Genomic DNA, 57,671 nt, shown 5'->3' on the forward strand with positions numbered 1-57,671 from the left:
CGAAGAATACCGTATCAAAGGCATGTGGTACTTCGACAAGCGCCAAGGAGAATTGAAGTACCGTCTTTTGGGTATAGCGCCCGTGGCTCCGGATGTCAACTTTATAGACGATGAGTCCATGGATCCCGCAGATGCCAAGGTGGAGCTGTTCTGGGTATGGTACCCGGATGCCAGAAAGATCTTGCACGAGGCCAAGGTGTTCAACCAAAGAAACTCGGCCCAGCCCATTTCCTTTGATATGTTGTTGAACGCAAGAAGGTTCAATGGGGTCATCTATAGGGAAGACAACGTACACGGCGACCGCAAGGTCAACGACTATATTCCCAACAATGCGTTGTTCCAATTGTTGGAGGCCAAAAGGATCCAAGAGACCATCCGCGACCGCGAACAAGACATGTGGGCTTATTAGGCCTAAAAAATATTCCAATTCAATAATACAGGGCGCCCCGACCATTTGGTCGGGGCGCCCTTTTTCGTTTCCATCCCGGTACCAAAAGAGGTTTACATTGGTTACCTTTGCCCCCATGTTGGATTATTTGATCGTAGGGCTTGGGCTGGCCGGCATTTCCTTTGCCGAGCGGCTCGATGGCGCCGATAAGACGTTTAAGGTGGTTAGCGACCGCTCACAAACCTCTTCAAGGGTTGCGGGCGGCTTGTACAATCCGGTAATTTTAAAACGCTTTACCTTGGCCTGGAAGGCCGATGTGCAGTTGCAAGGGGCCAAGCCCTTCTATGCGGCCTTGGAGGCAAAGCTGGGGAGCTTGGACCACCCCTTTCCGGTCTATCGTCGCCTTAGTTCCATCGAAGAGCAGAACATGTGGTTCGAGGCATCCGATAAAATGGGACTGGGCAAGTTTCTATCGCCTACAATTCATCCGAATACCCATTCGAATATAGATGCCCCATTGGGCTTCGGGGAAGTGCTCCATACCGGACGCATCGATACCAATAAACTGGTCGATGGCTATACCGATCGGCTTGCTGAAAACGATAGGCTCCTCGCCGAAACCTTTGATTATGCCAAATTGCATATTAACGAGAGGTTTGTGGAGTACAAGGGTATCAGGGCAGGTAAAATTGTTTTTGCCGAAGGCTTCGGTATGAAGGGGAATCCCTTTTTTAACTACCTACCGCTCAATGGAAGCAAGGGCGAATACCTAGTGGTCAAGGCCGTGGACCTGAAAATCGATTTCGCCCTCAAATCATCGGTCTTCGTTATCCCTTTGGGAAACGACCTCTATCAGGTCGGAGCCAACTACGAATGGAGGGATAAGACGAACGAGCCTACGCAAAGGACAAAGGAAGCCTTAGAGCAAAAGCTGGGCGCCTTGATATCGTGCGATTATGAGGTGGTGGGACAGCTGGCGGGGGTCAGGCCTACGGTAAGCGATAGAAGGCCCTTGGTAGGCAGGCATCCCGAACATAAAAACCTTTATGTACTCAACGGCTTCGGTTCGCGAGGGGTGCTGATCGCCCCTTATGCTTCAAGGCAGCTCCTTGATTTTATTGAGGAGGGTATCGCCCTCGATGCCGAAATGGACATTCGCCGTTTTGACAACTAGGGCTTAGGAGTGTACCTTGCCGGCCTTTTTGTCGTACTTGATAAAGAAATTGATCCAAATGTTCCTCGAAAGCCTGATAATGACCGGCATGAAGACGACCAAGGTTCCGATGATGGCGAAAAAGGTGTTCAACAACGAGGCTCCGAAAAAAACAAAGGCGATAATAAAGGCGGCTACGGCAAAGGCGACACCTACGGCATAGCTTACATACATCGCCCCATAAAAAAAAGAGGGCTCCATTTTGTATTTTAGGCCACAATGCGAGCAACGTTCGTGCATCTCAAAAAGGTGGCCCATTTTATAGGGGTTGGATTCAAGGTACATACTTTCGTTATGGCACCTGGGACAAGTTCCTGTTAAAATGCTGTATAGTTTGTTTCCTTTTTTTAACATTTGCAAGAATTTTGACAAAAGTAAGTAATACGCCTATCTTTATCGGTAATATTTGTTACAATTCAAACGTTTTTATCTCCGTGGTTTTCGAATGGCGAACTAGAAAGCGGAATATAATATCTCGAAACCAATTTCAATGTTGAACATCCATAATCTTTCGGTATCCTTTGGTGGTGAATACCTTTTTGAAGAAATTTCCTTTCGGCTCAACGGGGGCGACCGCGTAGGGCTAATAGGTAAGAACGGGGCGGGAAAATCGACCCTGCTCAAGTTGCTGGCCCAAGATTTTGAACCGGATATGGGAACCATTGCCAAGGAAAAAAATATCAAGATCGGGTTTCTTAGGCAGGATATCGATTTCGAGGAAGGACGTACCGTCTTGGAGGAAGCCTACCAGGCATTTTCCGAAATAAAGGCCATGGAGCTGCAGCTCGATCAGGTCAACCACCAACTGGCCGAACGAACCGATTACGAAAGTGAGAGCTATAACCAATTGATCGTAGACCTGAGCGACCTCACCCACAGGTATGAGATCTTAGGGGGCTACAATTATCAGGGCGATACGGAGAAAATTCTATTGGGCCTGGGTTTTAAGCGCGAAGATTTTGACAAGAAGACCGAAACCTTTTCCGGGGGGTGGCGAATGCGGATCGAGCTGGCGAAGTTGCTATTGCAGAGCAACGACGTGCTCCTGCTCGATGAGCCGACCAACCATCTCGATATCGAATCGATCATTTGGCTGGAACAGTTCTTGAACAATTATACCGGTGCCGTGGTAATCGTATCGCACGATAAAATGTTCTTGGACAATGTAACCAACCGGACCATCGAAATATCGTTGGGGCGCATTTACGACTACAACAAACCCTATACGCAGTTCTTAAAGCTGAGGGGAGAGATCAAAGAGCAACAATTGAACGCCCAAAAGAACCAGGAAAGGGAGATCCAGCAGGCCGAAAGACTGATCGAGAAGTTCAGGGCCAAAAGTAGCAAGGCTTCCATGGCGCAATCCTTGATCAAAAAACTCGATAAGATGGAGCGGATCGAGGTGGACCAAGACGACAATGCCGTCATGAACCTTCGTTTTCCCGTTTCCGTCACCCCGGGCAAGGTCGTGGCCGAAATCGAAAACCTTTCCAAAAGTTATGGGGATAAAGAGGTTCTAAAGGATATCAACCTGTTGCTGGAGCGCGATAGCAAGACCGCCTTTGTCGGACAAAACGGCCAAGGCAAGTCCACATTGGCGAAAATCATGGTGGGCGAGCTCGATTACGAGGGCAAGATGAAACTGGGGCACAATGTGCAAATCGGATATTTTGCCCAGAACCAGGCCGAGTATCTCGACGGGAACAAGACCATACTCGATACCATGATCGATGCGGCCAACGAAAAGAACAGAAGTAAGGTAAGGGATATCTTGGGTTCCTTTTTGTTCCGGGGCGATGAGGTCGATAAATATGTCAAAGTGCTATCGGGGGGCGAAAGAAACCGATTGGCCTTGGCCAAAATGCTGCTTCAGCCCTTCAACGTTTTGGTAATGGACGAACCGACCAACCACCTCGATATCCAGTCGAAGAATGTATTGAAACAGGCCTTGACCAATTTCGAGGGTACCTTGGTGGTCGTTTCCCACGATAGGGACTTTCTGCAGGGCCTGACCAATAAGGTATACGAGTTCAAGGACAAAAAGATCAAAGAGTATTTAGGGGATATCGATTTTTATCTCGAACAGCGCAAGGCCGAAGACTTTAGGGTAATCGAAAAGAAATCGGAAAAGGAAAAAAAGACTTCGGACAAACCCAAAAACAATAGTTTTAAAGACCAGAAAAAGCTCAAATCGCTCAAAAACAAATTGAGCTCGGTTGAAAATAAGATCGCCCAACTCGAAAAACAGATTGCCGATATCGACCATGAATTGCTGATGGATTACGACGCCACTATCGCCAAACCCAACTTTTTCGATACCTACCAAAACAAGAAAAAGGAGCTCGAGGACTTAATGGAGCGATGGGGAGAAATAACCCTTCAGCTTGAGAATATGGGCGAATGAAGGTGTTAAACTTCCTCTAAAAAAAGTAAAACACAACAAAATCCGGGGCTTTCACAACAATATAGGGCAGTTGGCCGATATTTTTTTGGTTTTCGTCTATCGAAATCCGTATTTTGTAGGGTATTTCTTAGTTGACCGATGTTGTCGCTAGCGTAAAACCTAACCCGATATGAAAAATATTTTAATCTATCTCGTCCTTTTGTCGTTCTCGGCCAGTTCTCTTAAGGCAGAGGTTCCCGTAACGGAAAAAGAGGCTTTAATCGAATTTTATAAGTCTACCAATGGCAATCAATGGACCCATAAATGGGATACGGACACCGATGTTTCGGAATGGTACGGAGTCAAGGTGGTCAACGACCATGTATCCGAAATAAACCTGTTCAGAAATAATTTAAGTGGTACTATACCCGGAAGTATTGCCCAGCTGAAAAATTTGACCTTGTTGAACTTGGCCTTTAACTCGATTACGGGAGAACTTCCCGAAGAAATGGTAAACCTCACTAGGTTGCGAACCCTCAAATTGGAAATGAACCGACTTAAGGGCGAGTTGCCGGTGGCCCTTGGCAAGATGAAAAACCTGGAGGAGTTAACGGCCTTCAATAATTTTTTGACGGGAAGTATTCCGGAGAGTATTGGTGACATCAAGAACCTAAAAGTATTGAACCTTTCAAGCAATAGCCTAAAGGGCGATATTCCCAAATCTTTGGGCAGCCTGTCTTCCCTGGAAAGCTTGGGGCTTTTCGAAAACACCCTTGAGGGAAGCATACCGCCCGAAATGGGAAAGTTGACGAAACTTAAGGAATTGGTTCTTGCGAACAATCAACTTGGGGGCGAGGTGCCGGCCGAGTTCGAACAATTGGCAAGCCTGGAGGTATTTCAAATCCAGAACAATAAATTCGAATCGGTAAAGAACTTGGAGCGTATGGGCTCTTCCCGCGATTTCTTGGTGTTCGATTACGATAAGGAGGATTTGGAACGCGATTTCAAAGACCCCAATTTCAGTAAAACGCGAATGGCCGATACCAAGTTTGAGGATGATGATATTGACTAGTACCGAAATTTATTGATTAGTTTGGTTAAAGGGATGCATTGGGCATCTCTTTTTTCTTTAATGCCCTACAATTACATTTAAGATACATTTAACTATACCGGCTGAAACTATTGGATAGTTTTGTAGTCAAACCACCAACTAACTAGCTTTAATTTATGAATACACGTAAAGTAGTCCTTTCCGTAATCGGGGTACTATTGATCATTCTTTCTATTTTTGCCGCCAAGGCCATTATCGACAGTAAGACCACTCCCAAGCCCAAACCGGAAAAAATTGTAAAAACGGTTTTTGTGGAAACCGTTCAAAATGGTCCGGTGCCCATAAAGGTACCTGCGAACGGAAACCTTATTGCCAAGCAACGTGTAGAACTGTATTCGGAGGTACAAGGGGTTTTTAGAAGGGGGGCGAAACTTTTCAAGGCAGGCCAGGCCTACAATGCCGGAGAGACCATTATCCGAATCGATGCGGCCGAATATTCGGCAAGTGTCCAATCGGCCAAAAGCAATTTGTACAATCTGATTACCTCGATCATGCCGGATCTAAGGCTCGATTACCCGGAAATATACCCCAAATGGGAAGCGTATCTGGGAAGCTTCGATATCGAGAAGACGACACCCCCCTTACCGGAAATGACGACCGAAAAAGAGAAGTTCTTTATTTCGGGCCGCGGTATACTCACCAATTATTACAACGTCAAAAATTTGGAACAGCGTTTGGTCAAGTACCGGATCACTGCGCCTTTCAACGGGGTACTTACGGAGGCCCTGGTTACGGAGGGTACCTTGATCCGTTCGGGACAAAAACTGGGGGAGTTTATCGATACCGGCGTATACGAACTGGAAGTGTCGATCGCAAAGACCTACAGCGACCTGCTTAAGATCGGCGAGAAGGTAGAGCTGGTAAATTTAGACCGAACCCGAAGCTATGAGGGCAAGGTTTCGCGAGTCAACGCCAGTGTCGATCAGGCCTCACAGACCATCAAGGCATTTATCGAGGTGAAGGATGAAGGGTTGCGGGAAGGCATGTACCTCGAGGCCAATTTGAACGCCAAGGAAGAACAGGATGCCATAGAGATCGATCGGGGGCTACTGCTCGAAAACGATAAGATCTTTGTGGTCAGGGACTCCGTTTTGGATCAAATCGACGTAAAACCGGTCTATTTCTCCGACAAGACAGTGGTTTTGAAAGACGTGCCCGACGGAACGACCATAGTCTCCAAGCCCGTAGTGGGCGCCTATGCAGGCATGCTTGTAAAGATTTTGGAAGAAAAGAGCAATCCGTAACCGTCGCCCATGAAAAATATCATCTCTTATTTTATAAAGTATCATGTGGCGGTAGATGTCTTTATCATGGCCTTTGCCATTTTTGGTATTGCCGGCATGCTGACGCTCAATTCATCGTACTTTCCCCTCTCCGATTCCAAGAATATCACCATAAACATCACTTATCCCGGGGCTTCGCCCCAGGAGGTAGAGGAAGGGATAGTGCTTAAGATCGAAGACAACCTGAAGGGCCTGGAGGGGGTTGACCGCGTTACCTCTACTTCGCGGGAAAACAGTGGCCTTATCAATGTCGAGATCGAAAAGGGCAGGGATATCGATTTTATGTTGCTCGAGGTAAAGAATGCGGTCGATAGGGTCCCTTCGTTTCCAACGGGTATGGAGCCCTTGGTGGTCTCCAAGCTCGAGGCCATTAGACAGACCATCAGTTTTGCCATAAGTGGCGAGAATGTTCCCTTGGATGTGTTAAAGCACATCGGCAGGCAGGTCGAAAACGAACTCCGGGCCATTGATGGGATCTCGCAGATCGAAATGACCGGCTTTCCTGAGGAGGAAATAGAAATTGCGGTCAACGAGAATAGTCTTCTGGCCTATAATGTTTCCTTTAACGATGTGGCCCAGGCCGTTGGCAATGCCAACATTCTCGTTACGGGCGGAAACATTAAGACCGATACCGAAGAGTATTTGATAAGGGCCAATAACCGGTCGTACTACGGCAAGGAACTCTCCAATCTGATTATAAGGGCCGATGCCTCGGGCCAAACGGTACGCTTAAAGGATGTGGCCATTGTTCGGGATCGCTTCGCCGAATCTCCCAACGCCTCTTATTTCAACGGGCAACTTTCGGTAAACACATCGATTACCAGCACCAATACCGAAGATTTGATTTCCTCTGCCGACAAGGTCAAGGCGTATATCGAAGACTTTAACCACAAGCATAACAATATCAAGCTCAACGTGGTAAGCGACCAATCGAAGACCCTGAACCAGCGCACCGAACTACTTACCGAGAACGCCATCGTGGGAATGATCCTGGTGCTCGTATTTCTTTCGCTTTTTCTCAATACCCGATTGGCATTCTGGGTGGCCTTTGGCTTACCGATCTCGTTTTTGGGCATGTTCATCTTTGCCCAATATTTCGATGTTACCATAAACGTCCTTTCCCTTTTCGGGATGATTATCGTTATCGGTATCCTGGTAGACGATGGTATTGTGATCGCCGAGAACATTTACCAACATTACGAAAAGGGGAAATCGCCCATACAGGCGGCGATAGACGGTACCCTCGAGGTGATACCGCCCATCGTATCGGCCATTATCACCACCATCTTGGCTTTTTCCATCTTCCTTTTTCTAGACGGACGGATCGGGGAATTCTTTAGCGAGGTGTCGGTGATCGTTATTCTCACCTTGGTCGTCTCCCTGGTAGAGGCCCTGATCATATTGCCGGCCCACTTGGCGCATTCCAAGGCCCTGGCGCCCATGGAAAAACGGCCCAAGACAAAAATTGGCCAGGCTTTTGCCCAATTGCGGCGAATTAATGAACTGGGCGACCGTTTAATGGTGTGGATGAGGGATAGGATGTACAGTCCCGCCCTGCGGTTCGGTCTCAAGCACAAGATATTGACCTTTTCCTTTTTTGCCATTGCCCTGGTCTTGACCATTGGTTCCCTGGGCGGGGGGATCGTACGGACTTCTTTCTTTCCCAGGGTGGCCAGCGATAAGCTTACCATAGAGTTGCTGATGCCCAACGGTACCCACGAAAAGGTAACGGATAGCATTATAAGCCTTATTGAGGAGAAGTCGAAAATTGTCAATCAAGAGCTTACCGAGAAGTACCTGAAAGGCACGGGCAAGCAGCTTTTTGAAAACACGATACGAAATTTGGGGCCGGGCTCCTCTACGGCCAATTTGGTCATCAATTTATTGCCGGGCGAAGAACGTCCCGACGAGATCAGGGCCGATATGGTTACCAATCGCTTGCAAGAATTGGTCGGGCCCGTAGTGGGGGTCGAAAGCCTGATCTATGGCTCCGGGGGTAATTTTGGCGGGAGCCCCGTTTCGGTGTCGCTATTGGGCAACAACATAGAGGAGCTCAAGGCCGCGAAGAACGAATTGAAGGCGGCCATGCTGAACAATGCCCTGCTTAAGGACGTTGCCGACAACGACCCGGCCGGTATCAAGGAAATCCGATTGGAACTTAAGGAGAACGCCTATTTGTTGGGACTCGACCTGAGAACCGTTATGGACCAAGTTCGGGCCGGTTTTTTTGGGGCCCAGGCACAGCGCTTTCAACGTGGCCAGGATGAAATACGGGTGTGGGTGCGTTATGACCGGGAAAACCGGTCGTCGATTACCGACCTGGATGAAATGCGTATCACCACCCCAAGTGGCAGCAAGGTTCCCCTGAAGGAAATCGCCAATTATACCATACAACGTGGCGATGTGGCCATCAACCACCTCGAAGGGCAGCGGGAAATTCAGGTTACGGCCGACCTAAAGGATGAAAAAACCACGACGGCCACCGATATTATGACGGACATCCGGACGAATATCATGCCCGAAATACACTCCAAATACCCGACGGTTACCGCATCTTATGAAGGGCAGAACAGGGAGGCCAAGAAAATGACCGATTCCTTGAGGGTGGTCGGCCTGTCCGTGTTATTGTTGATTTATATCACCATAGCCTTTACCTTCAGGAGCTTTAGCCAGCCCTTGTTGCTCATCCTAATGGTGCCCTTTAGCCTTACGGCCGTGGCATGGGGGCATTGGATCCACGGTTTTCCGGTCAATATGCTCTCTATGTTGGGTATCATAGCCTTGATAGGTATTATGGTAAACGACGGCTTGGTACTCATCAGCAAGTTCAATGGAAACTTAAGGAAGGGGATGAAATTCGACGATGCCATCTACGATGCGGGACGGTCGCGCTTTAGGGCGATCTTCCTCACCTCGGTCACTACCATTGCGGGGCTCGCCCCCTTGCTCTTGGAAAAGAGCCGGCAGGCCCAGTTCTTGAAACCAATGGCCATTTCAATTGCCTATGGTATCGGGTTTGCCACGATTCTAACCTTGTTGATGCTGCCGCTGTTCCTGGCCTTCAGCAACAAGATGAAAGTAGGTAAGAAGTGGCTGGTCAAAGGGGGAGTGGTAAGTAAGGAAGAAGTGGAACGGGCCATAATCGAACAAGAGGAAGAACGTAAAATGCAAAAAGGTTCCGTACATGGTCAAAACGGAAACCTCGAACATAGCGATTCGCCGAAAATGGAATTGGAGGCAAAGAATAGTCAAGAATGAAGATAATCAAAACGAGCGCCACGCTTTTATGTTTGGCGATAGGTACCCTTACCTTCGCGCAAGGTCGAGTATTGTCAAAGGATGAAGCCATAGAACTGGCCTTGCGGAATAATTTTGACATCAAGGTGGCGCGCAACGAGGTAAAGATCGCCGATAACAACCAAGGTGTCCTCAACTCGGGCTACCTGCCTAGCATTACGGCAACGGCCGGCGCAGATTACAATCGGGACGATTCGACCATCGAGTTTCCCGGTCAGTTGAACGAGGACGGGAGTCCCAGGCCCGACCAAGACCTGTACAAGGCCGAGGCCCAACGTTACAGTTCGGCTTTGAACGTCAATTACACCCTCTTCGATGGTTTGGGCCGCTTTTACAATTACAAGCGGCTTAAGGAACAATACCAGCTCAGCGAGCTGCAGGCCAGGGAGACCATCGAAAATACCTTGCTGCAATTGTTCAGTGTGTATTTTGAAGTGGCCAGGCTCACCGAAAACAAAAACGTACTGCAAGAGGCCCTCGAAATATCGATGCAGCGTATCACCAGGGCAGAGTACGCCTTTGAATACGGGCAGAATACCAAATTGGATATATTGAACGCCCAGGTAGATGTGACCAATGACAGTATCAACCTCTTGAATACGCAGCAGCAATTGCGCAATGCCAAACGCGACCTGAACGTTGTCCTCAACCGGAACCTCGATGCCTCCTTCGAGGTCGATACCTTGATTACCTTTATTCCCAAGCTCCGGTTGGAAGAGTTGATCGCCCAGGCCGAATTGAACAACGTGGCCGTGCTACAGTCCGAACGAAGCCTCGCCATCAACGAATACGACATCAAAGTGAACAAATCGGGCTACCTGCCAACCGTAGGACTTACGGGCACCTACGGATGGAACCTCAACCAAAGTGCCCCTTCGGCATTTTTTCCGGGTACGAACAACGAAACGTGGAATTTCGGACTGGGGGCAAGCCTTACCTGGAACATCTTTGACGGGGGCGGAACCACCGTCCGCGTAAAAAATTCAAGAATCGCCTACGAAAATCAGGAACTTTTGAAAGAACAGGTCAAACTACAGGTAGATCGCGATATTCGGAATGCCTTGGATATCTACGAAAACCGCTTGAACATTTATCGCATCCAAGAACAAAACGTAATTACCAATCAAAACAATTTTGAACGCTCAAGGGAACAGTTTCAGTTGGGGCGTATAACATCGATAGAGTTCCGTCAGGCGCAAATCAACCTTTTGAATGCCCAGACCAATAAGAACTTGGCCAAATATGACGCCAAACTGGCCGAACTGCAATTGTTGCAATTGACCGGGCAACTTTTGAACATAGAGCTTTAAGGGGCTCCCCTCTTGCTGGTAACGATTTTTCTTTGTAACATAGTCGTAACTTAAAACTGCGTACTATGTCTACCCCTATCGGAATCGGAATCGTTGGAACCGGATCGATTGTCAACAACTATATCAAATGCATTTCCGAACTGGAAGATGCCCGTCTTGAAGCGCTTTATACCAAATCTGAAAACCGGGTAAAAACGGCCGAAGAACAGTTTGGCGTGCCCGTATACAGCGATTTGGACGAATTTATGGCCCAAGACAGGATAAACCTGGTCTGTATCTGTAATGAAAGCGGTAGGCACGGAGAGGCGATCAACGCGGCGGCAAGGGCGGGTAAGCATGTGTTGAGCGAAAAGCCCCTGGAGGTGACCACCCAAAAGATCGATGAGGTCATAGCGGCCTGCGAACGGGGCGGTATAAAGTTGGGCTGCGTCTTGCAAAACCGATGTAGTGCCGATTACCTTCTTCTCAAAAACGCCGTAAACCAAGGTCGGCTGGGAAAATTGCTGATGGGCAATGCCCATATCAATTGGTACAGGTCAAAGGAGTACTATGCCGGGAGCCAATGGCGGGGTACCTTGAAGTACGATGGCGGGGCGGCATTTATGAACCAGGGCATCCACACCATCGACTTGTTGATCCACCTAATGGGCGACGTAACCTCGGTTTTCGGAAAGGTGCAGACCCGTGTACATGATATCGAGGGGGAAGACGTGGGAAGTGCCCTGTTGAACTTCAGCAATGGGGCGATAGGCAATATTACCGCCGGAACGGCCCTTTATCCGGGCTATCCGGAGCGTTTGGAGGTATACGGTGAAAAGGGAAGTGTGCTTATGGAAGCTGGTAAGATCGTCAAATGGAACGTACCTGGTACGGATGCCCCCGACTTGGAACAGGACAAGGGGAACGGTTCCGGTGCCGCCGACCCGACGGCCATAGGCCACCAAAACCACAAAACCGTTTTGGCCGATATGATCGATGCCATACGTCAAGACCGTTCGCCAATGGTCGGCGGAAAAGAGGCAAGAAAGGCCGTAGCGGTAATCAACGCCGTTTACGACTCATCGAAAAAGGAAATGGTGGTGCGTTTGTAACAAGGGCCGCCATAGTATTTCAGTAGCTTGTTAACCCCCCTTAAGCCCGGAGGATGTACGAACATTTTTTTCAATGCCCCTACTGTTGGGAGCATATTTCTATGTTGCTCGATGCCTCGGTGACAAGCCAAACCTATATCGAAGATTGCGAAGTTTGCTGCAACCCTATCGAGGTCTCGCCCGGGTTTCAGGACAACCAACTCGTGGCCTTTGAAGCAAAGGCTATAGGACAATAGCTTATTCGACCACTTCTATCTTGCCCCCGAATACCTTGTCGCGATCGATGTCCTTTGGGTTGCCATAAATGTAGATTGCCCCCCCGGCCCTTACCTTGGCCTTTACTTTTTCTGTGGCATTTACATCGGCCAAACCACCTGCACTGACCGTTACCTCGGTCGTTTCGGTGTTCAGTTGCTTATTGTATACCTTGCCTCCGGTGTTGATCAACACCTCCTGCGTTTTGGCACTGCCCGTCAAGGTGATCTCGCCCCCGGTAACCGATTTGGCGTAAAGGTCGTCCAAGTCGACCTTAAGGTCGATAATACCACCTTCCTGGGCCTTTATTTCGATCCGTCCCGTATGGGTCAGGGTTTCGTCGGATTTGATTTTGGCGTTCTCATTGGCGTCGATCAGATCGAGCTCTTCGGTATAGTAGAGGGTGGCCAAAGCTTCATCGCCGTCCATGAAATTGTCAAACTCCATTTTTATCTTTAACAGGCCGTTCTTGTTCGATATGTTTACCTCGTCCTTGTCGTCACCGGTAATGACCAATTTGTTTTCATTGCCCTTGACCAGGGTAACGACAATGCGGTCATAGGCCTTTACCTGTGTAAACTTTTCAAGTTTTTTGGTGTTCGATTTTTGCGCGATAAGGGTAAAAGTGCCCAAAAGGGTGGCCAACAGCAATACGGACTTCTTCATTTTTTGATGGTTGATGTTAACCTTCAAAGATAATTCATTTATCGAAGAGTTGGGTGTCAGAAATCCTTTGCGCGGAGCAGTGAATAATCCGAGAAACCGGCAAAAACAGGACATTTACCTTTAAAGCCGTTTTTTTGCCTTATCAATCCCAAAAAACCTTTAATTTTAGCAAAAACGAAACCGAACATACCAATCATATGAAAAAAACTATTTTTTGCTTGGCCCTTGCCACGGGCTTATTACAATCGTGCACTACAAAGAAAGCGGTCGTTCAATCCGCCCCGAATGAAGCCGTGTCCACGGCCGTGGAACAACAGGTCGTTCCGCCGGCTGCAGCTGCAGATCAAGTGGAAGGTTATACCGAAACGGTTCCGGCCGCCAATGTAAGTTTTGATATGGTCTATGTCCCCGGAGGAAGTTTTATGATGGGCAGTCCCGAATCGGAGGCCCATCGAAAAGCGGACGAGGGTCCGCAAAAGAAGGTGGAACTTGGCCCTTTTTATATGGGTAAGTATGAGGTCACCTGGGATCTGTTCGAGCTCTTCTTTAAGCAGAACAAGGATTTGTTCGTAAAACTGGACGATGATCGGGTCATCAAGATCGACGCTATTACCCGGCCAAGTCCCCCTTATGAAGACCCGTCGTACGGTATGGGCAAGGATGGCTTTCCGGCAGTGAGTATGTCGGCCTATTCGGCCTTGGTCTTTTGTAAGTGGTTGAGTACCGTAACCGGTAAGTTCTATCGCCTGCCCACCGAGGCCGAATGGGAGTATGCCGCACGTGCGGGAACCACGACGGCCTATAGTTTTGGCGATGATGTCTCCCAAATCGACGAGTATGCGGTATACTACGGGAATTCGGGCGAAAAGTATGCCAGGGTGGGCAGCAAAAAGCCCAATCCTTGGGGCTTGTACGATATGCACGGAAATGTGGCCGAATGGACATTGGATGAATATAAGGAAGACGCCTATGCCCATATGGAGGCGAAAAACCCATGGCACGTTCCCACGGTTATCCATCCGAGGTCGTACCGCGGGGGCTCATGGGACGACGATGCCGACAAACTGCGCTCGGCGGCCCGGTCGGCATCGAGTTTGAACCAGCAGAAAAGAGACCCCCAGATCCCCAAGAGTTTTTGGTGGTTTACCGACTCCAATTATGTGGGCATGCGCCTGGTGAGTCCGAAAAACCAGCCCTCGCCCGAAGAACAGCAAAAATTCTGGCAGACCGTTTTGGACGAGTAGGCCGTGTTTTGGAAAAGAAGATTCGAATTTGAAAGTTAAAAGATGAAATACATTATCACATTAGTTTTAGTTGCTTATGGCTTTGTGCTATCGGCCCAAGACCTCTACACCCTATCGGACGAAAGTACGTTGACCATAGACGGTACTTCCACCGTTCACGATTGGACGGTCGCCGCCCAAAAAATGGTCGGCGAATTGCAGTTGTCCGATGCCACGATAAAGGAAATAAATTTTGAGGTGGATGTGGCAGAAATAAAGAGTGAACGCGGTGCGACGATGGACAATAAAATGCACAAGGCCCTTAAAAAGGATGAATACCCGAAAATAACTTTTGTCCTTACCGGGTTAAAGGACGAATCGACCGTGGTCGGCAATTTGACGATTGCCGGGAAGCGGAATGTGGCCGAGATTCCCGTAGCGCTCAACAGCTCCGGAAATGTGGTCGAACTGTCGGGCGAATACAAGCTCGTACTGCAGGACTTCGGTATCGAGCCCCCTACGGCCATGTTCGGCCAAATCGTCGTGGGCGACGAGGTTACCGTTAAGTTCAATTTGAAGTTCGCAAAGTAAGGCGGTAAGGGTGCTTCCCCGATTCGACTGACGAACAGGCCGAATTCACCTAGGTTGATTAAAAGAATAACGTCATTATATGGGTTTAAAGAAAGATATCCGCGCCTTGGCCAAAAAGCATTTTGGCGAATGTGTCGATGTGCGTAGGCATCTGCATGAAAACCCCGAACTTTCCTTTCAAGAATATCGAACCTGTGGATATCTGCGGGAACAACTGCAAAAAATGGGCCTGACCGATATAAAGACGGTCGCCGAAACCGGATTGCTGGCTACCGTAAAGGGCGAACCGGGTGGCAAGCCGGTCCTTCTCAGGGCAGATATCGATGCCCTGCCCATTTCGGAAAGGAACGAGGTCGCCTATGCCTCGAAGAATCCGGGGGTGATGCACGCTTGCGGACACGATGCCCACGCGGCCATGCTTTTGCTCTGTGCGAAAATACTTGTGCAGTTGAAGGACAGGCTTAAGGGGGATGTCCATCTTTTGTTCCAACCTGGCGAAGAAGTGATGCCGGGGGGCGCCACGCGGGTACTAGGGGAGGAGGCCTATCAAAACCTGGGAAGCCCCATACACATCGGGCAGCATGTACGACCCGACATACCGGTCGGCAAAGTGGGTTTCCGTTCCGGCAAATTCATGGCCAGTATGGACGAGCTTTTCCTTACCGTAAAGGGCAAGGGCGGCCATGCGGCCATGCCCGAAAATGCGATAGACCCGGTCTTGATCGCCTCGCATATTATCGTGGCGGCCCAACAGTTGGTCAGCCGGATGGGCTCGCCTAAGATACCATCGGTGCTATCCTTCGGCAAGGTGCTCGCCGATGGGGCCATTAACGTTTTGCCCGATGAGGTGTATATAGAGGGTACTTTTCGAACCTTCGATGAAAATTGGAGAAAGGAAGCCTTGGCAAAGCTTGAAACCTTGGTGAAGGGTATGGCCAAATCGATGGGAGGCAGTTGCGAGCTCAAGATCAACCATGGCTATCCACATTTGGTTAACGACCCTCAATTGACCGCCGATCTGGCAAAAGGGGCCGAGGAGTATATCGGTTCGGCCAAGGTAATCGAGGTAGACCAATGGATGGCCGCCGAAGATTTTGCCTACTATTCGCACAATGGTCCTGCTTGCTTTTTTATGTTGGGCGTTGGTAATTCCGAAAAAGGAATTGTTTCCGGTCTTCATACCCCGACCTTCGATTTGGACGAATCGGCCATCGAAATAGGGGGTGGATTAATGGCCTGGTTGGCCCTAGGTCGATTTTGATCAGGGTATCCTTTTGGACAGAATGATGATTGCGGGCCATTCAAACGGGGATATGGGTAAGATATATCCAATTGTGGCCAAAATACTTGTGCGGTGTAATCACGGAAAATGCTTAAATTTAAAGAGGTATAGGCCGGTAGATATCGGATAACCCAAACGGATGAAATACAAAATTGCCATTTTACTAGTACTCGCGGTAATGATAGGTGCCCTTTATGCCTATAAAAAAGGCGTATTCGCAACTGAAAAAGACCAATACGCAGCCTTACCGTTACCGGAGACGGTAGATTACAATTTTCATATTAAGCCCATTCTTTCCGATAATTGCTATACCTGCCACGGTCCCGATGCGAACAAACGAAAGGCCGGACTCCGCTTGGACGTGGAACATATGGCCTTGTCGGAACTTCCCGAGAGTCCGGGCGAATACGCCATCGTGCCCAAGGATTTGGACAAGAGCAAGGTCTATGCGGTGATAGTTTCCGAAGACCCCGGTCAAATGATGCCTCCGCCCGATTCAAAGCTGGCATTGAATGCCTACGAAAAAAAGTTGATCAAAAAATGGATCCGTCAAGGTGCGAAATTTGAAAGGCACTGGGCCTTTATCCCCCCTGAAAAAACCGAGGTTCCCAAGAGCGAGGTGTCCGACTGGGGACATAATGAAATCGATGGTTTTATCCTCGATAAGCTCGAAGGGCAAGGTCTAGGCCCTTCGGAAAGGGCCACCGACGAGACCCTGATCCGGCGGATCAGTTTGGACCTGACCGGGTTGCCCCCTGAGCCGGAGAAGGTCCCGACCTTGTTACGGGATATCTCCGAAGACAAAATCGACAAGGTCATCGATGAGTTTTTGGCCTCGCCCACCTATGGCGAACGAATGACCCAATCTTGGTTGGATGTCGCCCGCTATGCCGATTCACACGGGTACCAAGACGACAGTTACCGCACGATGTGGCCTTGGCGCGACTGGGTGATCCACGCTTTTAACAAAAATCTGCCCTATGATGAATTTTTGACCTGGCAACTGGCCGGAGACCTATTGCCGAATGCCACCAAGGAACAGGTTTTGGCGACCGGCTTTAATCGCAACCATCCGATTACCCAGGAAGGCGGGGTCATACAAGAGGAATATCGCGTCAATTATGTGCTCGATCGCACCAATACCCTTGGAAAAGGCATTCTTGGCCTGACCTTGGAATGCGCCCGGTGCCACGACCATAAGTACGACGCCATATCGCAAAAGGACTATTTTGAAATGTTCGCCTTTTTTAACCAAGTAGATGAAAAGGGATTGCAGATGGATGCCGTTCAGGCCAAAAACCAAAAATTCTTCGCCGACCCCCCGTTTATAACCATTACCGCCGATGAAACCGAAGATGTGCTGTCGTTTATCAATATGAAAAAGACACCTAGGCTCAATGTAATGGTGATGAACGATTCCGCGCCCAAAACCACCTATATTCTAAATAGGGGAGAGTACGACCAGCCGACCGATTCGGTAGTTCCGGGTACGCCTGCGACCATATTCGCTTTTTCCGAAGAGCTGCCCAAGAACCGCCTGGGCTTGGCCCAATGGCTTACCGATACCAAAAATCCGTTAACGGCACGGGTTTTTGTCAACCGTTTGTGGGCCATGGTATTTGGAAAGGGACTGGTGGAGACCGTCGAGGATTTTGGGGTTCAAGGCAGCCTGCCCACCCATCCGGAACTCTTGGATTGGCTGGCAGTTGATTTTATGGAGCACGGTTGGGATATCAAATACCTGTTGAAGAAAATCATGCTTTCGGCGACCTATCAGCAAAAATCGGAACTTTCGCCCGCCCTTAAAAAGGCCGATCCCGAAAATAAATGGTTGGCGAGGGCCCCGAGGTTCCGCATGAGCGGTGAAATGATCAGGGATTACATACTGGCTACCAGTGGATTGTTGAACAAAGAGATCGGTGGGCCCAGCGTAAAACCCTACCAGCCCAAAGGCCTATGGGAGGAAACCAATGCCGGGGGCAATCGGGGCGTTCTGACCACCTATGTTCCCGATGGGGGCGAAGATCTGTACAGGAGGTCTCTGTATACCTTTTGGAAGCGTACGCTGCCCCCTCCGTCGATGACGATTTTCGATGCCCCTAACCGCGATTTTTCCGAAGTCAGAAGGCAAAAGACCAATACGCCCTTACAGGCCTTGGTGCTGCAAAACGATGTGCAGGTCTTGGAAGCGGCCCGCGTCATGGCCCAGTGCATGGTTTCGGCCGATGCCGATAACCCCGATTACGTAACCGAGGTGTTCCGGCGTATCTTGATCAGAATGCCCAAGAAAGAAGAACTGTTGACCCTAAAGGCCTATTATCACAATGCATTGTCCATCTATCAAAACGATTTGGCAGAGGCAAGGAAGTTGGTAGCCGTGGGCAATTACAGGCAGTTGGATACGGATCCCGCCAAAACCGCTGCCCTTATGTTGACGGCGCAGGTAATTTACAATTTGGACGAAACCATTACCAAAGAATAAGAACATGGAAGAAGACAAGAACAAGAAGGAGAATCCGTTAAAGGTAAATAGGCGACATTTCTTTTCGCAGTTAAGCGTGGGTATCGGCTCCTTGGCCTTGGGGTCTTTGTTGATTCCCGACCTGTTCAAGGGAAGGGAAGACAACAGGGCGGCCATGCCCTTGGGTATACCGCATTTTGCCCCTAAGGCGAAGCGGGTCATTTATTTGTTCCAGGCCGGGGCACCTTCGCAATTGGAATCCTTTGATTACAAACCCACTTTGCGCAAACGTATGGGCGAAGATCTGCCCGAGTCCATCCGAAATGGGCAGCGGTTGACGGGAATGACCGCCAATCAAGATAAGTTTCCGCTTATGCCCCCTGCCGTGAATTTCCGTCAGTATGGCCAAAGCGGTACTTGGATCAGCGATTATTTTCCGCATATAGCCAAGATAGCCGACGATATAACCGTTGTCAGGAGTATGCATACCGAAGCCATCAACCATGATCCGGCCATTACCTTTTTTCAAACGGGAAGCCAGATTTCGGGTAGGCCCAGTATGGGGTCGTGGATGAGTTACGGTTTGGGCAGCGAAAATAAAAATCTTCCTTCCTTCGTGGTATTGACTTCCAGGGGAAAGGGCAATAGCCAAGGCCTGTACTCGAAATTGTGGTCGAGTGGCTTTTTGGACTCCAAGCATCAGGGTGTACTGCTGCGATCGGGAAAAGATCCGGTTTTGTACCTGAACGATCCCGACGGGATTTCCCGCTCCGAAAAACGCGATCTCTTGAACGAGGTTTCAGAGCTCAATAAGTTGCATCATGTAGAAACGGGAGACGATGAGATAGAATCGCGGATCGCCCAATATGAAATGGCCTACCGCATGCAGATGTCCGTTCCCGATGTAATGGATATCTCAAAGGAACCCGAATCGATTATTAAGCTGTATGGCGAAGATTGCCAAGTTCCGGGTACCTATGCGGCGAACGCCCTGCAGGCAAGGCGCTTGGCCGAGAACGGGGTACGCTTTATACAATTGTACCACCAAGGATGGGACCAACACGGTAATTTGCCCGATGAAATGGCCGGACAGGCCAAGGACGTGGACCAAGCCTCGGCGGCCTTGGTCATGGACCTCAAACAGCGGGGCATGCTCGAGGATACCTTGGTCGTTTGGGGCGGTGAGTTCGGCCGAGGCAATTACTGCCAAGGCAAGTTCGACCCGGCCAATTATGGGCGCGACCACCACCCACGGGCCTTCAGCATTTGGATGGCCGGGGGAGGGATAAAACCGGGCCTGAACTATGGGCAGACCGATGAGTTCGGGTACAATGTGGTCGAAAATCCGGTACATATCAACGACTTTCACGCTACCCTAATGCACGCCATGGGGCTTGATCACGAGCAATTGACGTACAAATACCAAGGTCGGCGCTTTCGTCTGACCGACGTGGCGGGGAATGTAGTCAAAGACCTTTTAGCTTAAGGGGATGACGTACGCTTCAAAAAGTCGATGGGTCGATTATGCTGTTTTGGCACTGTCGGTCTTCCTTGTTTTTTGCCTTGTCTTTGAATCCTACCTAGAACTTCCGCGATTGGTTTCGTGGCTGGGCCATTGGCACCCGCTCGTGTTGCATTTTCCGATAGTGCTGCTATTGCTCGCCCTTTTTTTGGGGTTGACCGGTAGGCGGGTACCGCCACCCTTGCTCGTGGTGGCCGTGCTTTCGGCCTTGGTTACGGCCATTACCGGCTTTTTTTTGGGAAAGGAAACCGTGGTCAGGGGTAGCCTGCTTGTATGGCATCAATGGCTCGGGGCGGCAGTGGCCTTTGTTTCGGTCGTTTGGTATGCCTTGTCGAATATGGGCTTGGGAAGGGGTATTTTTGCCAAGGTATGGCAGGTAGTACTGCTAGGTCTTATCGCCTTGACAGGTCATTACGGAGGGATGCTTACCCATGGGGAAGATTTTTTGGCCCTGCCGATCGATCCAAAACAGAGAGAAATTCCGGATAACCCGGTTATTTATGGCGATGTGGTCGCCCGAATCTTGAACGATAAGTGCATCTCGTGCCACAACCCGAACAAACAAAAAGGGGAATTGTTGATGACCGATCGCGACGCACTCCTGAAAGGAGGGGAGAGCGGTACTGCCATTGTTCCCGGAAAACCGGGGGAAAGCGAAATGGTCAAACGCCTCCACTTACCCATGGATAACGACGGGCATATGCCCCCCGAGGGGAAAACACCGCTTACCGATACCGAGATCGGTATTTTGGAGCGTTGGATCGCCTTGGGCGCTTCCGATACCTTGCGCCTGTCGGACCTAAAGGAACCCGAACCTTTGATCGGCTTGGTCAAGTCGCTGATGGTACCCGACCCGCTTGACAAGTGGGCGGAGTTCCCGAAAGTGGCCGACACAACCCTGCTTCGTCTGTCGTCCGATTATTTGACCATCAACCGAATGGCCGCCAACGCCGAGGCCTTGAGCGTTGATGTTTATTTGCCTCCCGAGTACGACCCGCAACCTGTGGTCAACCTAAAAAGGGTCGCGGAAAACATAGTGGAACTCGATTTGAGCGGCATACCCATTGGTTCGGAAGAAATCGATTTTATAGCCACCTGTACCCATCTCGAATGGTTGGAACTCGATAAAACACCCATCGGTGACGATGCGATCGAAAAACTGGCCGACCTGAAACAGCTCGGCTTGCTGAAAGTGTATCAAACCTCTATCGGAGATAAGAGCCTTTCGGTATTCAAAAGACTGCCCAACTTAAAAAAACTCTACCTCTGGGATACCGATGTTACCGTCGGGGCCTTGGAAAAATTTAAGGGGGAAGCTCCCCACATGCTTGTCGAAGATGGTATCGATCCCGAAATCGAGGCGTTTTTTATCGCAGGCGATACAACGGTCATAGAGTAAGGTTCCGCATTGCTTTTACAGCACCTTTCTGCAGTAAACAATCAAGCTTTGTCAGCTGTTTTTTTATGGACGGGATAGCCGCCCCACCCATTTTTTTTTGGGCCAAACTGTTGGGAAATAACACCATGGTCGGATGTTAAAAATTGTGCTTTTGGCAAAAAAAATAGAACATGATCGTTTTTTTATTAATTTTAGTCGCTTTTTTGTTGAATAGAGGATAAGGATTTTCGTGCTGGTTTGAGTGTCAATTTTCTACATAATGCAAATAAACCTATCAATCTAAAGGGGGACTATGCGTCCGATCAAGGGCGAACTACTTCCGGGTCTTCCGACTATCAACTTTGGCAGGAATTTAAAATGGGGAATGAGGCGGCCTATTCCACCATATATAAGGATAATGTCCGGTTTTTGTACAGTTACGGACTTAAATTGGTGTCCAACAAGGATTTGGTCAAAGATGCCATACAAGACCTGTTTGTCGAATTGTGGGATTCCAAGGAAAGACTGGGGCAAGTACGTTCGATCAAATCCTATTTGTACAAATCGATCAGGCGGAAATTGATTGCCCAGGCAAGCAAAAAAAGAAAGCGGTTTGCCGATACCAGTGAGTCCGAACTTTTGCGACTCGAAACCCCTTCAACGGAAATCAACTTGATCGAAAAACAGCGTTTCGACGACGAACGCAAGCAATTGCTCAAAACCTTGGGCAAGCTCAACGCCAAACAGCGGGAGATAATACACCTAAAGTATTACGCTAATCTGGGCTACGATGAGATATCGGAGATTATGGGGCTCGACAAAAAAGGGGTGTACAATCTAATGGCCCATACCATTAAGTTGCTGCGGCAATATTTGGTCTCCATTTGCACCATATGGTGGCTCTGTCAATAGAGGCGCCCAAGAACAAGGGCCTTTTCTTTTTTGCACTTGTCTTTTGCTTACTACATTTTGGGTCTTTTTAGGTGACTATAAGTTGTTGTATTTCAATGTGTTTTTGGTTTTTGTCTAAAAAAGGCACATTTTTTTTAAGTAAAAATTATGTTAAGCTTCTCTTACTAAAAAAGCCACGGTCGGTTGGGCTGGCAACAAGGGATAATGAAATACATTAATTATAATATTGAGGATTTTATTACGGACGAATACTTTCAGAAATGGGTGTTGGATTCCGATGCGATGTGCGATAATTTCTGGCAGAATTGGTTGAACGATTATCCTGAGAGGCAAGGGCTTGTCGAAGAGGCGCGCAGGTTCGTGTTGCTGCTGAACGCACAGGAAGAGACGCTTCCGGAGCAGGATTTCAATGCGATGTGGCGAAATATCATCGAGCGGAGGACCGATGCGGCCGGGTATGTGGCAGAAAAGAGGAAATCGAACGGCAAGGTCTTTTTAAGGGCTGCCGCCGTTCTTGTGGGATTGATGGCGACCACTTTGGCCGTTTATTTTATGGGGCAATCCAATACGGCCGTCACCGAGACGCCCGCCCAAATTACCTTGGAGCTTGAAGACGGTACGATAAAGGTTCTCGACGAGATGTCTTCCGATGTGGTTATCCGTTCCGAAGCGGGTGTGGTCAAGCAAGAGAAGAATGTGCTAAAGTACGAAGGGGGGCATTCGAGCGATGAAGTTGTGAAGTACAATCAGCTAACGGTGCCCTATGGAAAGAAATTTGAAGTGGCCCTTTCCGATGGGTCCCATGTTTACCTCAATTCGGGTTCGAAGCTTAAGTATCCCGCCCATTTTATAGCCGGTGAGCCGAGAAACGTGTATTTGGACGGCGAGGCCTATTTCTCGGTGGAGAAGGATAGCGAACGCCCTTTTACCGTTATTACCGACGATATGAAAACCCGCGTATTGGGCACTGAATTCAATGTTTCGAGCTATAAGAACGAAAACAATACCTCAACCGTGCTTGTCGAGGGGAGCGTGCTTGTCTATAATTCGCAGGAAGAACCTACCGAGGCTACGGTTCGGTTGGAACCCGGCCAACGTGCTGTCTTTGAGAACAATGAAATTGCCGTGGGGCAAGTCAACGTCGAAAAATACATAGCTTGGAAGGAAGGAAAGCTGTTTTTTGTAGACGATCCCTTTACCTTGATATTGAAGGAACTGGAGCGGAATTTCAATATCGAGATCGAAAACCGGTACAAGGCCTTGGGGGACAAAAAATTTACGGGAACCTTTGACGAAGAATCGCTGGACCAAATTCTCAGGGTCTGTAGCGAGCACACCCCCTTTCAATATGAAAGACAGGACGACAAGATTGTAATACGCGAGGTAAATAACAATTCGAAATAACACGTGGGCATCAAAGTGGTGCCAACGAACGATCAACCAACTAAAACTAAAATGTCTATGACCTGAAAACAAAAAAAATCGGAAAGTGTTGCAGCACCTTCCGAAAAATTTAAAAGACTCAGTCGCTTAACAACTAAATCTATTCAAAATTATGAAAAAACTAAGGAACACTCCTGAAGGTTGGAAGTATATTTTTCCAAAATTCGATTTGAAAATGAAGTTATCCCTACTGTTCTTGTTTACCACGTTGCTTCAATTGCAGGCAAATGTCGGCTATGCCCAAAACACAAAGATCTCATTGAATCTTAATGATGTTTCGGTGCTCAAGGTGATTTCTGAAATCGAATCGAAATCGGAGTTTAAATTCTTCTACAGCAAGCCCGACATTGTATCGATGGGCCATGTCAGCATAAAGGTCAAGGACCAAAAAATAGAAAACATCCTTAAAAAAATCTTTAAGGGCAATTTGAACTATAAGGTAATCGACAGGCAAATCGTACTGACTCCCATAGGCAAGGACGAGGCGTCGGATGATCCGAAAACGGACCGGACACCGCCTGTTGTGGCACAGAAGCTTCAGGTCAGCGGAGTGGTGGTCGATGGGCAGGGACTGCCATTGGCCGGGGCCAATATCGTTGAAAAAGGTACCACAAATGGGGTGACGGCAAACTTTGACGGTGAATTTACTATCGATCTGAAAGGAAGCGATGCGGTGTTGGTCGTCTCCTACCTGGGTTTCAAGACCAAGGAGGTGGCGGTCAACGGGGCCAGCCAATTGACGGTGACCTTGGTCGAGGATGCGGCTAACTTGGGAGAGGTGGTCGTTGTAGGTTATGGCACCCAGAAGAAAATCAACCTTACGGCTTCGGTATCGCAGATAGACTCCGAGATATTTGAAGACCGGCCCATTGCCAATGTGTCAAGAGGACTGCAAGGTGCGGTGTCGAACTTGGTCATAACCAATTCCGAGGCGGGAGGACAACCCGGTGCGAGCCCGGAAATCAACATCCGTGGTTTTCAGGCCACGGATGCCGACGGTAACCTGTCCAATAGCTCCCCACTAATATTGGTAGACGGTATACGGATGGATTTGAACAATATCGATCCCGAGGACATTGAGTCGGTTTCCGTATTGAAGGATGCGGCGGCAGCTTCCATTTACGGGGCCGAAGCGGCAGGAGGGGCCATCGTAATAACCACCAAGAGCGGAAAAAGCCTGGAAGGGGGAATGCGGGTTACCTACAATACCAATTTTTCGTTGACACGTCCGACCATCTGGCCCGAATCGGTCGACGCCCTTACGTTCGCCTATGTAATGAACGATGCCCGGGAAAATAACAATGCAGGACCCTATTGGGATGAAGAGGCCCTTGAAAGAATTGCCATGAACATGGCCAACCCCGGTAGTGCACCTGCCCTGGTCGATGAAAACAACGATGGCAACTGGGATCAAAGCAGCGCCGGTTTGGGCGCTACCGGAGCCACGGATTGGAAGGACTTCCTGTTTAAGGACTGGGCCGAAAGGACCAAGCACAATTTGAGCATCGCCGGTGGGGATGAGCGGATCAACTATTACATTTCTACCGGGCTGTATAAGGAAGAAGGGCTGTTGAGCGTTGGTTTTGAAGATTTTCAACGACTGAACATGGATGCCAAATTATCGGTCAAACCCAAAGATTGGCTTACGTTGGAACTCTATACCAAGTTGGTGAAAAGCGAGTCGGATTATCCTACCTATACCGGGGCGGGAAGTACCGCAAGAAACACTTCGCGTGTCTTTGATCTATTGTCTAAGATCAAGCCGACATTGCCAACGGTAGACCCCTTTGGGGAGCCTCTTGTTCAGGCCTATTACCCGACTTGGGAAAATCAGCGTTATCAGGCCGAAACGAACCAAATAGTCATATCGCCAAGGGTGGTGGTCGAGCCTATCAAAGACCTGAGGTTTAATTTGCAGTTCAATTATCGGAGAAACAACGATTCCAACACCTATAAGCTACTTACCACCTCGTACCTGAATTCTTTCGGGGAGACGGTTTATGCCACAGATCAAGAATCAACGGTTTACGAACCTACTTTCATAAACCAAGAGTATTTTTCGCCCAACCTGTTTGCGAATTACAACAAAACATTCGGCAAGCACAATATCGATGCCACCATCGGATACCAAAGTCAACTGAACGAATACCATTTGTTGGGCGGAAACACTTCTTATTTGATTACCGACAACGTTGTGTCGTTTAATGCGTCGCTTGGTGAGAACCAGACCGTAGACGAGGCCATTACCCATTGGGCGACCCAAAGTGGGTTCGGTAGGCTTAGGTATAATTACGACGAGAAGTATTTATTCGAGGTCAGTTACCGGGCCGATGGTTCCTCTAGGTTTGAGCCCGATGAACGGGTTGCCGGTTTTGCCTCTTATTCCGCCGGATATAACGTGGCGAAGGAAAATTTTTGGCCTATCGGGGCGATCAGCACGTTTAAGCTAAGGGGGTCGTACGGTACCTTGGGAAACCAGAATGTTGAAGACTATCAGTATTTATCGACTATTCCGATAAATAGCCCGGGTACGGCTTATCTATTCGACGGAAGCCAGGCCATTTTTTCAGGAACGCCGGATCTTTTGAGCAATAGCCTAACATGGGAAACGGTAAAGACTTCCGATTTTGGTGTCGATATCAACGCCTTTGGCAATAAATTGGGCGTTGTTTTCGACTGGTATCGAACCGATGTCGACGGCATACAGGGACCCGGTTTGGACCTGCCGGCCGTTCTCGGTACCTCTTCCCCCAACACCAATATTGGAACGTCGCGAATCGAAGGCTGGGAGTTTGAGGCGACATGGAGGCAAAAGATAAACGAAGACTTTAGTTATAACCTTAGGGCCGTATTGTCCGATTACCAGCGAACCATGATCGAGTACCCCAATGAGACCAACTCCTTGGCACAACCTTACTTTGAAGGGCAAGACCTAGGTGATATTTACGGGTTTACCTGGGCCGGATGGTTTGCCACCGACGATGAATATCAAACCTATGGGGTCGATCAATCCTTTATATCCGGTGATTTTTGGGCGGGTGATACCAAGTATGCCGATCTCGATGGAAACGGGGTGATCGACAGGGGCGCCTATACCTCTGACGATATGGGCGACTGGTCGGTGATCGGGAATACGACACCGAGGTACCAGTATTCGTTTACACTGGGGCTGAATTATAAGAGTTTGGATTTCAATGTATTCGTTCAGGGTATAGGTAAAAGGGATGTACTGGTGTCCAACCACCAGCGCTTCAGGGGTCCTGCACAGGGGCCCTTCCACGCCATGGTTTTTGACGAACATGTAGACTACTTCAGACCCGAGGATACGACGAGTCCACTTGGTCCGAACACCGATGCCTACTTTCCGGCGCCGTACGCCGCCAACCCGGGCCGCAACAATAGGAACTATGCCTATAATGTTGACCGCTATATTCAAAATGGCGCCTATACAAGATTAAAAAGTGTACAGTTGGGTTATACCGTTCCAAAAGAAATCACGAAGGAAATCAATATCAGTAACTTGAGAATATATGTAAGTGGCGAAAACTTGTTCACCAAGTCAGACATGCTGTTCTACGACCCTGAAACAATACCCTCGGGCTATGGTAGTGCGCAATCCTATCCACTTTCCTTGATTATTTCTACCGGTTTAAACCTTTCATTCTAAAAAAAAGAAATATGAAAAATATATTAAAAGTTGCAGTTGTTAGCTTCACATATTTGCTTTTTTCCTGTGAAGACTATTTAGAGCGAAATCCTTTGGACGATATCACCGAAGTCGAATTTTATAAAACGGCCCAAGACTTGGAGACGGCCGTAAACGGATTTTACAATGATCTGCCCTTGCAGCGATGGCAAGGGGCCGGCAATGGTTTTGCCGGTATTCCCGATAACAATTCCGATTTATTGATCGGTGAGTTCGCCACCAATAGGTTTTTGGGTTTGTATACCACACCCACCGATGCCACCAATGCCATATGGAGCTGGGATGAGGTCAGGGAAGTCAATTACTACCTCAGTCAAGTCGATAGGGCAGAAGGTGACGAGGCCGAGCTCAACCAATATATAGGTGAGGGATACTTCTTTAGGGCCTATTATTATTTCGACCTTTTAAAGGATTATGGCGACCTGCCCATCATAGATACCTACATCACCGATACCGATGAGGAGTACCTCTATAAGGCCAGGGACCCCAGAAACGAAGTGGTCGATTTTATACTTTCAGATCTCGATACCGCCATTGGCCTATTGGGGTCTTTTCCGAATGTGGCCGAGCAACGCATTAGTAAGGAGGCCGCCTTGTTCTTAAAGGCGAGGATCGCCCTGTACGAAGGGACATGGGAAAAATACCATAGCGGAACGGTTTTCGGCGTAGAGGGTTCCGACGGGTCTTCTTATTTGCAAATAGCGGCCGATGCGGCAAAAGAGGTTATGGACAGTGGTATATTTGCCTTGCACGACGATTACGGCTCCCTGTTCAACCAGACCGACCTAAGCGGGAACACAGAGATGCTTTTGTGGAGGGAGTACGACTATATCGGTTTGAATATCGGAAACGACCTTCAGATTGGGTGGCCCAACAAATCGTCGTACACCCGGTTTGCCGTTCGTAGCTACCTGTGTACAGATGGAGATCCCATTTCCGTGAGTCCACTGTATGTAGGGGACCAAGATTTGTCAACCCTGGAAAACAATAGGGATCCCAGATTGGCGGCAACCATTATGGTTCCCGGTGATGTGGTCCGAATCGATTCTGACGGTACGGAAACCCTTTTTGCCGCCCCGGTCATAACGGGCCAAAACGCGGCCAGTACCGGATACGAGTCGCAAAAATATAGAAACCCAAATGTAGAACCGTCCTCGAACGAATTTTCTAGAAATACGGCCAAAATAATAATGAGGTATGCCGAATTGTTATTAATCTACGCAGAAGCGAAGGGGGAGTTGGGTACGATAACCCAGTCCGATTTGGATATATCCGTAAACTTGTTGCGAGACAGGGTGGGAATGCCACATATGGTCTTATCGGGAATCACCACCGACCCCGAGTGGCCCAATTATGGCTATGCACTTTCCGATGTTTTGTACGAAATACGAAGGGAGCGCTCCGTAGAGTTGATGGCGGAAGGATTCAGATTGGACGACCTGTTAAGATGGAGGGCACATGAGCTGATCAACAGCGGCCTGCCCAAAGGCGCCTATTTTTATGATGGTATCATTGAAACCATGGCCGATGAATCGGAGGTATATTTGGATGCCGAAGATTATCTAGACCCCTTCCAAAGCGACGGGGCCTATAACTTTGATCCCGACAAGGCCTATCTGAACGCCATTCCATCGAATGAAATAATACTCAATCCCAACCTGACCCAAAACCCAGGATGGTAGTTGTAAAAGAATAGTTTTTGGAAGTTAGTTAGTTTCCCCGAGTTTGTTTTGAGTTGTTGAAAGGGAGGTTGTTCCTCCCTTTTTTCCCTCTTAGAACCGACAGGGAGTCATTGCAAACCATCCAAATACCTGTATTTTTTTGATCGGGCCGTTCAAAGAGCGCCGAAGGCGAAACGCATTACGGTATACGGAAGGATCGCTATGGGTGTATCCATCCCTATTGTGAAAGGCGATTGTAAACTGTGCGACCGTAAAAAAAAAAGGCTTTTATGGAATAAACAGTTGCACAACCTATGGGTGCTGAAAGACATGTCCGGTCGATTACAGCTTTTGGTCAAGAAATGCGGATATAGCGAAGAACTCACCCAAAGGAATTCGGATCGATTTTTAAATGCGCAGGGAATTGGAATTAAGGACACCGAAGAAAGAAAATTGAACCTAAAATTAAATGATCAAACGTACCAAACCCCATTACCAAAACAAGCTTTTACCGCCCATGTTCGTATTGCTTTTCGGGCTTATGACGGGTTGCAAATCCGCAATGCACGGAACTGAAAAGAAAAACAGGCCCAATATATTGATTCTGCTTACCGACGACCAAAGACACACGGCCGTCGGAAGTTTGGGTATCGAGGAAGTTGCCACCCCGGCTATCGACGAGCTGATGGCTGAAGGCGTTTCCTTTACCAATTCGTACATTTTGGGGGCTCCCCACGGGGCCGTGTGCTCTCCTAGCAGGGCCATGTTGATGACAGGGCGCCACTACTTTAATTTGGAGCCGGGCGTGTATGCCCAGTTTTCCGTGGCCGACAGTTTAAGGGGGAAGTCCGACTACCTGACCTTTCCCGAATACTTCAAGGCCAATGGTTATCGCACCTTTGCTACCGGTAAACAGCACAATGGCAAACCATGGGTAGAAAGGGGCTTTGATCAAGGAAAATCGCTTTATTTGGGAGGTATGACCAAACATTTTGGTGCAAAAGTCAGGGACTTCGACAAAGAAAGGGGATGGTCGAAGCCCTATGCCGATACCGAAAAATTCTCGAGTGAGCTTTTTGCCGATGCCGCGGTGGATTTTTTAAGGAACGATACCTCGGAAAGTCCGTTTTTAATGTACGTGGCCTTTACGGCCCCACATGATCCCAGAACGGCACCTGAAGAATACCACGCCATGTACCCCGTGGAAGAGACCGAGCTTCCTGAAAACTTTATGGAAGAGCACCCTTTCCCCATTGCGGACATGCGGATAAGGGATGAAAAACTGGCCGCTTTTCCACGTACCCGCAAAGAGGTCAAAAAACACATATCCGATTATCACGCCATGGTTACGGCAACCGATACCCAGATAAGACGCGTGTTAGACGGCTTAAAAGCCTCGGGCAAGGCCGATAACACCATAATCGTTTTTTCCGGTGACAATGGCCTTGCGGTAGGGCAACACGGACTCATGGGCAAGCAGAGCGTCTATGAACACAGCGTTAAGGTACCCTTGGTCTTTGTAGGGCCCGGCATACCCAAGAATGTAAAGAAGGAAGCCTTTGCCTATCTGCACGATGTTTTTCCAACCCTTTGCGGCTTGGTAGGAATCGATGTTCCCGAGTCTGTCCAAACCGAGAACCTGGCCCCGGTCTTGTTGGGGAAGGAAGCACAGGTCAGGAAGTCTATACTCTACGCCTACAACGCTTGGCCGGGCGATAAAAAACCCGGTCAGAGGGGTGCCCACCGGGCCGTGCGAAAAGGGGACTATAAACTGATAGTGAGTAGCAAGGACGGCGAACTTACCCATCAACTTTTTAATGTAAGTAAAGACCCTTGGGAACTGGAAAACCTTGCTACAGCTCCCGAATTTCGGAACATAAAATCCGATTTGCTGATTGAACTGAAGTCCTTGATCCAAAAGACGGGCGATCCGGCCGATTTGGACAGGGATATGTTCGGACTGTACGACTCAAACATGACGCGACCATGATAAAACCTAGGTACATACCAAGTAGGATGAGATTGTGTTTTGCAAAAGGCCTTATCGTTGTCCTTGCCCTGTGCTCGGCTAACCTCCGTGGCCAAGAAGACCGAAGGGAACTGGAATGGGAAGAACTCGCAGAGATCTATTCCTGCCCAGAGTGGTTCCGCGATGCCAAGTTCGGGATCTGGTTCCACTGGGGCCCCCAAAGCGTTCCCGAACAGGGCGGCGGTTGGTATGCCCGGCATATGTACATGCAAGATGTGGGCAAGCAGGTATTCGGTAAAATGGCCAATCCCTACCATTTAAAAACCTACGGCCACCCTTCGGAATTCGGGTACAAGGACATTATTAATTTATGGAAGGCCGAAAACTTCAATGCCGAAGAACTCATTGCCTTTTCTAAGAGGAACGGGGCCAAGTATATCGTGGCCCTGGCCAACCACCACGACCATTTCGATCTGTTCAATTCGACATACCACCCGTGGAATTCGGTCAATGTGGGCCCCAAAAGGGACATTATCAAAGCCTTTGCCGATGCTGCCCGGGCCGCCCATTTAAAATTCGGGCTCACGAGTCACGACAATCGGCATCTAGAATGGTGGAAGCCGGCTTTCGGTGCCGATGAAAGCGGGCCGTACAAAGGCGTTCCCTACGATGGCAGGCTGACCAAGGCCGATGGAAAGGGCCAATGGTGGGAAGGTTTGGATCCTGCGGACCTCTATGGGCCCGTGCCGGAAAACAGGACCCCCGAAGTTATCGAGGCCATAAAGGAAAATTGGGAAAAACGCCATTTTCAGTTGGTCGATACCTACCGGCCGGATCTGCTATACTACGACGGCGGTCGGTTTTCCTATGGCCTGCACGGCAAAGCGGTCAGTAGGCGCTTGTACAACAACAGCCTTGCCGAAAACGGGCGTATTGAGGCCGTCATGTTGTTAAAGGGACGGGTGCCGGGTACGGTCAACGAAGTGGAAAGTGGCGGAAGCAACACCCTGCGCAAAGAACCTTGGCAGTCCGAAATTACCTTTACCGATTGGTTCTACAAGAAAGACAGGCATCTGGCCCATAACGCCCGGACCATCTTGGAAATGCTGATCGATGCCGTAAGCAAAAACGGCAACCTGCTCTTGAATATCGAGCTCCATCCCGATGGTACCATTCCCGCCGAACAGAAAGTAATCGTCGATATCGTTGGTGACTGGTTGAAGGTGAACGGGGAGGCCATCTACGGAACCCGGCCGTGGAATGTTTACGGGGACGGGGTTAGTGTACGGGGCGGTCGCTCGCTAACCGCCAATGGCGAAATACGGAATGTAGACGAAAACGCCGCAACCATGAAGCATAAGGGCGAGCATTACAACCAAAGGACAACCGCTTCGCCGGAGTACGCCAGCGACGAGGTGCGCTTTACGACCAAGGGCAAGGCCTTTTATATCATTGCACTTAACCCCAAATCGGGAAGCCTCTTCATACCCACGCTCGGCCTGGGCAAGGCGACCAATCCCGGGAAACTCAAGTCCTTGGTGCGATTGGATACCCAAGACAAGGTAAGGTTCGAACAAACGGATCGGGGAACGGAGATCCATATGCCCGTTGGTAATGGAAGAAGCTATCCTTTGGCCTTTAAAGCGGAATTTAAGCATGTAAAGTTTTAAATTCGATCTTAAATATAAACATGACCAATAAGCCAACTATGAGAAAACTAAAAGAAAGAAAAGGAATTGCCCTCTTCTGTGCAATAGCCTTGATATTGATATCCTGTAAGGAAAAGGCAGCGGAAGAGGTGTCCAGCGAAGAAGAACGCCCCAACATTCTTTTTATTATGGCCGACGACCATACCTCACAGGCCTGGGGCATTTACGGCGGTATTTTGGAAGATTATGTCCATACCCCCAATATTAAACGCCTGGCCGCGGAAGGTACGGTACTTGAAAATTGCCTGGTGTCGAACTCCATCTGCACCCCGAGCAGGGCAACGATACTTACGGGACAGTATAGCCATGTAAACGGGGTAACTACCTTGGGGGCCGGACTCTCCCCCGAGCACAATAACATTGCCAAGGAGCTGCAGAAAGGAGGCTATCAAACGTCGGTAATCGGCAAATGGCACCTAAAACAAGAACCGGCAGGTTTTGACTACTACTGTGTGTTGCCGGGACAGGGCGAGTACTGGAACCCTAGGTTGAAAACCAAGGAAAACTGGGAAGATTACTATGGTGGCGGAAAAACTTACGAGGGTTTCAGTACCGATATTATTGCCGACAAGACCATCGAGTGGATAGAAAATCGCGACAAGTCGAAGCCCTTTATGGCCATGTGCCACTTTAAGGCTACCCACGAGCCCTTTGATTATCCCAAGCGCTTTAGCCATTTGTATCGCGATGTCGATATACCCGTGCCCGATTCGTTTTACGATAAGGGCCCTGAAACAACCGGCCGTTCCTTTGTGGGCCAGTCGGTAGACAACCTAAAGAAAAGATATCTGGCGGCAACGGCAGACCCATCGTTGAGAAAGGACTTTATGAACTACCCCGAGCTTCCCTTTTCGGTAGACGGACTTACGGACGATGAGGCGAGGTACAAGACCTACCAAAAATATGTCAAGGATTTTATGCGTTGCGGTGCGGCGGCCGATGACAATATTGGCAAGTTGCTCGATTATTTGGATGCGGCCGGACTCGCCGAAAACACCATCGTTATCTATACCGCCGATCAAGGCTACTTTCTCGGCGAGCACGGTTGGTTCGACAAACGCTTGATATTCGAAGAATCCATTCATATGCCTTTTGTGATCCGATACCCTAAGGAGGTCAGGGCAGGGGCCAGGAACAAGGATTTGATCGAGAACGCCGATTTCTCGGCCCTCTTCGCCGATTATGCCGGTATCGACTACCCCGAAACCATGCAAGGGCGGAGTTTTAGGGAAAACCTCAAGGGAAACACGCCCGACGATTGGCGCAAATACGGGTATTATAGGTATTGGGACCATTCAAAGGACCGGCCCGGCCATTTTGGTATTAGGGGAGAGCGGTACAAGTTGGCCTTCTTTTACGGAAACGGTCTAAAATCGAATAACTATACCCCCGAGAACCAGCCTACGCAATTTTGGGATTTTTACGACCTGAAAGAAGACCCGAACGAGCTGCACAATGCCTATAAAGATCCCAAGTACCAAGACATCATTGCGGGGATGAAAGCCGAAATTCTGGCCCAGCGCGAAGCCTTGGGGGATACCGACCAAGACAATCCCGAAGTACTTGAAATCATTAAGGCCCATTGGAATGATTAGGCGAGAAGTTTGTGGCTTCGGTAATTGTAAATCAGCTTACTTGGATACAACATGAAAACTTTACGATTAATTACGTTAACATGCGCTTTTGTCGTTGGCCCTATTGTGGTGTCGGCACAAGATAATATGAAGCTGTCGTACGATAGACCTGCCGTGGAGTGGACGGAAGCCTTGCCTGTGGGTAACGGCAGTTTGGGGGCCATGGTCTTTGGCGGGGTCGAAAAAGAACACCTTCAGTTCAACGAAGAGACACTTTGGGCCGGAAAACCCCACAATTATGCCCATAAGGGAGCGGCCGAACACTTGGCCGAAATCAGGAGCTTGCTGTCCGAAGGCAAGCAGATAGAGGCGCAAAACCTGGCGACCGAAGAGTTCATGAGCGTGCCCTTAAGGCAGGTGCCCTACCAACCTTTTGGTGACCTGTACCTCGGGTTTCCCGATCATAAAAATTATACCGCTTACCATAGGGAGTTGGACTTGTCGAATGCGGTAAGTACCGTTTCCTATCAAGTAGATGGGGTCAATTATAAACGCGAGGTTTTTTCCAGCTACCCCGACCAGATCTTGGCGGTACATGTCACGGCCGACAAATCGAGGGCCTTGGGCTTTGAGGTGTGGATGGATGCCCTACACGAAAAAAAGGAGGTCGTTACATCGGCCTCGTCCCAAACCCTTAAGGTGAAGGTAAAAGACGGGGCCTTAAGGGGCGTGGCAAGCTTTAAGGTGCAGACCGATGGGGAAATAACGACCTCGAAAGGCAGGCTTAAGATATCCAATGCCTCCTGGGCCGACATTTACCTAAGCGCAGCGACCAACTATGTCGATTTCAACGACGTTTCGGGCGAACCGGAAAAGGAGGTTGAGGCAATTTTGGGCAAAGTTGACGGAGTTGGGTTTAAGGCCGTAAAGGAGCGGCACATAAGCGATTACCGTTCGCTCTACGATCGCTTTAAAATCGACCTTGGCGATAACGGGCGGTCAACGACTACCACCGACAGGCGCATCTACGATTTTTGGAAGGACCCCAATGATCCGCAGCTCGTGGCCCTGTATGTGCAGTACGCAAGATATTTGCTCATCGCCAGCAGTCGTCCGGGTACCAAGCCGGCAACCTTGCAGGGCATTTGGAACCCGAAGTTGAATCCGCCGTGGTTCAGCAGCTATACCACCAATATCAATGTGGAGATGAATTATTGGCCTGCCGAGGTAGCCAACCTGGGCGAATGCCACGAACCCCTGTTTTCGTTGGTCGAAGACCTGTCACAAACCGGTAAGTCCGTGGCCAGGGAGCACTATAACGCCGATGGGTGGATCGCCCACCACAACGTGGATATCTGGCGCGGGGCGGCACCGGTAAATGCCTCCAATCACGGAATATGGTTGGGCGGCGGGGCCTGGTTAAGTTCCCACATTTGGGAGCATTACCTTTTTACCTTGGACAAGGAATTCTTAAAGGAATATTTCCCGATCATCAAAGAATCCGCCTTGTTCTACTCCCAGTTTTTGTACGAAGATCCAAAAACGGGCTATTTGATCAGTTCCCCGTCGAATTCCCCCGAAATAGGAGGATTGGTGGCAGGGCCGACCATGGACCATCAATTGATCAGGGCCTTGTTCCGATCGGTAATCGAGGCCTCCGCTATTTTGGGTAAAGACCAAGCCTTTGCCGAAGGGCTGAAGGAAATGTTGCCCAAGATTGCGCCCAACAAAATAGGGAAACACGGGCAGTTGCAGGAATGGATGGAAGACAAGGACGACCCCGACAACCATCACAGGCACGTTTCGCATTTGTGGGCCGTGCATCCTGGTAACGAGATCAACTGGGAAGATACGCCCGAATTGATGAAGGCGGCAAGACAATCTCTGGAATACAGGGGGGATAACGGTACGGGCTGGAGCCTGGCTTGGAAAATAAATTTCTGGTCGAGGTTTAAGGATGGCAACAGGGCCTATAGTTTAATGCACAGGCTTTTGAGTCCGGCCGAGGAGCCCTCTAGAAAAATTAGGGGAGGATCCTACCCCAATCTCTTCGATGCCCACCCGCCATTTCAAATAGACGGAAATTTTGGCGGTGCCGCCGGAATTTTGGAAATGTTGGTGCAAAGCCACTTGGGTAAAATAGAACTTTTGCCCGCCTTGCCCGATGCCTTGCCCAAGGGCCAAGTTGCGGGTTTGATGGCAAGGGGCGGATTTGAGATTTCCATGGCGTGGAAAGATTCCCGTTTGGAATCCGTCGAGGTGCTTTCCAAAAAGGGTGCCGATTGTACCTTGCAATATAAAGGCAAGGTCGTTGAATTCAAGACTGTGGCCGGCAAAAAGTATAAGTTTAACGGCGAGCTGAAATAGCCGCAAAAGTGGAAAGGGAATATGAAAAGATTAATTCTATGTGTAGTGATGTTGGGTGCAATACTGCCCCCCCTTTACGGACAAAAAGGGAGTAGGCCCAATATAGTGATCGTCTTTACCGATGATCAGGGCTATCAAGACGTGGGGGTCTTCGGCTCTTCCCTGATCAAAACCCCGAACTTGGACACAATGGCGGGCAACGGTATAAAATTCACCGATTTTTACTCCGCCTCCCCCGTATGTTCGCCTTCGAGGGCAGCCTTGCTGACCGGGGCCTACCCACCCAGGGTCGGGGTGCCCAAGGTACTGTGGCCCAATTTGGAAGGAGGATTGTCGAACCAGGAAATGACCATAGCCGATATGCTAAAGGCCAAGGGCTATGCTACGGCCTGTATAGGAAAATGGCACCTGGGCGACGAGGCCCAATACCTGCCCACCCAACAGGGCTTCGACGAATATTACGGCATTCCGTTCAGCAACGATATGTCCGTTAATCCAAGCGCCAAGGTTTCGGGCGATATTGTTTTTCGAGAGGGAATGACCCTTGACAGTCTACGGGAGAAAAAATGGAGGGGAGGAAAGGTGCCCCTGTTTCGACAAGATGAGATCATCGAATATCCGGTAGACCAAAAAACCTTGACACAACGGTATACTAAGGAAGCGCTTGGCTTTATTAAAGAGAACAAAGAAAAGCCCTTCTTCCTATATGTGGCCCAGACCATGCCCCATATTCCCTTGTATGCCTCCGAGGCCTTTAAGGGTAAAAGCGAACGCGGACTGTACGGTGACGTGATCGAGGAATTGGATTGGAGCGTGGGCCAAATACTCGAAACTTTGGACAAGCTCGGTCTTGCCGAGAACACCTTGGTCGTTTTTGCCTCCGATAATGGTCCGTGGGATTTAAAAAACGGCCACGGTGGTAGCGCCCTTCCCCTACGGGGACACAAGTTCAGTACCTACGAAGGTGGAATGCGCGTGCCCATGATCGCCCAATGGAAGGGAACCATACCGGCGGGCGCGGTTTGTAGCGAGGTGGCCTCTACAATAGATCTGTTCCCGACCATAGCATTCTTAACCGGCGGCGACCTGCCCGAAGAGATTATCGACGGCAAGAATATCTGGCCCCTATTGGCGGGGAAGAAGAAAAGCTCTCCCCATAAAAGAAAAGGGTTTTACTATTTCTTTGAGGAGACGGCTGAAGCGGTCCGGCAAGGAGACTGGAAGTTGAGAAGAAGGGAGGGAAAGATAGAGCTCTATAATTTGGCCGATGATATTTCAGAAGCCCATAATGTGGCCGCTTCCCATCCGAAATTGGTTAAAAGGATGGCTAAAATGTTGGACGATTTCGAGGCGGAGTTGAAGGCGGACAACAAGAGGTACCAATAGCACGGGACCTGATTTTTGATATAGACCGGATGAATCAATTGGGCCGACAAGGGGTCGGCCGATCAAAATAGTGGTGATTTAATGAAGCGATCGGAATTTTTGAGAAAGGCGGGTGTCGGCAGTATAGGACTGGCATTGTTGCCACAGCTATATTCTTGCGCAACGAACAGGAACAGGGCGCAAAAGGCATGGGAGGGCATACGGATGCAGGAAGGACCGGTCTTCTCCTATATCCACCCGAAAAAGGGCCTGCCGAATGTTCTGTTGTACGGCGATTCCATTTCCATAGGGTATACCAACACGGTAAGGGAAGAGTTAAAGGGAAAGGCCTCGGTCTTCCGGATTTTCAATAACGGGCAATCCAGTCATGAGTTCATTCCAAAGATGGATAAACTTGAGCGGACGATGTTCGAACCCTATCTAAAGGGAGGTTGGGATTTTGAATGGGACCTTATTCACTTCAACGTGGGGCTTCATGATCTAAAGTACATGAAAGGGGGCGAACTCGATAAAGAAAACGGTACTGTCGTTTCGGATGTGGCGACCTACAAGGAAAACCTGCATGGCATATGCCAATTCCTACAGCGCAAATTTCCCAATACCCGATTGGTTTTTGCCACCACCACCCCGGTTCCTAAAAATGCCAAGGGACGTTTTGCCGGGGATGCCAAAAAGTACAATGCCGCCGCCCTGGAAGTACTAAAAAACTATCCTTCCATAGTGATCAACGATTTGTACGGTTTTACACTTCCCAACCATGCCCGATGGATGGTCAAGCCCGGTAACGTGCATTACAATGCGCTGGGCAAGGCGGAGCAGGGAAGGAAGGTTGCCCAAGTAATTTTGGAACAATTAAATAGGTGATCAAATGTTCAGATATCTAAGTTGTATTCTGTTTTTTTTATTGTTGGTAGGGCCCAATACCCAGGTTAGGGCCCAAAAATATCATTTTGTACCACAACCGGAATCGGTTTCTTTTTCCGAGGGCCATTTTGTGTTGGATAAAAACACCAAGGTGGTGGTGCCCAAAAAGCTTCAAGGGATGTTGATTCCTTACCTAGCGGAAAAATTTAAGTCCGACTTGGATCTTGACCTTACGTTTTCGTACCGAAGGCCCGATTCCCAGGAAAAGTATATCGAGTTCAAGCTCGACAAAAGGGCATCGGTAAAGGAAGAAGGATACCACCTGGTGGTCGAACCTGGGGGCATTTCGATATCGGCCAAGGATTACGGGGGACTTTTTAATGGGTTTCAAACCTTAAGACAAACCTTTCCTTTGGAAAAAACGGGAACGGTGCAGATTTCGGCCATGGTGGTAAAAGACAATCCCCGGTTTGGTTGGCGCGGAATTATGTTGGACGTTTCCCGACATTTTCAGCCCAAGGAATTTGTGATGAAACAGATAGACGTGCTTTCGTCTTATAAGGTGAACAAGTTCCATTGGCATTTGACCGATGACCAAGGCTGGCGCATCGAAATAAAAAAGTATCCAAACCTTACCAAAAAAGGAGCTTGGCGCGCAGATAGAACGGGGGTGGCCTGGTGGCAGCGCGAACAGGCTACGGCCGAAGAGCCCAAAACGGTAGGCGGCTTTTATACCCAAGAAGATATTAAGCAAGTGGTTGCCTATGCCCAGGTGCGCAACGTTGAGGTTATACCCGAGATCGATGTACCCGGCCATAGTAAGGCCCTTGTGGCCTCATACCCCCACTTGTTCTGCTACGACGAGCCCGAGGCCCATTTCGAAGTGGCCACCGGGGGCAAGGCGCCCGACAATGCCGTTTGCGCCGGAAAAGAGTCGACCTATAGTTTCTTGGGCGATGTAATCGAAGAAATAGCGGCCCTGTTTCCTTCAAAATACATCCATATAGGCGGTGACGAATGCAACAAGACCAATTGGAAAAAATGTCCGTATTGCCAAAAAGCAAAGGCGGACAATGGCCTAGAAAATGAGGAAGAACTACAAAGCTATTTCATCCAGAAAGTACACAAGTTGGTAAAGGCCCAAAATAAAACCATGATCGGGTGGGATGAGATCTTAAGTGGAAACGGTGCGCCGGGAGCTACTATCATGGCATGGAGAAGAGGAAAGTATACCCCACAGATTACGGCACCACAAAACGGCTATCCGACCATTATGACCTCCTACAAGTACATGTACATCAGTCAGGTCCAAGGTCCGTCCATTTCAGAACCGGAAGGCCCGAAAGTGGTCTTGCCGCTCTCGAAGGTATATGGCCACGATCCAGTTCCGCAAGAACTTACCGAGGAGGAGAAAAAGCTGGTCTTGGGCAACCAGGCCAGTTTATGGGGCGAATTTACCCCGACCCCGGAACACTGCGAGTACATGCTTTACCCGCGGGCCCTGGCCAGTGCCGAGGTTTCTTGGAGCCTGCCCGAAAACAAAGACTGGATAAGGTTTCAAAGGGCCTTGGAAGACTATCACTTTCCATTGTTGGAGAGGAAAAAGGTGAATGCATCGAAAAGTTTGTTCAGCGTATACCCCTCGTACGCCATTGACGAACTGCATGGCCAGGCCATTGTATACCTGCAGGCCGAGGCCCAAGGCTACGACATCTATTATACCTTGAACGGCGAAGACCCTAGCACCGAAAGCATAAAGTATGTCAAGGAGTTTAAGACCGCCCCCAAAACGCTTTTGAAAGCGGGACTTTTTAATAAGGAGGGCAAGCTTTTGGGGAAGATTGTTGAACTAAGATTAAAGTGATTAAAATGAAGTTGATTGCGCGAACACTACTTTTTTGTTTGATCGGTCTCCAATGTATGTGGGGACAAGAGCACCCGAATATCGTCTATATTATCTGCGATGACCTGGGCTATGGCGACGTGGCTGCCCTAAATCCGGAAAGGGGAAAGATCCCGACCCCGGAAATCGATGCCTTGGCCCGCGAGGGTATAACCTTTACCGATGCCCATTCGGGCTCATCGGTCTGTACCCCGTCGCGGTACAGTATTCTAACGGGCAGGTACGCTTGGCGCTCAAGGTTACAGGAAGGGGTGTTGCGCGGGGGTGATGAATTTGACCCGCTGATTGCCGAGAACCGGTTGACCGTGCCCAAAATGCTGAAAAAAGTAGGCTATACCACGGCCGCCATGGGCAAATGGCACCTTGGGTTCAGGTACCTTAACGATGAAGGGAAGGAGTTCGACCTTTACGAGGGGAAAAAATTACTGGACATCCCCATAGGCTCAACGGTTCCCGATGGGCCGATTACCCGGGGCTTCGATTCGTATATCGGCTTCCATCATTCCGCGGCGATGAAAAACGTAATCAAGGACGATAAGGTCATCGACCATATGCCGCCGATACGAATGCTCCAATTTTTGGGCGACCATGCCACGGCCTATATCAAGGAGCAATCGACCCAAAAGAAGCCTTTCTTTCTGTATTTGGCCCTGAATTCGCCCCACAGTCCCGTAGTGCCATCGGAAGCATGGCAGGGTAAGAGTGGCATGGGCAGCTACGCCGATTTTGTAATGGAGACCGATTTTGTGGTGGGCCGGGTACTCAAGGCATTAAAGGAGAACGGACTGGACGAAAATACCTTGGTCTTTTTTACCAGCGATAACGGATGTTCCTTTCCGGTGGCCAAGGGGCACAAGTTGGAAAAGGAATTCGGCCATTATCCAAGTGCCCATTTTAGGGGGGCGAAATCCGATATTTGGGAAGGGGGCCACAGAATTCCGTTTATCGTCAGCTGGCCCGGTATCATCGAAGCCGGTGCCAAGAGCGACGAACTGGTCTCTCTGGCCAGCCTAATGGCTACCTGTGCCGAACTGACCGGGGCGCCGATGGGCGATGAAGACGGCGAAGATTCCATTAGCATCCTTCCCCTATTAAAAAATGCCAAGGCCAAGAGCGACCATAAGATGCTTGTGCACCATTCCATAAACGGCAAGTTTTCGATACGAAAGGGAAAGTGGAAACTGGAACTGACCCCCGGATCGGGGGGATGGAGCGCACCGACGGATGGCAAGGCCAGGGATATGGGACTCCCCAAGGGGCAATTGTACAATATGAAGAAAGATCCCGAGGAGCGCCTTAATCTGTACACGAAACATCCGAAGGTGGTCAAAAGGCTTACCGCCGAGTTGAGGGAAATTGTGGAAAATGGAAGAACAACTCCCGGCAAAAAATTGGGGAACGACGTCCCCGTGGATATATTCAAGGAAGGAAGATAACCGAGACCTACGATATGCGAAGACCATTTCAAAACAGAGTGAAGGGCCTTTGGGTCTGTTGCGTCTTACTGGTGTTTTCGGTAGGCAGCGCACAGGGCCAAAAAGACCCTGTTGATTATATCGATCCCAGCATTGGTACGGTTACCTATGGAAAAAAGTCAAAAGACGCCCATGGGTTCGGGAAGACCTTTCCGGGGGCGGCAACGCCTTTCGGGTTGGTACAATTGAGTCCCGATACCTTTACCGGAGGTGACAATGGTTCGGGTTATTCGTATGAGCATCCGACTATCGAGGGATTTAGCTTTACCCATATGAGCGGGGTGGGCTGGTTCGGCGACCTGGGCAATTTCTTGGTGACACCTACCGTAGGGCCATTGTACAAAAATCGGGGTGTTCCCGATAAACCGGAGGAAGGCTATCGCTCCCGATATTCGCACGATACCGAAATCACCGAAGCCGGTTATTATGCGGTAACGCTCGACGATTACGACATACGGGCCGAACTTACCGCCGCACAGCGGGCCGGAATCATTCGTTTTACCTTTCCTAAAAACAAAAAATCGAGAATACAGATCGATTTGGCCCGAAGGGTCGGCGGTACGTCGACGGAGCAATATATCGAAGTGGTAGACGACCATACCATTGCCGGTTGGATGAAATGCCCCCCGGAAGGTGGGGGATGGGGGGCAGGCGATGGCAATGCCGATTACGTGGTTTATTTCTATTGTCAGTTCAGTAAGCCATTGAAAAACTATGGAATGTGGAGTGCCGACTTGCCCGATGTGCCCCGAAAAATGAGGTTTATTCGACAGAAGGACTACCAAAATGCGATCAGGGAGGCCCCAGTGGTCGAAAAGGCGGACAAAATGCAGGGTGCCCATTTGGGGTTTTATACCGAGTTTGAAACGCAAGCGGATGAAGTGGTCTTGGTCAAAAGTGGGATTTCCTTTGTCGACCTCGCCGGGGCCAAGGCCAATCTCGAACACGATATCGACCATTGGGATTTTGACCGGGTAAAAAAACGGGCAAGAACCCTTTGGAGCCAGGCCATAAACAAAATAGAGGTTCAAGGGGGCACCGAAGAGGAAAAAACCATTTTCTACACCGCGTTGTACCATACCATGATCGACCCCAGAACCTTTTCCGATGTTAATGGCAATTATATCGGGGCCGATAAAAAGGTGCATCAAACGAAGGACTTTACCTATCGTACGATTTTTAGTGGTTGGGATGTGTTTAGGTCCCAATTTCCGCTTCAAACCATTATAAATCCCGAACTGGTCAACGATGAGGTCAATTCCCTGCTACAAATGGCCGAGTTGAGCGGAAGGGGCTACCTGCCCAGATGGGAACTTTTAAACGCTTATTCGGGTTGTATGTTGGGCAATCCTGCCGTGTCGGTCATCGTAGACGCCTATCAAAAAGGAATTCGAAACTACGATGTTGAAAAGGCCTTTGCCTACTCCAAAAACACGGTCGAGCATACGGGCAACGGTAGCTTGGGCTATTCGCACAATAATATATCGAAGACCTTGGAATATGCCTATACCGATTGGGCCTTGGGCACTTTCGCCGAAAGCCTCGGCAAGGACAAGGAGGCCAAGACCTATTTGAAAAAAGGGCAGAACTACCGGAATATCTGGAACGACGAGGTCAACTGGTTCCGGGCCAAGGACAGTACGGGGCATTGGTTGGACTGGAAAGGGAAAACCGTGCACGGACAAGGCTGCATCGAAAGCAACCCCTTTCAACAAGGCTGGTTCGTGCCCCACGATATCGATGGACTAAAAGAGTTGATGGGCGGTGCGGAAGCTTTTAGAAAAGAACTCGTCTCCTTTTTTGAAAACACGCCCAAGGATTTCCTGTGGAACGATTACTACAACCATCCCAATGAACCGGTACACCACGTTCCCTTTATGTTCAATGTGGCCGGGCTTCCCCATTTGACCCAAAAATGGACCCGTAAAATTTGTAGCGAAGCCTACGGTACGGGTCCGTACGGACTCTGTGGCAACGAAGACGTGGGGCAAATGTCGGCCTGGTACACCCTGGCGGCCATGGGCATTCACCCTATTTGTCCGGGTGACAACACCTATCAGATTACGAGTCCGGTATTCAGTGAAATTACGGTGCGTCTCGACCAAAACTATTATTCGGGCAAACAGTTTAAAATACAGGCCAAGAACAATTCGAAAGAGAATATCTACATACAGCAGATCAGGCTCAACGGAAAAAAGATAAACCGCTTCTGGCTTTCCCACGAAGAAATTACCAACGGGGGAATCTTGGAGCTTCTAATGGGTCCCGACCCGAAACATCTATAACAAAAACACAAAAATCGAATAAGAAAAATGATGATGAAAAAAAATGTATTGTTTCTGCTATTGGTATTGATGGGCTATACCCTAACGGCCCAACAAGAGTACGATTACCCCATGCCCGAGTACACGCCTACCGAAGGGAATTTGGAGGCTCGAAAGGCGTTTCAGGACATGAAATTCGGTATGTTCATCCATTGGGGCATTTACAGTGTTTTGGGCGATGGCGAATGGGTGATGTTCACCCAGAAGATACCCTACGATACGTACGGGCGACTGGCCAAATTCTTCGATCCCGAGGATTTTGATGCCAAGGAATGGGTGAAAATAGCCAAGGCTGCCGGTATGAAATACATAACCATTACTTCTAGGCACCACGATGGCTTCAGTATGTTCGACAGCAAGGCTACCGATTATGATATTATCGATGCTACAAGGTTCGGCAGGGACCCCTTAAAGGAATTGGCCGAGGCCTGTAAGGAAGAGGGCATCCAATTAAACTTCTATTATTCGCTTTTGGATTGGGGCCGCGATGATTATAAAAAAGGAAAAAAAGGCGACAAGGAAGCGTGGAACCAATATGTGGAGTTTATGAAGGCCCAGCTTACCGAACTGCTTACCAATTACGGGGAGATAGGGGTCATTTGGTTCGATGGGCATTGGGACCAAAAAAAGGCCGATTGGAAGTATGACGAAATCTACTCCCTGATCCACAAATTGAGTCCCTCTACCTTAATCGCGAACAACCACCATATTCAGCCCATATTGGGCGAAGACATCCAAACCTTTGAGCGCGATCTGCCCGGGGAGAACAAAGGGGGGTATAGCGCCGGGGTAAAGGTAAGTCGCTTGCCCCTCGAGTCTTGTGCGACCATGGCCAAATCGTGGGGCTTCAATTTAAAGGACAAAAATTTTAAGTCTACCCGGCAACTGGTCCATTTTTTGGTAAAGGCGGCCGGTAAAAACGGTAACCTGCTGCTGAACGTGGGACCCATGCCAAACGGCGAGATCCAGCCCGAGTTTGTCTCTACCCTAAAGGAAATGGGGGAGTGGACCGCTAAATACGGTGAGGCCATTTACGGAACAAGGGGCGGGGTCATCAAGCCCCAAAATTGGGGTACGGTTACCAGAAAAGATAAGACCTTGTATGTGCATGTACTGAACCCTCCCGCCGAGCCCTACATCTTTATACCTGAACTTGGCGAAAAGGTAAAGTCCGTCACTTCTTTCGATGGTGGGGAAAGGATCAAGTTCAAGCAGGTGAAAGAGGGGGTCTTTCTTTACCCCTCATCATTGGACGATGAAAGTATAGATACGATTTTTAGGATGGAAATACGGTAATAAAAGTAAAACATCACGCAGTAACTGGAAGAAAAACAAATGAAGAGGAAAACATTGTTCTTGGCCATGGCCGTTATGGCCGTACTATCGGCATGTACATCGCCGAATCCGTCATTTGGGAAGGAAGATATTTCACTGGTACCCAAACCGCTACATTTCGAACTGGGCGAAGCTTCCTTTAGGTTTACCGAGGCGACCAAGTTGGTGGTACGGGAAGAGAGCCAAAAGAAGGCCGCCAACTATTTAAACGGACTGTTTTCGGCCGCTGCCGGATTTTCTTTGGAAACTTCGGCGGCCGATAGCGACAATACCGTTGTCTTTAACACGGTGGCCGGCTTGAAAAAGGGGGCGTACACCCTTAATGTGAACCCGGACAAGATAAGCATCGAAGCCTCTGATGAAGGTGGTTTTTTTTATGCGGTGCAAACCCTTAGACAATTGCTTCCGGTCGAAATAGAGTCGGCCGACAAGGTAGAGGCCGAATGGTTGGTGCCCAGTGTTTCGATAAACGACGAGCCTCGCTTTAGGTGGAGGGGCATGCACATGGATTTTAGCCGCCATTTCTTTAAAATGGATGAGGTAAAGGCCTTTTTGGATTATATGGCCCTGTATAAGATGAATACCTACCACATGCACCTTACCGACGACCAAGGGTGGCGTATGGAGATAAAGAAGTACCCCCTGTTGACCCAAAAGGGCGCCTGGCGCATACCGAACAATCAAGACACCGTTTGTATAAACCGTGCCGTGGACAACGAATTGTACGAAATCGATCCATCGAATTATAAGGAAATCGACGGAAAACGGAAATACGGGGGCTTTTATACCCAGGACGAAATCAGGGAAATCATTGCCTATGCCGATGAGCGCAACATTACGGTCATTCCCGAAATCGATATGCCCGGTCATTTTAAATCGGCCATAGACAACTATCCCTATTTATCGTGCAACGAAGATTCGGGATGGGATACCGTTTTCACCTATCCGGCCTGTTTGGGCAAGGAAACGACCTATGGGTTTATGAAGGATATCTTGTCCGAGGTCGCCGAAATCTTTCCTTCGGAATACATCCATATCGGTGGTGACGAGGTGAACATCAGGTCTTGGGAAAAATGTCCGCATTGTCAAAAGGCCATAAAGGAAAACGGTTTGGCCGACGAACATGAACTGCAGTCGTATTTTAATAGGGACATAGAGCGGTTCTTAAAATCGAAGGGAAAAAAGCTATTGGGTTGGGATGAAATCGTCGAAGGAGGACTGACGAAGGATGCCACGGTAATGTGGTGGAGGGGCTGGAGACCCGAGGCGCCCAAAAAAGCAGTGGAAAACGGCAATGAGTTGGTAATCACCACCACCGATGCGTACTATTTCGATTACCTGAACGAGGGAAACCCCTTGGAGAAAATTTACAACTACGAGCCGGTTCCCAAGGGTTTTACTGACCAGGAGGCCGGTAAGGTTCTGGGAATACAGGCGAATTTGTGGTCGGAATGGATACCGAATTTTAAGAGGTTGCAGTACCAAGCCTTCCCTAGAATGTTGGCCGTGGCGGAAAATGCCTGGGCCTCGAATGAAGACAAAAACTTTGACGCCTTTAATGCAAGGGTACGAAGGCAATACGACAGGTTGGATGTATTGGGCGTGCACTATTATATTCCCGCGGTCGAAGGTCTCGATAGGGAAATACTCATGGTCGATAGTGCCTCGGTACAATTAAACCTTGCCTATCCTTTGGACGGTGTCGATGTTTATTATTCGTTGGATGGAAGCCTACCGACGCGAAGTTCGATCAAATACACAGGTCCCTTTACGGTAAAGGACACGGTAAAAATTATGGCGAGGGCCTATAAAGGCGAAATTTTCAACGACCTGAAATCAACACGGGTCGTTCGAACCGAATACCGGGAAGCTTCGCAAACGATCCCTCAAAGCAGGGGGCTGAAGCGGTATGTTGTTGCAGGAAAATTCAAGGATGTCGAAAACCTGGTCCCGGGCGCCAATGCAAAATGGCAAAAGGTAGATAGTGTGGATCTGGCCGAATTTAAAGGCAAAGCGAACTTCAATATGGTTTTTGAGGGCTATTTTAATGCGGAGGAAGATGGCGTTTACGAATTTGAGACCCGTTCTGACGGGGGAGACCTTTTGTATATCGATGGTCAATTGGTTGTCGATAATGGTGGTTGGCATGGTCCGAGAAAACGCTATGGAAAGGTGGCCTTAAGGAAAGGATGGCACCCTGTTCGGATCAAATACCGACCTAGCGACCAGCCTAGGGTCATCAAGGTTTGGTACGGGGTTCAGGGTGCCGAACTGTTGCCCTTGGACAGTGGTGTGACCGGTTTTTAGCGTTTTGGCCTTTATGTCGATGACCTGAATTTGATGGGTGAACGGGCCCACGTATTGGATTGGTGCTTGCTGTGGATTACTTTCCAAACCCTTGTGGAAGAGGCGAGGGAGGTGTCGACTACCCAGGGACCATAACCTTTAAAAACCTCCTGTCCGATATATCAATCGGACAGGAGAAAATACATCGGAGAATTATTGATAGACCCTTACGTAATCTATTTCGAAGGTGGCTTCTGTAAAATCTTCGGCCACCTCGCCCCCCAAATTACCGCCCATGGCCAGGTTCAATAAGAGATAGTGGTCGTGGTTATAGGGTTTGTTGTCCGAATTGGCCAGTTCGTAAACCAGTTTGTCGTCGACAAAGACTTTCATGGAGGCTTCGTCCCATTCGAGGCTATATACGTGAAATGAATCGGTAGAATTGGCCACGGCAATGGTATCGCCCGAATTTTGGTACTCGCCTGTGTTGAGGTCGCCCCAGTGAAAATGGGCAATGGTATGGTCCTTGTCCCATCCGTTTTGCTCCATAATGTCAATTTCGCCGCAGGCGGGCCATCCTGCATTGCCGTATTGGTCGCCAAAATAATTGCCGATTTCGTTGGAGTTGGCTCCCAAGGTCCAGATGGCCGGCCATGTGCCCTGTTGGGCCGGTAGCTTGGCCCGCACTTCGACCTTGCCGTACTTGAAGGCGAATTTGGAGTTCAGCCGGGCCGAGGTATAGGCCTTGGTCGAGTTGTCCGTCGTATACTCCTCTTTTAGGGCCTTGATCTTTAAGGTGCCTTCGTCGACAAAGGAATTTACGCTACGGTCGGTGTAATGTTGCAGCTCATTGTTGTGCCAGCTACCGTTGTTGGGGGGAATTACCTGATGGTGCCATTTTTCGGGATCGGGGCGGCCCTCGTAGTCGAACTCGTCGGAAAACACCAAGGTGTCGAAGGGCTCGTCCGATCGGTATACATTTACCTCGATCGTTTTGTTGATGAATTCGCCCGTGGCGGAATAGGCCCAGGCAACGATGGTGTACGAATGGGTACCTTCGGTGGTGAAGGTATGGGAGGCCGTACCGTCCGTACTTTCCTCCAGGTCGCCGTTGTCAAAACGAAACGCATACCTTACGGCATTACTGGCCGATGCCGAAACCTCTACCAGGCCCGAACCGTCACCGTTGGGATTATTGTCGTCCGCACCTGCGACCATAACGTTTAGGCTAAGGTCTTCGGGGCGGCTTCCCCCTTCGGAATCGGTTGAACTGCAAGACAGTACAAGGGCAAGGGTTATAAGCGATATATTAATGTAGTTTATCATAATCGTTCTGTGAAATTTGGTCCTGCATTTCGTTTTCATAAGAGGTTTTGTTTAGTACCTTTTCGTAGGTCCGACAGCACGTTGCCCGTGGCCGTATTTTATTTGTGAAAATATACATTGTCGATATACACGGTGGCCGATCCGGCGGGTTGTGCCGCATAGATGATCTGGGCGATATGGGCCTGGGTGCTGAGGCCCGTAAAATCGGATAGGGGCAGGTCGAGCGATACCCAGGTTCCTTGTTCGGGGTTGGAGATCGTAATCTCGTGTTCTACGTCATCGCCCCCGTCGTAGGCACCATCGGCGCCAAAGTCTACGAGTTTGATCCGCACTTCGGTGGCATCGGCCGTCCATACGTCCGTATGAAAATGGGTCATTCCACTGGCATCGATCGGGTTGCCCACGGTTTCTACCCCCACATAGTTCAGGTCACTGTACTTTTTGGTTGCGTTGCCATCGACGTCGATTTCCTCAAGGTTGGCCACGGACCAGGTTGTCTTCCATGTGTCTACGGGGACATCGGTGTAAGGGGCGCTAAAAAGGGAAATCACGTCGGCACCGGGAACACTTGGATCCGGGGCCGCCACCGATGGTTCTGTGGCAGGCGGATCGTAAAAATAGATGTTGTCCAAATATACCGTGCCATCCCCATCAAACTTCAACTGAATGATATCGCTGAGGTCTACAACACTTGAAAAATGGCTGAGGGGAATATCGACACTGTTCCATTGCCCGGTCACGATTTCAAAGGCATAGGCGGTTTCCGATGGGCCGGAGCTGATCAGGTAGCCGTTCAGTTGGCTCGAATCGGCCGTCCAGTAGTCGATATGCAGCATGGTCATGGCCGAGGCATCTATGGGTGCGGCGAATTGCGTACCCTGATAGTTCAGGTTTTCGTACTTTAAGACGGCATTACCGGCGATATCCATTTCGGAAACCTCGGTAGCCTGTCCCCAGTCGGGATCAAAATTGGTGTCCGCCACGTTGGTATAGGAATCGCTGAAGATAGGGATGGTATTGGCTTCCGGTATACTCGGTTCCGGTGCGGGTCCTATGGGCTGATCGGACACCCCGTCGATATTATAAAAAAATACATTGTCTATAAATACCGTATTTTGTTTGGAGGGGGCACCTACGAAGATCAACTGTGCGATGTGTTCCTTGGTGGCCAATCCTGTAAAGTCGGAAAGGGGAATATCGAAGCCAACCCATTCTTCCTGGGCAAAACCTTCAAAACTAAGTTCGTGTTCCACATCGTCACCTCCGCCGAAGGCTCCGTCGGCACCGAAATCGACCAGTTTTATATGGAATCCCTCGGCATCGGCCGTCCAGATGTCCACATGAAAATGGGTCATTGCGGAAGCATCGATAGGGGAGGACGTGGTTTCTATGCCTACAAAGTTCAGTTCACTGTATTTCTTTACGGGATTGTCCGCTATGCTTACCTCTTCAAGTGTGGCATCCGACCAGTCGGTACGCCAGGTATCGACCAATACGTCGGTATAGGCATCACTGAAAAGGGAAATCACCTCGGTCTCGGCTACTGTCGGGGCGGACGGGGCCGTGCTCGGTTCCCCGCTTTCGCCGGGTTCTTCGATCTCGCCTCCCTCGGCCATCACGATATCGTCGAAATAGTGGGTGGTTGGGGCGGCCTTGTCTCCCGAGAAATCAAAGAAAAGCACCATTCGGTCGTATGTGTCGGAATCGCTGGGAGAAAAGGTAAAGGCCAGTTCTTCCCAAGCATTGGCCACGGTCGTCTTTGACTGTACCTCCTTGTTGATCGAACCATCGGAACTGTCTTCGAGTTTGACAAGGACGGCGAGGTCGGCCGCGGGGGCGTACACCTTCATTTTTATGGTCTGAAATTCGGAGAAATCGATTTTATCCGCCAGGTCAAAAAACAGTCCCGCCCAAGTTTCTACCCCTTCGCTTTGGATGTATTCGGCTACCCTCTCTGAGGTGTTGATGCCCGAGGCATCGGGGTTCTCTACAAATTCAAGGCTGATCGATCCATCCTTTTCTCCAAAAAAGGATACTTCGGGGCCCTCGCACTCGAAATCCAATCCCTTGGAGATATCGGGCAATGCGATTTTAAAAGTGCAGTCTTCGGTTACGGGTTCGGGCTCAGGCGCCACATAGGCCGAAGGCGGTGGGGTGTCGTCCTCCGTTTCGCAGGAAAGGTTTACGGCCGATAGCGTCCATAGTAAAAGGAGCGACCAAAGAAAAGGGGTGCGTGGGGCGCTTACGTTCGTTCGGTATTTTTTCATAATTCAATGTTTTAATTAGGTTATGCCCATTAGTTGTACCCTTCGTTCTGCGGGTAATTCGGGCCTAGCAAATCCATTTGTTCCTGTGGGATCGGCCAGTTTTGCATGTATTCGCGTAAAATGGTTTTGGGGTTGCCCTCGGGGTACGATTCGTTCATGTTGTCGTTGTTCATATGGTCGAGCAGAAACTCGTACAATTTTCCCGTTCTTTTGAGCGTATACCAGCGTTGGCCCTCGAAGCCGAGTTCGCGTGCCCTTTCGTCAAGTACCGTTTGCAGGTCGATGGAACTGACGGGGGCGGCGTTCGCCCTTGCCCTTACCGTATTTAGGTGCTCAAGGGCCTTGGCATTGTTGCCCAACATCATTTGGGCCTCGGCGGCAATAAGATAGGTTTCGGCCAACCTGTACACCATTATGTTCTTGTAGTGGTTTCTATCGGTGGGCTCGACGTTTTCGTCAAAGAATTTTAAGACTCCCGGGTTCTGTCGTCTGTAATACAGCATAAATTCGTTCTGGTCGGTATCGCTGTTTTCGTACAGGTCGAGGGGGTCGCCCAGTACCTTGCCTTCGGGGAGCGTACTTTCATCGTTGTAGGCATAGGAAAAGATGTAATAGGTATTATCTTTTCTATCGTCGTTGGGATCTTCATTAAGCAGGTCGATCATATAGTTGTTCAAGGAGATAAAGCCGGCACCTGAGCCTCCGTTTTCTACCGAATGTACCAATCCGGGGGCATCGGCATACGACGATACCATGTTCCAGTTCATAATGTGCGGACCGCCGCCGCCTATGGTTTCTTTTTCAAAGTTGATGGCGAACAGGGTTTCACCGTGGTCGAGTTCCCCGGCAAAAACGTCCTTGGTGGTGGGGGCCAGGCTATAGCTGCCGCTGTTCAATACGGCTTCCGTTTGGTCCACGGCCTCGCTCCAATCGTTCTCCCACATGGCTACCTTGGCCCTAAGGTGCCTTGCGGCACCTTGGTTCCATCTTCCGAATTGCTCGGTGGTATAATCGAGGTTTTCGATCGCGAAATCAAGGTCCGACCTGAGCAGGGCGAATATGTCATCGACCGATGATTTGTCCTGGGGAACCTCAAAGGCGTTTTCGGGGGTAGTGGGCTCGGTAGTGATATAGATGTTGTTAAATAGGCGGTAGAGCGTAAAATATGCCTGGGCCCTCATGCATTTGGCCTCGGCCAAAATTTGGTTTTTGAGTTCGCTGTCGATATTGTCCAATTCTTCGGCCCCTTTGATAATGGCATTGGCCCTGTCGACGATCTTGTAGTTGCGTACCCAATAGGCACTGATGCCCGCCGTGGTTCCGTAATCGCCTAGGCTGGCCCCCCACAAGAGCCTACTGTAAAGGGATACCTCACCGGTTATACCGACGCCGAGGTCGCTTTTGGCCTGAAGGATAAGGGGGATGGTCCCGTTCAGGCTGAGGTCTTGGTAGATTTCCCGATTGAGCGTGTACAGACCCACTACGGCCGATTCGAGGCCTTCGGGGGTGGAATAAAGGAAGTCGACCGAGGTGTCGGACAATAATTTATCTTCCAATAGATCATCGTCGCATGAGCTGACCAGGGCCAGGGTCATGACCAATGTAAAAAGTCTTTTTAAGAATGTATACCTATCTCTATTTTTCATAACCGTGTTTTAAAATCCTAGTTTGACGCCAAGTGTAATGTTTCTGGTTTCGGGGAATGCCGTGCCCGATCCGCTGAGCGGGTTCTGTTCCGGACTGTATGACCTAAAATCGGTAAACGTCAGCAAGTTGGTTCCGGTCAAGTATATTTTCGCCCTTTGCAGCCCGGTTTTTGAAAATAGCTCCTTTGGAAACGTATAGCCCAAGGTCAAGGTTCTCAGCCTTACGTAAGAGGCGTCCCTTACCGCAAAGGAATACAGGTGCAGGTGGGTGTCGGGTTTGGGCCTTGGGTATTCGGTCGAAGGATATTCGGGAGTATAATATTTGGCCCGAATACCGTTGATCGAACCTTTCCACAATTCGCCGTTGGCCAAGACGGTGTTCAGCTTTGTCGCTCCCTGTACAATATAGAGATCGGCAAAAAGGTCGAAATTCCTGTAGGTTATCGTGTTGGTGATCGATCCGTACCAATCGGGATCGGTATTCGTAAAGACGTTGTCCCTATTGTCGATCTGGCCATTGCCGTCTTGGTCTACGACCCTAACGTCACCGGGCTGGGCCAATGGGTCGCCCGAGCCCGCGATATCGTCGCCTTCTTGATAGATTCCGTCGTATTTCGGCAGCCAGATATTATTGATCGATTGGCCCACCGATAGGCGCCTACCGTAGGTGTCGGTAATGTCGATGGGGTCGCCATTTTCGTCCAATTCGCCGGTTAGCGAGAGAATTTCGTTTTTGTTGGTCGAAAAAACCGTTCCGAGCGACCAGTGAAAGTCTTCTTTTCTGATGATGTTGGTCGTCAAGGAAGCCTCAAGCCCCCGGTTTTCCAATTCACCTACGTTAAAGCGAATAACATTGTATCCTGTTGTCCCCGCAATGGACCTGTCGAGCAATAGGTCGGTGGTATTGGCCTTGTACAACTCCAAGGTGCCTTCGAAAAGATTGTTGAAGAGCCTAAAGTCCACACCTGCGTTCAAGGTCGTCGTGGTCTCCCATTTTAGGTCGGGATTGGGCAGGCGAGAAGAGGCCGTGGCACCGGCAACGGTCTGGTCGCCGAATACGTAGGGCAGGTCGTCGGCCACGCCCAGCGATTCGAGCGAGTTGATGCCTTGGTTGCCCGTGGCCCCGTAGCTGACCCTCAGTTTCATTTCGTTTATGGCCTTGACGTTTTCCATAAAGGGCTCGCTGTGCATTTTCCAGGCCAGGGATACCGCCGGAAAGAAGCCCCATTTGTTGTTCTCTGCAAAGACCGAGGCCCCGTCGGCCCGGGCGGTGGCCTCCAATAGGTAACGGTCTAAATACCCGTACCTTACGCGGCCCAAAAAGGACAATAGTCGCCTTTGTGAAACGCTCCTGTCACTGTTCAGCAAAGTGGTCGCATTGCCGTTGTAACCGAGGGCATCGTTCGTAAAGCCCGATTTGTCGAGTTGCGTATATTCGGTCAGTTGCTCGTCAAAGGCCTGTACGGCTGTAAGGTTTAAGCTGTTCTTATCGTTGATCTGGGGGGTATAGTCGAGGATGTTCTCTATCAACAGTTGTTTAAAGAAGGTGTTCGATATGACGGCAAGGCCATCTACCCCCTCATCTCCCGCCGAATGCTGGGACGAACGATAAATGCCCCTGTTCGTATTTCTGTTCCGCAAGAAACTCTTCAACGTATACGATAGGTTTGGGGTGATGTCGTAGACCAGGCTCAGGTTGATGTCGGTCAGGTTGATTTTCGTTTCATCGGTCGACTCCCTTTGGTCCCATAGTGGGTTGACCGCCGTATCCGACGGGCCCAAATAATTTTTCACCAAGTTTCCTTCTTCGTCGAAGGGTTTGGCCAAGGGGGTTATCGTAGTAAAGTTAAGGTCGCCGGTTTCTTGGTCCTGTTTGGCGTTCTGATAGTTGAAAATACCCTTCAGGGTCAATTTCTCGGTAAGTTTCTGGTCGATGTTGAGCTTAAAGGTGCCGCGGTCGTATCCCGAATTGGGAATGATTCCTTCCTGTGAGAAATAGTTAAGGCTCGAAAAGACCTTGGTGGTTTCGGATCCCGCCGAATAGCTTAGCGAATGGCTTTGGATTACCGCGTCTTGCAAGATCAGGTCTTCCCAATCGACGAAATCTTGGTTCTCAATGGCTTCGAGTTCAAAAGGGGTGAAAATGTTCTCGTCGTTCAGGTATTCGCCCGTAAACCGGTTTCGGTTGGCTTCCCTTTTGAGGTCTATGTACTGTTGCCCGTCGTACTGGTTGAAGTTTTTGGTCAGGGTCTGAATGGTGGTGTAACCATGATAGTCGATCGATGATTTTCCCGATTTACCGGTTTTTGTCGTAACAAGGATGACACCGTTGGATGCTCGGGAACCATAAATGGCGGTGGCCGAGGCGTCTTTTAGAATTTCTATGTTGGCGATATCGTCGGGCGATACGTCGTTTAGGCTGTCAAAGGGCAGGCCGTCTACGATAACCAAGGGCGAATTGCCGTTGGGAGCGACCGAAACATTGCCGCGGATAACGATTTCCGATTGCCCCCCGGGCCGGGCATCGGATAGGTTTACCTGAACCCCGGCGGCCCTTCCCCTGAGCATTTCCGATACGTTTGTGGTAGGTACCGAGGTGGCTTCTTCCACTTCAACACTGGTCACCGACCCGATTACATTGCTTTTCTTTTGCGTGCCGTAACCTACTACGATAACCTCCTCCAAGGCCTGTGCGTCTTCGCTCAGGCTTACATCGAGCGTAGTGTTCCCGCCTACGGGAATTTCCTTGGTCAGGTAACCGATGTAACTGAATACCAAAATGTCGTCTGCGGAAACATTGGCGATACGGTACTCCCCATCAAAGTCCGTTACGACCCCATTGCTTGTTCCCTTTACAACGATATTGACACCGGGCAAGGGACCGGTAGCATCCGATACGGTACCACTGATCGTTCGGTCTTGTGAATAACAAACGGTCGTACAAAACAGTACTATAAAGTTAAATAGGACAAATCTCATTTTTGAGTGTTTTGGTTTATACCCAAAAATAGATGGATTAACTTATGGTTAACAAGTGTACCTCCTCTATAAAAAACCTACATTGATAAAATTTAGGGTCTTAAATTGATGTTTGTTGAAAAATACACTATAAAATATAGGGATTAGGTAAATTTTGTTATACGGTGAAAACAAGGATTTCCGGTTTTTGGGAGGGCTAAAGAAAGGGAATGTAGAGTTGATGTAGGGGTATTTTTCGACTATGTAGAGGGTGTGTCTTGAGCGACGGGGTGCTAAAAGTTCAAAATATAGTCGATAAGATTTTCCTCGTGGGGCAAGTTGAACTTTTTCCGTAAGCGGTAGCGCTTCATTTCAACACTTTTGGTAGAGATGTTCAGCAAGGGGGCAATTTCCTTTGAAGTAAGGTTGAGCCTTAAATAGGCGCAGAGGCGCAAATCGTTATTGGTGAGGCTGTCGTGTTTGCTTTTTATTCGTTTTAAAAAGTCTTTGTCGGCATTGTTGAAGGCGTCCTCGAAAAATTTCCAATCATCTTCACTGTTGATGTTTTGGTCGATTTTATGGATTACGTTCTTTATGGTCTTATCGGGTTGTGAAACCTTGCTCAATTCTTTTTTTAGGGCATAGAGAAACTTGTTTTTCTTTAGGATGCTCATGGTCGAAATGGCCAGTTCCCTGTTTTTGTTTTCGATCTCGTTCTGTAGTTTTTCGTTGATGATTTGGGCAATTTTGTCCTTTTCCTCCAGTTTTTGTAGTTCCAGTTCCTTTTTGTTTTGCTTGATAATCGAATCTTGTTTTTTTCTGTAATAACGCCTGTAGAGTCTGTGAATCCCCAAAAATAGAAGAACCAAAATAAGGGTGTAGAGTAAGAGGGCTAAATTGGAGGCGTACCATGGCCTGTTGATCGTAAAACGGTACGAGGCATTGTTTTCGCTGGGGGTTTGGCCAATTTGTGCCCTGACCGTAAACTCATAACTACCAAAGGGCAGGTTGTTGTAGACAGCTTCCGGTTTTTCCGTCCACTCGCTCCATTGGTCGTATAGGCCCTTAAGCTTGTATTGAAATTGTACGTCGGTATATTTGTCGAA

37 protein-coding genes (2 of these 37 running past the window's edge) are annotated in these 57,671 nt (G+C 49.3%); 30 read left to right on the forward strand and 7 right to left on the reverse strand.

Annotated features, from left to right (window positions below):
* Both porN and BUB37_RS05080 read left to right on the forward strand, forming a co-directional pair.
* Positions 1-409, forward strand: partial view of a type IX secretion system ring subunit PorN/GldN gene (gene porN / locus BUB37_RS05075; protein WP_072989449.1) — the end only. The gene continues 494 nt to the left of window position 1, outside the view; the window shows 409 of its 903 coding nt (coding positions 495-903); its start codon lies beyond the left edge, outside the window; it ends in the stop codon at positions 407-409.
* Between the two features lie 97 nt (positions 410-506).
* Positions 507-1,562 carry an NAD(P)/FAD-dependent oxidoreductase gene (locus BUB37_RS05080; protein ID WP_317616545.1) on the forward strand — a complete coding sequence of 352 codons (1,056 nt, stop codon included), beginning with the start codon at positions 507-509 and terminating at the stop codon, positions 1,560-1,562.
* 3 nt (positions 1,563-1,565) lie between these two features.
* Here the strand turns inward: BUB37_RS05080 and BUB37_RS05085 are convergent, their stop codons facing one another.
* Complete coding sequence (locus BUB37_RS05085) at positions 1,566-1,955, reverse strand: DUF983 domain-containing protein (protein ID WP_072989453.1); 390 nt, start codon at positions 1,953-1,955, stop codon at positions 1,566-1,568.
* Positions 1,956-2,091: 136 nt separating this feature from the next.
* Between BUB37_RS05085 and abc-f the strand changes: the two genes are divergently transcribed.
* The 7 genes from abc-f to BUB37_RS05120 all read left to right on the forward strand — a co-directional run bounded on the left by abc-f (position 2,092) and on the right by BUB37_RS05120 (position 12,312).
* A complete protein-coding gene (gene abc-f / locus BUB37_RS05090; protein ID WP_072989456.1) occupies positions 2,092-4,005 on the forward strand; it encodes a ribosomal protection-like ABC-F family protein in 1,914 nt (637 codons plus the stop codon).
* Positions 4,006-4,174: 169 nt separating this feature from the next.
* Complete coding sequence (locus tag BUB37_RS05095; RefSeq protein ID WP_072989459.1) at positions 4,175-5,056, forward strand: hypothetical protein; 882 nt, start codon at positions 4,175-4,177, stop codon at positions 5,054-5,056.
* A 155-nt stretch (positions 5,057-5,211) separates the two neighbouring features.
* Positions 5,212-6,339, forward strand: a complete 1,128-nt coding sequence (locus tag BUB37_RS05100; protein ID WP_072989462.1) for an efflux RND transporter periplasmic adaptor subunit — start codon at positions 5,212-5,214, stop codon at positions 6,337-6,339.
* Between the two features lie 9 nt (positions 6,340-6,348).
* Positions 6,349-9,636 carry an efflux RND transporter permease subunit gene (locus BUB37_RS05105; RefSeq protein WP_094766532.1) on the forward strand — a complete coding sequence of 1,096 codons (3,288 nt, stop codon included), beginning with the start codon at positions 6,349-6,351 and terminating at the stop codon, positions 9,634-9,636.
* Positions 9,633-10,985, forward strand: a complete 1,353-nt coding sequence (locus BUB37_RS05110; RefSeq protein ID WP_072989465.1) for a TolC family protein — start codon at positions 9,633-9,635, stop codon at positions 10,983-10,985. The genes BUB37_RS05105 and BUB37_RS05110 overlap by 4 nt, the downstream gene beginning before the upstream one ends.
* A 65-nt stretch (positions 10,986-11,050) precedes the next feature.
* Complete coding sequence (locus tag BUB37_RS05115) at positions 11,051-12,076, forward strand: Gfo/Idh/MocA family protein (RefSeq protein ID WP_072989468.1); 1,026 nt, start codon at positions 11,051-11,053, stop codon at positions 12,074-12,076.
* A gap of 53 nt (positions 12,077-12,129) precedes the next feature.
* Positions 12,130-12,312 carry a CPXCG motif-containing cysteine-rich protein gene (locus BUB37_RS05120; protein WP_072989471.1) on the forward strand — a complete coding sequence of 61 codons (183 nt, stop codon included), beginning with the start codon at positions 12,130-12,132 and terminating at the stop codon, positions 12,310-12,312.
* Between the two features lies 1 nt (position 12,313).
* Here BUB37_RS05120 and BUB37_RS05125 read toward each other — a convergent pair whose 3' ends face one another.
* On the reverse strand, positions 12,314-12,997 hold the full coding sequence (locus BUB37_RS05125) for a head GIN domain-containing protein (protein ID WP_072989474.1): 684 nt from the start codon (positions 12,995-12,997) through the stop codon (positions 12,314-12,316).
* Positions 12,998-13,194: 197 nt separating this feature from the next.
* Between BUB37_RS05125 and BUB37_RS05130 the strand changes: the two genes are divergently transcribed.
* From BUB37_RS05130 to BUB37_RS05230, 21 genes are all read left to right on the forward strand, one after another.
* A complete protein-coding gene (locus BUB37_RS05130; protein WP_094766559.1) occupies positions 13,195-14,241 on the forward strand; it encodes a formylglycine-generating enzyme family protein in 1,047 nt (348 codons plus the stop codon).
* Between the two features lie 42 nt (positions 14,242-14,283).
* On the forward strand, positions 14,284-14,811 hold the full coding sequence (locus BUB37_RS05135) for a YceI family protein (protein WP_072989478.1): 528 nt from the start codon (positions 14,284-14,286) through the stop codon (positions 14,809-14,811).
* 79 nt (positions 14,812-14,890) lie between these two features.
* Positions 14,891-16,072, forward strand: a complete 1,182-nt coding sequence (locus tag BUB37_RS05140) for a M20 metallopeptidase family protein (protein WP_072989481.1) — start codon at positions 14,891-14,893, stop codon at positions 16,070-16,072.
* A 160-nt stretch (positions 16,073-16,232) separates the two neighbouring features.
* Complete coding sequence (locus BUB37_RS05145) at positions 16,233-18,575, forward strand: PSD1 and planctomycete cytochrome C domain-containing protein (RefSeq protein ID WP_072989484.1); 2,343 nt, start codon at positions 16,233-16,235, stop codon at positions 18,573-18,575.
* 4 nt (positions 18,576-18,579) lie between these two features.
* Positions 18,580-20,040, forward strand: coding sequence for a DUF1501 domain-containing protein (locus tag BUB37_RS05150; RefSeq protein ID WP_072989487.1), 1,461 nt, complete (start codon positions 18,580-18,582; stop codon positions 20,038-20,040).
* A gap of 4 nt (positions 20,041-20,044) precedes the next feature.
* Positions 20,045-21,475 carry a c-type cytochrome domain-containing protein gene (locus tag BUB37_RS05155; RefSeq protein ID WP_072989490.1) on the forward strand — a complete coding sequence of 477 codons (1,431 nt, stop codon included), beginning with the start codon at positions 20,045-20,047 and terminating at the stop codon, positions 21,473-21,475.
* A 357-nt stretch (positions 21,476-21,832) separates the two neighbouring features.
* Positions 21,833-22,366: an RNA polymerase sigma factor gene (locus BUB37_RS05160; RefSeq protein ID WP_072989493.1), complete on the forward strand. Its 534-nt coding sequence runs from the start codon at positions 21,833-21,835 to the stop codon at positions 22,364-22,366.
* A gap of 204 nt (positions 22,367-22,570) precedes the next feature.
* Positions 22,571-23,770: a FecR family protein gene (locus BUB37_RS05165; protein ID WP_139278067.1), complete on the forward strand. Its 1,200-nt coding sequence runs from the start codon at positions 22,571-22,573 to the stop codon at positions 23,768-23,770.
* Positions 23,771-23,984: 214 nt separating this feature from the next.
* Positions 23,985-27,476, forward strand: a complete 3,492-nt coding sequence (locus BUB37_RS05170) for a TonB-dependent receptor (protein ID WP_072989499.1) — start codon at positions 23,985-23,987, stop codon at positions 27,474-27,476.
* Between the two features lie 11 nt (positions 27,477-27,487).
* The gene (locus BUB37_RS05175) at positions 27,488-29,197 is read left to right on the forward strand and encodes a RagB/SusD family nutrient uptake outer membrane protein (protein ID WP_072989503.1); all 1,710 of its coding nucleotides are present in this window, start codon (positions 27,488-27,490) and stop codon (positions 29,195-29,197) included.
* A 448-nt stretch (positions 29,198-29,645) separates the two neighbouring features.
* A complete protein-coding gene (locus BUB37_RS05180) occupies positions 29,646-31,166 on the forward strand; it encodes a sulfatase family protein (protein ID WP_094766535.1) in 1,521 nt (506 codons plus the stop codon).
* Between the two features lie 26 nt (positions 31,167-31,192).
* A complete protein-coding gene (locus BUB37_RS05185; protein WP_072989506.1) occupies positions 31,193-32,815 on the forward strand; it encodes an alpha-L-fucosidase in 1,623 nt (540 codons plus the stop codon).
* A gap of 38 nt (positions 32,816-32,853) precedes the next feature.
* On the forward strand, positions 32,854-34,449 hold the full coding sequence (locus BUB37_RS05190; protein ID WP_072989509.1) for a sulfatase family protein: 1,596 nt from the start codon (positions 32,854-32,856) through the stop codon (positions 34,447-34,449).
* A gap of 51 nt (positions 34,450-34,500) precedes the next feature.
* Positions 34,501-36,795 (forward strand): glycoside hydrolase family 95 protein, encoded by a 2,295-nt coding sequence (locus tag BUB37_RS05195; RefSeq protein ID WP_072989513.1) that lies wholly within the window; start codon positions 34,501-34,503, stop codon positions 36,793-36,795.
* 21 nt (positions 36,796-36,816) lie between these two features.
* Positions 36,817-38,181: a sulfatase family protein gene (locus BUB37_RS05200; protein WP_212635253.1), complete on the forward strand. Its 1,365-nt coding sequence runs from the start codon at positions 36,817-36,819 to the stop codon at positions 38,179-38,181.
* An 81-nt stretch (positions 38,182-38,262) separates the two neighbouring features.
* Positions 38,263-39,045, forward strand: coding sequence for an SGNH/GDSL hydrolase family protein (locus BUB37_RS05205; protein ID WP_072989521.1), 783 nt, complete (start codon positions 38,263-38,265; stop codon positions 39,043-39,045).
* 4 nt (positions 39,046-39,049) lie between these two features.
* Positions 39,050-40,909, forward strand: a complete 1,860-nt coding sequence (locus tag BUB37_RS05210; protein WP_072989523.1) for a beta-N-acetylhexosaminidase — start codon at positions 39,050-39,052, stop codon at positions 40,907-40,909.
* 5 nt (positions 40,910-40,914) lie between these two features.
* Positions 40,915-42,384 (forward strand): sulfatase family protein, encoded by a 1,470-nt coding sequence (locus BUB37_RS05215; RefSeq protein ID WP_094766560.1) that lies wholly within the window; start codon positions 40,915-40,917, stop codon positions 42,382-42,384.
* Positions 42,385-42,398: 14 nt separating this feature from the next.
* Complete coding sequence (locus BUB37_RS05220; RefSeq protein ID WP_094766537.1) at positions 42,399-44,708, forward strand: GH92 family glycosyl hydrolase; 2,310 nt, start codon at positions 42,399-42,401, stop codon at positions 44,706-44,708.
* Between the two features lie 27 nt (positions 44,709-44,735).
* Complete coding sequence (locus BUB37_RS05225) at positions 44,736-46,043, forward strand: alpha-L-fucosidase (RefSeq protein WP_244526733.1); 1,308 nt, start codon at positions 44,736-44,738, stop codon at positions 46,041-46,043.
* A gap of 39 nt (positions 46,044-46,082) precedes the next feature.
* Positions 46,083-48,389, forward strand: coding sequence for a family 20 glycosylhydrolase (locus tag BUB37_RS05230; protein WP_072989551.1), 2,307 nt, complete (start codon positions 46,083-46,085; stop codon positions 48,387-48,389).
* A 192-nt stretch (positions 48,390-48,581) separates the two neighbouring features.
* On the opposite strand, the gene BUB37_RS05235 is transcribed toward BUB37_RS05230, so the two are convergent.
* The 5 genes from BUB37_RS05235 to BUB37_RS05255 all read right to left on the reverse strand — a co-directional run.
* Positions 48,582-49,694: a family 16 glycosylhydrolase gene (locus tag BUB37_RS05235; RefSeq protein ID WP_244526735.1), complete on the reverse strand. Its 1,113-nt coding sequence runs from the start codon at positions 49,692-49,694 to the stop codon at positions 48,582-48,584.
* Between the two features lie 98 nt (positions 49,695-49,792).
* The gene (locus BUB37_RS05240) at positions 49,793-51,961 is read right to left on the reverse strand and encodes a hypothetical protein (RefSeq protein WP_072989558.1); all 2,169 of its coding nucleotides are present in this window, start codon (positions 51,959-51,961) and stop codon (positions 49,793-49,795) included.
* 29 nt (positions 51,962-51,990) lie between these two features.
* The gene (locus BUB37_RS05245; RefSeq protein ID WP_072989561.1) at positions 51,991-53,607 is read right to left on the reverse strand and encodes a RagB/SusD family nutrient uptake outer membrane protein; all 1,617 of its coding nucleotides are present in this window, start codon (positions 53,605-53,607) and stop codon (positions 51,991-51,993) included.
* A gap of 9 nt (positions 53,608-53,616) precedes the next feature.
* Positions 53,617-56,586: a SusC/RagA family TonB-linked outer membrane protein gene (locus BUB37_RS05250; protein WP_072989564.1), complete on the reverse strand. Its 2,970-nt coding sequence runs from the start codon at positions 56,584-56,586 to the stop codon at positions 53,617-53,619.
* Positions 56,587-56,858: 272 nt separating this feature from the next.
* Positions 56,859-57,671, reverse strand: the end of a protein-coding gene (locus BUB37_RS05255) for a helix-turn-helix and ligand-binding sensor domain-containing protein (protein ID WP_072989567.1). Its footprint extends 1,983 nt past the window's final position; only the last 813 of its 2,796 coding nucleotides appear in the window; the start codon falls outside the window, past its right edge; its stop codon occupies positions 56,859-56,861.

The sequence above is a fragment of the Pseudozobellia thermophila genome (assembly GCF_900141855.1).
GTDB lineage: Bacteria > Bacteroidota > Bacteroidia > Flavobacteriales > Flavobacteriaceae > Pseudozobellia > Pseudozobellia thermophila.

Excerpts from the sequence above, each read along its gene's own strand:
- BUB37_RS05085 (WP_072989453.1), bottom strand. The coding sequence starts at position 1,955 with ATGTTAAAAAAAGGAAACAAACTATACAGCATTTTAACAGGAACTTGT.
- abc-f (WP_072989456.1), top strand. The coding sequence starts at position 2,092 with ATGTTGAACATCCATAATCTTTCGGTATCCTTTGGTGGTGAATACCTT.
- BUB37_RS05095 (WP_072989459.1), top strand. The coding sequence starts at position 4,175 with ATGAAAAATATTTTAATCTATCTCGTCCTTTTGTCGTTCTCGGCCAGT.
- BUB37_RS05100 (WP_072989462.1), top strand. The coding sequence starts at position 5,212 with ATGAATACACGTAAAGTAGTCCTTTCCGTAATCGGGGTACTATTGATC.
- BUB37_RS05105 (WP_094766532.1), top strand. The coding sequence starts at position 6,349 with ATGAAAAATATCATCTCTTATTTTATAAAGTATCATGTGGCGGTAGAT.
- BUB37_RS05110 (WP_072989465.1), top strand. The coding sequence starts at position 9,633 with ATGAAGATAATCAAAACGAGCGCCACGCTTTTATGTTTGGCGATAGGT.
- BUB37_RS05115 (WP_072989468.1), top strand. The coding sequence starts at position 11,051 with ATGTCTACCCCTATCGGAATCGGAATCGTTGGAACCGGATCGATTGTC.
- BUB37_RS05120 (WP_072989471.1), top strand. The coding sequence starts at position 12,130 with ATGTACGAACATTTTTTTCAATGCCCCTACTGTTGGGAGCATATTTCT.
- BUB37_RS05125 (WP_072989474.1), bottom strand. The coding sequence starts at position 12,997 with ATGAAGAAGTCCGTATTGCTGTTGGCCACCCTTTTGGGCACTTTTACC.
- BUB37_RS05130 (WP_094766559.1), top strand. The coding sequence starts at position 13,195 with ATGAAAAAAACTATTTTTTGCTTGGCCCTTGCCACGGGCTTATTACAA.
- BUB37_RS05135 (WP_072989478.1), top strand. The coding sequence starts at position 14,284 with ATGAAATACATTATCACATTAGTTTTAGTTGCTTATGGCTTTGTGCTA.
- BUB37_RS05140 (WP_072989481.1), top strand. The coding sequence starts at position 14,891 with ATGGGTTTAAAGAAAGATATCCGCGCCTTGGCCAAAAAGCATTTTGGC.
- BUB37_RS05145 (WP_072989484.1), top strand. The coding sequence starts at position 16,233 with ATGAAATACAAAATTGCCATTTTACTAGTACTCGCGGTAATGATAGGT.
- BUB37_RS05150 (WP_072989487.1), top strand. The coding sequence starts at position 18,580 with ATGGAAGAAGACAAGAACAAGAAGGAGAATCCGTTAAAGGTAAATAGG.
- BUB37_RS05155 (WP_072989490.1), top strand. The coding sequence starts at position 20,045 with ATGACGTACGCTTCAAAAAGTCGATGGGTCGATTATGCTGTTTTGGCA.
- BUB37_RS05160 (WP_072989493.1), top strand. The coding sequence starts at position 21,833 with ATGGGGAATGAGGCGGCCTATTCCACCATATATAAGGATAATGTCCGG.
- BUB37_RS05165 (WP_139278067.1), top strand. The coding sequence starts at position 22,571 with ATGAAATACATTAATTATAATATTGAGGATTTTATTACGGACGAATAC.
- BUB37_RS05170 (WP_072989499.1), top strand. The coding sequence starts at position 23,985 with ATGAAGTTATCCCTACTGTTCTTGTTTACCACGTTGCTTCAATTGCAG.
- BUB37_RS05175 (WP_072989503.1), top strand. The coding sequence starts at position 27,488 with ATGAAAAATATATTAAAAGTTGCAGTTGTTAGCTTCACATATTTGCTT.
- BUB37_RS05180 (WP_094766535.1), top strand. The coding sequence starts at position 29,646 with ATGATCAAACGTACCAAACCCCATTACCAAAACAAGCTTTTACCGCCC.
- BUB37_RS05185 (WP_072989506.1), top strand. The coding sequence starts at position 31,193 with ATGAGATTGTGTTTTGCAAAAGGCCTTATCGTTGTCCTTGCCCTGTGC.
- BUB37_RS05190 (WP_072989509.1), top strand. The coding sequence starts at position 32,854 with ATGAGAAAACTAAAAGAAAGAAAAGGAATTGCCCTCTTCTGTGCAATA.
- BUB37_RS05195 (WP_072989513.1), top strand. The coding sequence starts at position 34,501 with ATGAAAACTTTACGATTAATTACGTTAACATGCGCTTTTGTCGTTGGC.
- BUB37_RS05200 (WP_212635253.1), top strand. The coding sequence starts at position 36,817 with ATGAAAAGATTAATTCTATGTGTAGTGATGTTGGGTGCAATACTGCCC.
- BUB37_RS05205 (WP_072989521.1), top strand. The coding sequence starts at position 38,263 with ATGAAGCGATCGGAATTTTTGAGAAAGGCGGGTGTCGGCAGTATAGGA.
- BUB37_RS05210 (WP_072989523.1), top strand. The coding sequence starts at position 39,050 with ATGTTCAGATATCTAAGTTGTATTCTGTTTTTTTTATTGTTGGTAGGG.
- BUB37_RS05215 (WP_094766560.1), top strand. The coding sequence starts at position 40,915 with ATGAAGTTGATTGCGCGAACACTACTTTTTTGTTTGATCGGTCTCCAA.
- BUB37_RS05220 (WP_094766537.1), top strand. The coding sequence starts at position 42,399 with ATGCGAAGACCATTTCAAAACAGAGTGAAGGGCCTTTGGGTCTGTTGC.
- BUB37_RS05225 (WP_244526733.1), top strand. The coding sequence starts at position 44,736 with ATGATGATGAAAAAAAATGTATTGTTTCTGCTATTGGTATTGATGGGC.
- BUB37_RS05230 (WP_072989551.1), top strand. The coding sequence starts at position 46,083 with ATGAAGAGGAAAACATTGTTCTTGGCCATGGCCGTTATGGCCGTACTA.
- BUB37_RS05235 (WP_244526735.1), bottom strand. The coding sequence starts at position 49,694 with ATGATAAACTACATTAATATATCGCTTATAACCCTTGCCCTTGTACTG.
- BUB37_RS05240 (WP_072989558.1), bottom strand. The coding sequence starts at position 51,961 with ATGAAAAAATACCGAACGAACGTAAGCGCCCCACGCACCCCTTTTCTT.
- BUB37_RS05245 (WP_072989561.1), bottom strand. The coding sequence starts at position 53,607 with ATGAAAAATAGAGATAGGTATACATTCTTAAAAAGACTTTTTACATTG.
- BUB37_RS05250 (WP_072989564.1), bottom strand. The coding sequence starts at position 56,586 with ATGAGATTTGTCCTATTTAACTTTATAGTACTGTTTTGTACGACCGTT.